The sequence below is a fragment of the Nonomuraea sp. NPDC051298 genome, from assembly GCF_055586305.1.
In genome coordinates, this window is record NZ_JBVJIM010000004.1 from 464,237 (window position 1) to 519,405 (window position 55,169).

Annotated in this window: 54 protein-coding genes (2 of these 54 running past the window's edge); 21 read left to right on the forward strand and 33 right to left on the reverse strand. The window is 72.7% G+C overall.

Annotated features, from left to right (window positions below):
- From ACZ6S0_RS15720 to ACZ6S0_RS15730, 3 genes are all read right to left on the reverse strand, one after another.
- Nucleotides 1-525, reverse strand: partial view of a LysR family transcriptional regulator gene (locus ACZ6S0_RS15720; protein ID WP_465917174.1) — the 5' portion only. The gene continues 384 nt to the left of window position 1, outside the view; 525 of the gene's 909 nt are visible here — the first part of the coding sequence; its start codon is at nt 523-525; its stop codon lies beyond the left edge, outside the window.
- Nucleotides 526-598: 73 nt separating this feature from the next.
- Nucleotides 599-1,642 carry an ABC transporter permease gene (locus ACZ6S0_RS15725; protein ID WP_465917178.1) on the reverse strand — a complete coding sequence of 348 codons (1,044 nt, stop codon included), beginning with the start codon at nt 1,640-1,642 and terminating at the stop codon, nt 599-601.
- A gap of 91 nt (nt 1,643-1,733) precedes the next feature.
- Nucleotides 1,734-2,102: a response regulator transcription factor gene (locus ACZ6S0_RS15730; RefSeq protein WP_465917181.1), complete on the reverse strand. Its 369-nt coding sequence runs from the start codon at nt 2,100-2,102 to the stop codon at nt 1,734-1,736.
- A gap of 121 nt (nt 2,103-2,223) precedes the next feature.
- Between ACZ6S0_RS15730 and ACZ6S0_RS15735 the strand changes: the two genes are divergently transcribed.
- On the forward strand, nt 2,224-4,374 hold the full coding sequence (locus tag ACZ6S0_RS15735) for a PP2C family protein-serine/threonine phosphatase (protein WP_465917185.1): 2,151 nt from the start codon (nt 2,224-2,226) through the stop codon (nt 4,372-4,374).
- Between the two features lie 138 nt (nt 4,375-4,512).
- On the forward strand, nt 4,513-4,674 hold the full coding sequence (locus tag ACZ6S0_RS15740; RefSeq protein WP_465917192.1) for a hypothetical protein: 162 nt from the start codon (nt 4,513-4,515) through the stop codon (nt 4,672-4,674).
- A gap of 28 nt (nt 4,675-4,702) precedes the next feature.
- On the opposite strand, the gene ACZ6S0_RS15745 is transcribed toward ACZ6S0_RS15740, so the two are convergent.
- From ACZ6S0_RS15745 to ACZ6S0_RS15755, 3 genes are all read right to left on the reverse strand, one after another.
- Entirely contained in the window at nt 4,703-5,092 is a 390-nt protein-coding gene (locus tag ACZ6S0_RS15745; protein WP_465917197.1) for a RidA family protein, read from the reverse strand.
- 155 nt (nt 5,093-5,247) lie between these two features.
- On the reverse strand, nt 5,248-6,537 hold the full coding sequence (locus ACZ6S0_RS15750; RefSeq protein WP_465917201.1) for a sensor histidine kinase: 1,290 nt from the start codon (nt 6,535-6,537) through the stop codon (nt 5,248-5,250).
- 134 nt (nt 6,538-6,671) lie between these two features.
- On the reverse strand, nt 6,672-7,313 hold the full coding sequence (locus ACZ6S0_RS15755; protein WP_465917205.1) for an RICIN domain-containing protein: 642 nt from the start codon (nt 7,311-7,313) through the stop codon (nt 6,672-6,674).
- A 201-nt stretch (nt 7,314-7,514) separates the two neighbouring features.
- Here ACZ6S0_RS15755 and ACZ6S0_RS15760 point away from each other — a divergent pair, with 201 nt between their 5' ends.
- The 9 genes from ACZ6S0_RS15760 to ACZ6S0_RS15800 all read left to right on the forward strand — a co-directional run bounded on the left by ACZ6S0_RS15760 (nt 7,515) and on the right by ACZ6S0_RS15800 (nt 17,745).
- Nucleotides 7,515-10,055: a LuxR C-terminal-related transcriptional regulator gene (locus tag ACZ6S0_RS15760; protein WP_465917208.1), complete on the forward strand. Its 2,541-nt coding sequence runs from the start codon at nt 7,515-7,517 to the stop codon at nt 10,053-10,055.
- Between the two features lie 136 nt (nt 10,056-10,191).
- Nucleotides 10,192-11,139: a DUF6772 family protein gene (locus ACZ6S0_RS15765; protein ID WP_465917211.1), complete on the forward strand. Its 948-nt coding sequence runs from the start codon at nt 10,192-10,194 to the stop codon at nt 11,137-11,139.
- An 8-nt stretch (nt 11,140-11,147) separates the two neighbouring features.
- The gene (locus tag ACZ6S0_RS15770; protein ID WP_344876316.1) at nt 11,148-11,483 is read left to right on the forward strand and encodes a hypothetical protein; all 336 of its coding nucleotides are present in this window, start codon (nt 11,148-11,150) and stop codon (nt 11,481-11,483) included.
- A 35-nt stretch (nt 11,484-11,518) separates the two neighbouring features.
- Nucleotides 11,519-13,033, forward strand: coding sequence for an ABC transporter substrate-binding protein (locus ACZ6S0_RS15775; RefSeq protein WP_465917217.1), 1,515 nt, complete (start codon nt 11,519-11,521; stop codon nt 13,031-13,033).
- Nucleotides 13,026-14,069: a LacI family DNA-binding transcriptional regulator gene (locus ACZ6S0_RS15780; RefSeq protein WP_465917220.1), complete on the forward strand. Its 1,044-nt coding sequence runs from the start codon at nt 13,026-13,028 to the stop codon at nt 14,067-14,069. The genes ACZ6S0_RS15775 and ACZ6S0_RS15780 overlap by 8 nt, the downstream gene beginning before the upstream one ends.
- A complete protein-coding gene (locus ACZ6S0_RS15785) occupies nt 14,066-14,992 on the forward strand; it encodes an ABC transporter permease (protein ID WP_465917224.1) in 927 nt (308 codons plus the stop codon). Before ACZ6S0_RS15780 ends, ACZ6S0_RS15785 begins: the two co-directional genes overlap by 4 nt.
- Complete coding sequence (locus tag ACZ6S0_RS15790; RefSeq protein ID WP_465917227.1) at nt 14,989-15,846, forward strand: ABC transporter permease; 858 nt, start codon at nt 14,989-14,991, stop codon at nt 15,844-15,846. The genes ACZ6S0_RS15785 and ACZ6S0_RS15790 overlap by 4 nt, the downstream gene beginning before the upstream one ends.
- Nucleotides 15,843-16,808, forward strand: a complete 966-nt coding sequence (locus tag ACZ6S0_RS15795; protein WP_465917229.1) for an ABC transporter ATP-binding protein — start codon at nt 15,843-15,845, stop codon at nt 16,806-16,808. The genes ACZ6S0_RS15790 and ACZ6S0_RS15795 overlap by 4 nt, the downstream gene beginning before the upstream one ends.
- Entirely contained in the window at nt 16,801-17,745 is a 945-nt protein-coding gene (locus ACZ6S0_RS15800; protein WP_465917233.1) for an ABC transporter ATP-binding protein, read from the forward strand. Before ACZ6S0_RS15795 ends, ACZ6S0_RS15800 begins: the two co-directional genes overlap by 8 nt.
- A gap of 40 nt (nt 17,746-17,785) precedes the next feature.
- Here the strand turns inward: ACZ6S0_RS15800 and ACZ6S0_RS15805 are convergent, their stop codons facing one another.
- The 8 genes from ACZ6S0_RS15805 to ACZ6S0_RS15840 form a co-directional block, all read right to left on the reverse strand.
- On the reverse strand, nt 17,786-18,709 hold the full coding sequence (locus ACZ6S0_RS15805; RefSeq protein WP_465917237.1) for an NAD(P)H-binding protein: 924 nt from the start codon (nt 18,707-18,709) through the stop codon (nt 17,786-17,788).
- Between the two features lie 63 nt (nt 18,710-18,772).
- Nucleotides 18,773-19,987, reverse strand: coding sequence for an NAD(P)/FAD-dependent oxidoreductase (locus ACZ6S0_RS15810; protein WP_465917241.1), 1,215 nt, complete (start codon nt 19,985-19,987; stop codon nt 18,773-18,775).
- Nucleotides 19,988-20,076: 89 nt separating this feature from the next.
- On the reverse strand, nt 20,077-21,021 hold the full coding sequence (gene sigJ / locus ACZ6S0_RS15815) for an RNA polymerase sigma factor SigJ (RefSeq protein ID WP_465917244.1): 945 nt from the start codon (nt 21,019-21,021) through the stop codon (nt 20,077-20,079).
- A 41-nt stretch (nt 21,022-21,062) separates the two neighbouring features.
- Nucleotides 21,063-21,740 carry an SRPBCC domain-containing protein gene (locus ACZ6S0_RS15820; protein ID WP_465917248.1) on the reverse strand — a complete coding sequence of 226 codons (678 nt, stop codon included), beginning with the start codon at nt 21,738-21,740 and terminating at the stop codon, nt 21,063-21,065.
- Between the two features lie 32 nt (nt 21,741-21,772).
- Entirely contained in the window at nt 21,773-22,264 is a 492-nt protein-coding gene (locus tag ACZ6S0_RS15825; protein WP_465917252.1) for a hypothetical protein, read from the reverse strand.
- Nucleotides 22,265-22,620: 356 nt separating this feature from the next.
- Nucleotides 22,621-23,277, reverse strand: coding sequence for a maleylpyruvate isomerase N-terminal domain-containing protein (locus ACZ6S0_RS15830; protein ID WP_465917256.1), 657 nt, complete (start codon nt 23,275-23,277; stop codon nt 22,621-22,623).
- A 101-nt stretch (nt 23,278-23,378) separates the two neighbouring features.
- A complete protein-coding gene (locus ACZ6S0_RS15835; RefSeq protein WP_465917260.1) occupies nt 23,379-24,008 on the reverse strand; it encodes a DUF305 domain-containing protein in 630 nt (209 codons plus the stop codon).
- 261 nt (nt 24,009-24,269) lie between these two features.
- Entirely contained in the window at nt 24,270-25,460 is a 1,191-nt protein-coding gene (locus ACZ6S0_RS15840; RefSeq protein WP_465917264.1) for an MFS transporter, read from the reverse strand.
- A 46-nt stretch (nt 25,461-25,506) separates the two neighbouring features.
- Here ACZ6S0_RS15840 and ACZ6S0_RS15845 point away from each other — a divergent pair, with 46 nt between their 5' ends.
- Complete coding sequence (locus tag ACZ6S0_RS15845; protein WP_465917267.1) at nt 25,507-26,070, forward strand: CGNR zinc finger domain-containing protein; 564 nt, start codon at nt 25,507-25,509, stop codon at nt 26,068-26,070.
- A 59-nt stretch (nt 26,071-26,129) separates the two neighbouring features.
- On the opposite strand, the gene ACZ6S0_RS15850 is transcribed toward ACZ6S0_RS15845, so the two are convergent.
- Together ACZ6S0_RS15850 and ACZ6S0_RS15855 are read right to left on the reverse strand one after the other, a co-directional pair.
- Nucleotides 26,130-26,510 (reverse strand): nuclear transport factor 2 family protein, encoded by a 381-nt coding sequence (locus ACZ6S0_RS15850; protein ID WP_465917271.1) that lies wholly within the window; start codon nt 26,508-26,510, stop codon nt 26,130-26,132.
- A gap of 64 nt (nt 26,511-26,574) precedes the next feature.
- Nucleotides 26,575-27,789 (reverse strand): trans-sulfuration enzyme family protein, encoded by a 1,215-nt coding sequence (locus ACZ6S0_RS15855; protein ID WP_465917275.1) that lies wholly within the window; start codon nt 27,787-27,789, stop codon nt 26,575-26,577.
- A 202-nt stretch (nt 27,790-27,991) separates the two neighbouring features.
- On the opposite strand from ACZ6S0_RS15855, the gene ACZ6S0_RS15860 reads away from it, so the two are divergent.
- From ACZ6S0_RS15860 to ACZ6S0_RS15880, 5 genes are all read left to right on the forward strand, one after another.
- Nucleotides 27,992-29,515, forward strand: a complete 1,524-nt coding sequence (locus ACZ6S0_RS15860) for an alpha/beta hydrolase (RefSeq protein ID WP_465917279.1) — start codon at nt 27,992-27,994, stop codon at nt 29,513-29,515.
- Entirely contained in the window at nt 29,499-30,569 is a 1,071-nt protein-coding gene (locus ACZ6S0_RS15865) for an acyltransferase family protein (protein ID WP_465917283.1), read from the forward strand. The genes ACZ6S0_RS15860 and ACZ6S0_RS15865 overlap by 17 nt, the downstream gene beginning before the upstream one ends.
- 20 nt (nt 30,570-30,589) lie before the next feature.
- Complete coding sequence (locus ACZ6S0_RS15870; protein ID WP_465917287.1) at nt 30,590-31,645, forward strand: sensor histidine kinase; 1,056 nt, start codon at nt 30,590-30,592, stop codon at nt 31,643-31,645.
- Nucleotides 31,642-32,319 carry a response regulator gene (locus tag ACZ6S0_RS15875; RefSeq protein WP_465917291.1) on the forward strand — a complete coding sequence of 226 codons (678 nt, stop codon included), beginning with the start codon at nt 31,642-31,644 and terminating at the stop codon, nt 32,317-32,319. Before ACZ6S0_RS15870 ends, ACZ6S0_RS15875 begins: the two co-directional genes overlap by 4 nt.
- 88 nt (nt 32,320-32,407) lie before the next feature.
- Entirely contained in the window at nt 32,408-33,004 is a 597-nt protein-coding gene (locus ACZ6S0_RS15880) for an NAD(P)-dependent oxidoreductase (protein ID WP_465917295.1), read from the forward strand.
- On the opposite strand, the gene ACZ6S0_RS15885 is transcribed toward ACZ6S0_RS15880, so the two are convergent.
- Complete coding sequence (locus ACZ6S0_RS15885; RefSeq protein ID WP_465917300.1) at nt 32,967-33,941, reverse strand: serine hydrolase domain-containing protein; 975 nt, start codon at nt 33,939-33,941, stop codon at nt 32,967-32,969. The two genes, ACZ6S0_RS15880 and ACZ6S0_RS15885, sit on opposite strands and share 38 nt — an antisense overlap.
- 175 nt (nt 33,942-34,116) lie before the next feature.
- Between ACZ6S0_RS15885 and ACZ6S0_RS15890 the strand changes: the two genes are divergently transcribed.
- Nucleotides 34,117-34,446 carry a MiAMP1 family antimicrobial peptide gene (locus tag ACZ6S0_RS15890; protein ID WP_465917304.1) on the forward strand — a complete coding sequence of 110 codons (330 nt, stop codon included), beginning with the start codon at nt 34,117-34,119 and terminating at the stop codon, nt 34,444-34,446.
- Between the two features lie 81 nt (nt 34,447-34,527).
- On the opposite strand, the gene ACZ6S0_RS15895 is transcribed toward ACZ6S0_RS15890, so the two are convergent.
- Genes ACZ6S0_RS15895 through ACZ6S0_RS15905 form a run of 3 tightly spaced genes read right to left on the reverse strand, consistent with a single transcriptional unit; the run spans nt 34,528 to nt 38,212 of the window.
- Entirely contained in the window at nt 34,528-37,017 is a 2,490-nt protein-coding gene (locus tag ACZ6S0_RS15895) for an ABC transporter permease (RefSeq protein WP_465917306.1), read from the reverse strand.
- The gene (locus tag ACZ6S0_RS15900) at nt 37,014-37,706 is read right to left on the reverse strand and encodes an ABC transporter ATP-binding protein (protein WP_465917310.1); all 693 of its coding nucleotides are present in this window, start codon (nt 37,704-37,706) and stop codon (nt 37,014-37,016) included. Before ACZ6S0_RS15900 ends, ACZ6S0_RS15895 begins: the two co-directional genes overlap by 4 nt.
- Nucleotides 37,703-38,212, reverse strand: a complete 510-nt coding sequence (locus ACZ6S0_RS15905; RefSeq protein WP_465917314.1) for a PadR family transcriptional regulator — start codon at nt 38,210-38,212, stop codon at nt 37,703-37,705. The genes ACZ6S0_RS15900 and ACZ6S0_RS15905 overlap by 4 nt, the downstream gene beginning before the upstream one ends.
- A 178-nt stretch (nt 38,213-38,390) precedes the next feature.
- Between ACZ6S0_RS15905 and ACZ6S0_RS15910 the strand changes: the two genes are divergently transcribed.
- Nucleotides 38,391-38,738 (forward strand): hypothetical protein, encoded by a 348-nt coding sequence (locus tag ACZ6S0_RS15910; protein WP_465917318.1) that lies wholly within the window; start codon nt 38,391-38,393, stop codon nt 38,736-38,738.
- A gap of 31 nt (nt 38,739-38,769) precedes the next feature.
- Here ACZ6S0_RS15910 and ACZ6S0_RS15915 read toward each other — a convergent pair whose 3' ends face one another.
- From ACZ6S0_RS15915 to ACZ6S0_RS15935, 5 genes are all read right to left on the reverse strand, one after another.
- Complete coding sequence (locus ACZ6S0_RS15915) at nt 38,770-39,669, reverse strand: hypothetical protein (RefSeq protein WP_465917322.1); 900 nt, start codon at nt 39,667-39,669, stop codon at nt 38,770-38,772.
- Complete coding sequence (locus ACZ6S0_RS15920; protein ID WP_465917326.1) at nt 39,666-40,166, reverse strand: SigE family RNA polymerase sigma factor; 501 nt, start codon at nt 40,164-40,166, stop codon at nt 39,666-39,668. Before ACZ6S0_RS15920 ends, ACZ6S0_RS15915 begins: the two co-directional genes overlap by 4 nt.
- Before the next feature lie 154 nt (nt 40,167-40,320).
- Nucleotides 40,321-40,644: a hypothetical protein gene (locus ACZ6S0_RS15925; RefSeq protein WP_465917329.1), complete on the reverse strand. Its 324-nt coding sequence runs from the start codon at nt 40,642-40,644 to the stop codon at nt 40,321-40,323.
- A 116-nt stretch (nt 40,645-40,760) separates the two neighbouring features.
- A complete protein-coding gene (locus ACZ6S0_RS15930) occupies nt 40,761-41,438 on the reverse strand; it encodes a response regulator transcription factor (RefSeq protein ID WP_465917332.1) in 678 nt (225 codons plus the stop codon).
- 63 nt (nt 41,439-41,501) lie between these two features.
- Complete coding sequence (locus tag ACZ6S0_RS15935) at nt 41,502-43,415, reverse strand: phosphatidylglycerol lysyltransferase domain-containing protein (protein ID WP_465917336.1); 1,914 nt, start codon at nt 43,413-43,415, stop codon at nt 41,502-41,504.
- A gap of 22 nt (nt 43,416-43,437) precedes the next feature.
- On the opposite strand from ACZ6S0_RS15935, the gene ACZ6S0_RS15940 reads away from it, so the two are divergent.
- A complete protein-coding gene (locus ACZ6S0_RS15940; RefSeq protein ID WP_465917340.1) occupies nt 43,438-44,790 on the forward strand; it encodes an FAD/NAD(P)-binding protein in 1,353 nt (450 codons plus the stop codon).
- Nucleotides 44,791-44,812: 22 nt separating this feature from the next.
- Here the strand turns inward: ACZ6S0_RS15940 and ACZ6S0_RS15945 are convergent, their stop codons facing one another.
- The 8 genes from ACZ6S0_RS15945 to ACZ6S0_RS15980 all read right to left on the reverse strand — a co-directional run bounded on the left by ACZ6S0_RS15945 (nt 44,813) and on the right by ACZ6S0_RS15980 (nt 54,767).
- Nucleotides 44,813-46,351: a helix-turn-helix domain-containing protein gene (locus tag ACZ6S0_RS15945; RefSeq protein ID WP_465917344.1), complete on the reverse strand. Its 1,539-nt coding sequence runs from the start codon at nt 46,349-46,351 to the stop codon at nt 44,813-44,815.
- Nucleotides 46,348-47,436: a DUF917 domain-containing protein gene (locus ACZ6S0_RS15950; RefSeq protein WP_465917348.1), complete on the reverse strand. Its 1,089-nt coding sequence runs from the start codon at nt 47,434-47,436 to the stop codon at nt 46,348-46,350. The genes ACZ6S0_RS15945 and ACZ6S0_RS15950 overlap by 4 nt, the downstream gene beginning before the upstream one ends.
- Before the next feature lie 112 nt (nt 47,437-47,548).
- Entirely contained in the window at nt 47,549-48,265 is a 717-nt protein-coding gene (locus ACZ6S0_RS15955; RefSeq protein ID WP_465917352.1) for an SDR family oxidoreductase, read from the reverse strand.
- Complete coding sequence (locus ACZ6S0_RS15960; RefSeq protein WP_465917355.1) at nt 48,262-49,356, reverse strand: DUF917 domain-containing protein; 1,095 nt, start codon at nt 49,354-49,356, stop codon at nt 48,262-48,264. Before ACZ6S0_RS15960 ends, ACZ6S0_RS15955 begins: the two co-directional genes overlap by 4 nt.
- Nucleotides 49,353-50,423: a DUF917 domain-containing protein gene (locus tag ACZ6S0_RS15965; protein ID WP_465917364.1), complete on the reverse strand. Its 1,071-nt coding sequence runs from the start codon at nt 50,421-50,423 to the stop codon at nt 49,353-49,355. Before ACZ6S0_RS15965 ends, ACZ6S0_RS15960 begins: the two co-directional genes overlap by 4 nt.
- Before the next feature lie 2 nt (nt 50,424-50,425).
- Nucleotides 50,426-51,988, reverse strand: coding sequence for a hydantoinase/oxoprolinase N-terminal domain-containing protein (locus tag ACZ6S0_RS15970; protein WP_465917369.1), 1,563 nt, complete (start codon nt 51,986-51,988; stop codon nt 50,426-50,428).
- Nucleotides 51,989-52,016: 28 nt separating this feature from the next.
- On the reverse strand, nt 52,017-53,333 hold the full coding sequence (locus ACZ6S0_RS15975; RefSeq protein ID WP_465917375.1) for a purine-cytosine permease family protein: 1,317 nt from the start codon (nt 53,331-53,333) through the stop codon (nt 52,017-52,019).
- 147 nt (nt 53,334-53,480) lie between these two features.
- The gene (locus tag ACZ6S0_RS15980) at nt 53,481-54,767 is read right to left on the reverse strand and encodes a serine hydrolase domain-containing protein (protein ID WP_465917380.1); all 1,287 of its coding nucleotides are present in this window, start codon (nt 54,765-54,767) and stop codon (nt 53,481-53,483) included.
- Between the two features lie 194 nt (nt 54,768-54,961).
- Between ACZ6S0_RS15980 and ACZ6S0_RS15985 the strand changes: the two genes are divergently transcribed.
- On the forward strand, nt 54,962-55,169 hold the 5' end (the start) of the coding sequence (locus tag ACZ6S0_RS15985) for an NAD-dependent formate dehydrogenase (RefSeq protein WP_465917385.1). Its footprint extends 965 nt past the window's final position; the window shows 208 of its 1,173 coding nt (coding positions 1-208); its start codon is at nt 54,962-54,964; the stop codon falls past the right edge of the window.

A 55,169-nucleotide genomic window follows, 5' to 3' on the forward strand; every position in this document is an offset into this window, starting at 1 on the left:
ATGATCGGGCGAGACCACGGCGACCAGCTCGCCTCTGGCCAGCCGCCGGCTCTGGACGGCCTTCGGTTCCACGCGCGTCGGCAGGCCGAGGAACGCGACGTCGACGCCGCCCCTGCGAACCTGTTCCGTCAGGTCTTCGCTGCCGGCCGAGGTGAGCGTGATGTGCACCCGGGGGTGCCGGCGGCGGAACTCCTTCAGCACGACCGGCAGGTCGACGGCCGCGACGGTGGGAATGGCCCCGACGGCGAGCCGCCCGCGGACCTCCCCGCTCGCCGCGGCGACCTCGGCGCGGGCCCGGTCGGCGGCCTCCAGGCACTCCCTGGCCGCGGGCAGGAACGCCTCACCGGCCGGCGTCAGCCAGACCCGGCGGCTGGTCCGCTCGAACAGCCGGGCGCCCAGCTCCCGCTCCAGGCTCGCGATCTGGTGGCTGAGCGCCGACTGCACGACCTGGCAGCGTTCGGCGGCCCGGGTGAAGTTGCTGGTCTCCGCGACGGCGACGACGTACCTCAGTTGCTGCAGCTCCATCCGGCCATCGTGTATCACGATCGTTGATGATGGCAAGCATGTCAGATATTCATCGCTGCTCGACCCGGGTACGTCACCGCTCCCGCCCGCGCAGGAGCGCGGCGAGGGGGGCCTTCCGCAGGGCGAACACCGTCACCGCGATCGGGGTGAGCGCCACGGCCGTCCAGATGGCCAGGACGTTCGCGCAGGGCAGCTCGGCTCCCATCCCGGCCAGCAGCACCAGCAGCCCGGTGGCCATGGCCGCCCCCGAGGTGGGGACGAGGGTCCCCGCGAAGGCCCGGTCGAACGTGAGCAGCCGCCGCATGGCCCCGTGCCCGTGCTCGGCCACGGGATCGCTGCCCCACGGCGTCCGCAGCCTGCCGTACAGACCGTAGCCGAGGCCCGTGGCCAGCAGCAGGGCCGCCAGGCCGAGCACGGTCAGCGCGACCGACATGATCTGGGTTTCGACGCTTCTGCGGGCCGCGAGCTCCTGCCAGGTGTAGACCTCGAAGCCGGGGCCGAGGCGATGGCTCATCTGGTCGCGTACGACGCCGGGCGAGGCTGCCGGGTCGAGCGTGACCTGCAATCCCTGCAGTTCCAGCGGGCCGAGCAGGCGCTCGGCGGCGGTCCTGGTCAGGCCGAGCGTGCCGCGCAGGATCATGCTCTCGTCGAGGTCGACGTCGATGATCCCGGAGACCTTGATCGGCGTGGCCGTACCGGCTCGGATCATGCTGCCCACACTCGCGCCGTGGGCGCGGGCGGTCTCGTGATCGAGCACGGCCTGCCCGTCGCCGTCGGGAAGGCTGCCCTCGATCAGCGGCAGCAGCGCCAGGCCCTCCTCCGGGAGCGCGATGACCTGGAGCTCGGCCCGGGGCGCGACGGTTCGCAGGACCCCGCCGCCGACCTCGTGAACGGCGTCGACGCCGGAGATCGATTCGAGGTCGGCCAGCGCCCCGAGCGGCGGCCTGGGCGCGGAGAGGTCGCCGGGCATGATGACGGGCAATACCACCAGGTCCGCGCGTACGGGGCTGAAGCACTGCAGGAGCCGCCGCGGTTCGGCGCCGTCGATCATGAGCCCGGCGATCACGAGACCGGTGCCGATCACCGTGGTGACCAGGCAGAGTACGAGATTTACCATGTGTGAACGGACCGCGCGCGGCACGAGGGTATCCCCCTTCCTTGGGCACATCCGTCAAGCTATGCGCTGATTTTTGCGAAGAATCTCCTGCTCAGGGGCTGGACGTCGGGCGATTGTCCCGCTGGTGTCTCATCGGAACGATGAGGCCGTCCTCGTAAGCGTGGACGATGAGCTGCTCGCGGCGGCGGAGCCCGAACTTCGCCAGGACGCCGGCGACATGAGTCCGCACAGTGATCGCGGAGAGCCCCGGTCGGCAGCCGATGTCCGCATTCGACAGACCTGAGCTGACCAGCCAGAATACCTCCTGCCCACGGGGCGTGAGCACGTCGAGCGTGATCCCCGGCGGATTCTCCCGCAGGTCGTGCCGATAACCGTCGAGCAGCCTCTTGGCGCCGCCGCCGTCGGCGGGCAGGGTGGCGTCATCCTTCGATCGTACGTCTCCGCAGGTCAGAGCCCACACGGCCGGTCAGCTCCGACCGAGAGGTGACCCTCGGTGAGCGCGACACCCCCGTGAACGTATCCTGCACCTATGGGGTGGATGACCCGCTCGCCCGGCGCTCGACGCGGAGGCCGCACGGCCTGTGGCACAGCCACGGGATAGCGAGGAGAGCGAGGGCGCGGCGAATGCGTCGTCGCGTCTGGACGATCTGCTGATCGAGGCCGTGTTCGGCGCACGGGCGCACCTCGGCGTCGTCTACGTCCTGAACGGTGGCGGGCAGCTCCTGAAGATGGAGTCCGCGATAGGCATCCCCCTCTCCCTCGCCAGGACCTGGGCCCGGGTCAGGATGAACGACTCCATCCCGGTCGCCGTGTCGGTGCGCGAGCAGCGGCTGGTCTGGCTCAGCGACCGGGTGGCCATGGCCCGCGAGTTCCCGGTGGCGGCGCTGTCGCTGCCCTACCACTTCGCGCTGGCCACGGCGCCGATCTCCACCGGTGACGTGGCCTGGGGCGGGCTCGTCATGGGCTGGCCCACGGGCGGGGAGTCCGAGCTGAGCCGACACCGGCTCGACGTCATCACCGACATCTGCGCCAGGATGGGCGGCCTGCTCCGGACGGCGAGCGAGGAGGGCCGGCCGATCGTGCCCCACTCGGAGCCCCGGGTGCTGAACCCGGCGCGTACGCACGGCACCGGCGAGCACACCGGCCTGACCGCCCTGGCCTGCCTCAACTCCCTGCCCGAGGGCTACTGCCATCTGGACGCGCACGCGCGGGTGACCCTGGTCACCGCGCCGGCCGCCGAACTGCTCGGCGTGAAGCCGTCCGACCTGGTCGGCAGGCGCCTGTGCAAGATCCTGCCCTGGCTGGACGAACCCCTCTACGAAGAGACCTATCGCGCCGCGGTCATCAGCCACCAGCCCAAGCGGTTCACCGCCTGCCACCCGGACGGGCGGCGGCTGTCGTTCGAGTGCTATCCGAGCCTGCCGGGCGTCGCGATCCGGATCACCCCCGCGGGCCCGTCCCAGGAGGCCGCAGAGGCTGCTGAGGGCACAGGGGGCGCAGGGGGCGGCGAGCGGCGTCCTCAGGTGATCGGGTTGCACGACCTGGTCCACCTGGCGTCCTACCTGGCCCGCGCGGCGACGGCGCAGGACGTGGTGAACCTGATCGCCGACCACGTCATGCCGGTCTGCGGGGCCCAGGCCATGGTCATCCTCACCTGGGACAACGACCGGATGCGGGTGGTCGCCTCGCGTGGCTACACCGAGCAGGGCCTGCGGGGGTTCCATGGGCGGCCGGTGGTCCAGCCGGTCCGCTGGGCGCGCGGTTACGACGAGGGCCGGCCGGCGTTCTACTCCACCTGGGAGGAGTTCCACCAGACCTACCCCGACGCCGTCCGCGTCGACGACATGGGCGCGTGGGTGCTCCTGCCGTTGGTGGCCCAGGGGCAGTCCATCGGCACGTGCGTGCTGGCCTACGACCAGCCGCGCGAGTTCAGCGATGGCGAGCGGTCGATGTTCAGCGCCCTCGGCGGGCTGATCACGCAGGCGTTCGAACGGGCCTGGCTCTACGACAACAAGCACCGGCTCGCCGAGTCGCTGCAGGCGGAGCAGCTCCCCCGGGAGCTTCCAGAGCTGCCGGGCCTGGAGGTGGCCGCCCGCTACGTGCCCGCGACCCCCGGCATGGACATCGGCGGCGACTTCTACGACCTGATCCGCCTCAGCGACAGCACGGCCGGGGCGGTGATCGGCGACGTCCAGGGCCACGACATGACGGCCGCCGCGCTCATGGGCCAGGTACGCACCGCCATCCGCGCCCACGCCACCGCCGGCGCGGACCCGGGCGAGGTGCTGGCGCACACCAACCGGCTGCTCACCGAGCTGGCCACCGACCGCTTCACGAGCTGCCTGTACGTGAGCTTCGACCTGCTCCGGCGCACGGTCAGCCTGTCCAGCGCCGGGCACCTGCCGCCGGTGCTCGGCCTGCCCAACGCCCCCGCGGAGGTCATCGACGTCGCCTCCGGCCTGCTGCTCGGCATCGACTCCGACGCCGAGTACGTCACCACCGACCTCAACGTGCCCCTGGGCGCGGTCATGGCCCTCTACACCGACGGCCTCGTCGAGCGGCCCGGCGTCGACCTGGGCGAGGCGATCAACGCCCTGGCCGCCCGGTTCGCCCCCGTGCCCGGCGAGTCGCTGAGCGACCTGGCCGAGTCGCTCATCCGGCCCACCGCCGACCGGCACCGTTCGGACGACCTCGCCCTCCTCCTGCTGAGGACCGGCCCGACACCCCCGTGATCGGCCAGGATGCCACGCGGGCGGCCTACGCCGCCGCGATCAGCGACGTCCCCAGGGCGGTCGTCTGGTAGAGGACGTTGCGCCCGGACCGCTCGCGGGCGACCAGCCCGCTCTCGCGCAGGACGCGGAGGTGCTGGGATGCTCGGCTGGGGGCTGATCCCGCTGGGCGCGCTGGCCGGGGGGCTGGTGGCGCACGAGTTCGGGTTGCGGGCGGCCTATCCCGTCGCGGGAGTGCTGCGCGGGATCGCGTTGCTGGTCGCGCTGCCCGTACTGGTGCGTGCTCTGCGCGACGACCGGTGAGCGGCGGGCCCGCCACCCCCTGATGACGTCACACCACCGCGACCGCGTCGATCTCGACCAGGCACCCGGGGTTCAGGCCGGCGACGACGTGGACCGTGATGGCCGGTGGCGGGTCGGCCCGGTTCCACACCTGCTGGAAGGCGGCCACGCCCTCGTCGAACGAGTGGCCGTCGACCACGGCGATCCGCCAGTGCACGATGTTCGCCAGGCTCGCCCCCTCGCTCTCCAGGATGGCCGCGAGGTTGCGGAACACCTGCAGGGACTGCTCCCCCACCGTGGGCCCGACGATCTCGCCCTCGGCGTCGACGCCGTTCTGCCCGCCGATGTAGATGGTCTTCGTGGGCTGCTCGACCACGACGGCCTGGCTGAAGGCCGGGCTGCGGTGCAGTCCTTCCGGGTTGACGTGCCGGACACTCATGTCTTCCTCCTCAGACTCCGACACCGGTAATAACGGTGTCGCGCAACACTGGTTATAGTGGTTACATGCGAGCGAGCGCAGCCGGCCGCGTGCCGCACGATCCCAAGGGCCGATACGCGGTGTTCTGGGACACGCCGCACCTCCAGGCGGCGCGCTCAGGTGTCCCGGCCCGGGAGCAGCAGGCTGAACAGCGGTGGCCGGGCCCGGCTGAGCACCAGCCGGCCGCCTTCCGCCTCGGCCAGCGAGCGGGCCAGGGCGAGCCCGATGCCGTGGCCGCGCCCGCTGGCCCTGACGAACGGATCGACGCCTTCCCGCACGCCCGTGCCGTGGTCACTCACCTCGATGGCCGTTCCCCTGCCCACGTCGGCGACGGTGACCGTGACCTCCCCCGCGCCGTGCCGGACCGCGTTGTCGAGCAGGACGCGCAGGATCTGCCGCACGGCCGCGGGGCGGGCCGTCGTCGGCGTCAGGCCGGGCTCCACCGTGATGGTCAGGCGGCGGCCCCGCTCGGCCAGCGGGCCGTGCCACTCCTGGCGCAGTTCGTCCACCAGCCCGGTGACGTCGAGGGGCTCGACGGGTGCGCGGGTGTCGCGGCCGAGCCGTACGAGGTCGTCGATCACCTCCTGCAGCCGTTCGCCCCTGCCCAGCGCGGCCCGTATCGCCTGAGCCAGATCCGCGCCGGGGCGGGACAGGGCCGATTCCAGGCCGAGCAGCAGGCCGGTCAGCCCCGTACGGAGCTGGTGCGAGACGTCGGCGCTGAAGGCCCGCTCGCGCGACAGCACGGCGCCCAGGCGGTGCGCCGTCGACTCCAGCGCCTGCCCCGCCTGGTCGGCCTCGCGTACCCCGGAAGGGAACGCGCGGACGCTGAAGTCACCGCCGCCGAGCGCCTGGGCCGCGGTGGTGAGCCGTTCCAGCGGCGCGGCCAGCCTGGCCGACTGCCGCACCGCCAGGCCCGCGGCCAGCGCGATCACGACCAGCGCCAGCCCGCCCATGAGCAGCCACGCCTCCCGTACGCGCTGCTCGACCTGCGCGTTCGGCGTCGCCACCCGGATCACCAGCGCGACCCCCTCGTCGGAGGGCACCGGCGCGGACACGGCCAGCAAACCGCCCTCGACCGCGTCGTGCACGCGCCCGTCCCCGCTGGAGGCGGCCAGCGGCGAATGGGCGGGGCCGTCGCCGAACAGCCGGGCACCGGCCACGGAGTAGCCGCCGACGGCCAGATCGCCCGGCAGACCGGTCGGCAGCTTCAACGACGTCGGCGGCTCGTCGGGGACCGCGGCGGCGACCCAGGCGGCGTCGCGCTGCAACGCGGCCACGGTCTGGTCGTGGTAGAGCAGGCTGACCGCGACCGCCAGCGGCACCAGGAACAGCGCGACGGCCAGGGTGGTCACGCTCACGATGACCACCAGCACCCGCCGCCGCAGCGGCACGCCCCGCTCCGTCACCACTCCAGAGTGGCAGACGGCAGGTAAACGTCCGGAAAGCCGGCAGGTCAGCGGGCCTCCAGGAGACCCCGGCCCCGGCAGCGCGAAGCGCCCTCCCCCGTGACGGGAGAGGGCGCTCCGGCCTTGGACGGGGCTCAGACTCGGGTCACCGTCCACCGCTGCAGCAGCGTCTCGTCGTTGTGGGTCCAGATCTGCATCTTGTTGGGGTCGTCCCAGCGCGGTTCGAGCGCCCTGCCCTTGCCGAACGTGCTGTTGTACCAGTTCTGGTGGGAGCGCCGGCTCTGGAACTCCACGCCGGAGGACAGCTCGGCGATGTACCAGTGCTGGGAGTTGGTCTCATAGCAGTCCCACAGGTGGACGCGGGTGCCGCTGGCCACGCTCCGGTTCGACAGGTCGAGGCAGTTGTCGCCCACGACGCTCTTGATCCGGAAGTAGGGCACGGAGATGTTCTGCGGGTTGGTGCACACCCCTCTCGGGATGCCGGTGGTCGGATCGATGATGTTGCTCCATCCGCCGCATTCCGCGAAGGTGTCGGTGCCGACGTACTCGATGCGCCACTTCTGGTTGTCGGCGCCGCTGCACGGGTAGTGCCCGGCCCAGGTGCCGTTGTGGGTCGCCCAGCCGATGACGTCCAGGCAGGTGCCCATGGCCTTGTTCTTGATCTCTACGGTGGCGGAGAGCGGGACGGCCGCCTGCGCGGGGGCGGCCGTCCCGAACAACACCAGCATGACGCCGGCGCCGACGGCGGCCACAGCTCGTTTGAACGTTGCCAGCATGAGGATGACGTGTCCTTCCGTTGGTGGGGTACTCACGTCCTTCGCCACCGAGCTTCCGGCCCACCGCGATCACCCGCCTAGAGCAGCCGCTCTACTCCATCCGGGCGGCCTCGGTCACCCCACTACTCACGTGAGGGACATCCACGGACGCCGATCATGCGAATCGACCACCGGGGGACCACGGGTGGAAGGGGGCATCGGATGCGTCAGTGGCCGTTCGCCGGACGGGACGACGTGCTGACCAGGGTGGCGGGCGACTTCGCCGGCCGGGAGCTGCACGCGGTGCTGCTGCTGGGCCCGGCCGGGGCGGGCAGGACCAGGCTGGCGCGGGAGGCGCTGCGGCTCCTCGGCCGCCGGCGCGTGTGGATCGCGGCGACCAGGGCGGCGGCCGCGATCCCGTTCGGGGCGCTGGTGCCGCTCGTGCCCGACGACCTCCCGCCGACGGCCGGGGCCGCCGCGACTGTCAGGGCCGTCCGCGCGCGGGTGGACGGGTGGGGTGGGCGGGACGCGGTGGCGATCGCCGTGGACGACGCCCACCTGCTGGACGCCGCCTCCGCCACGGTGATCGCCCAGCTCGTCGCAGGGGGCAAGGCGTTCGTGCTGATGACCGCGCGTACGCGGGAGCCGCTCGCCGACGGTCTGGCCAGGCTGGCCGCTGACGGCGTGGCCGGGATCCTGGAGGTGCCGCCGCTGCCGGAACCGGCCCTGGACCGGCTCATCGACCACAGCACGGGCGGCTCGATCGACGCGGCCCGGCGCCGGAGCCTGCGGGCCTGTTCCGGCGGCAACCCGATGGCGCTGCGGGAGCTGCTGCACGGGGCCGTGCCCGGCGGGCTCACCGAGCTGGTCGTGTCCCGGCTGGAGAGCCTGGACGCGGCCACGCGCGCCGCGGTCGAGACGGTGGCCTGCGGCGAGGTGGTGCCGCTGGCCGTCCTGGAGAAGCTGGCCGGCAGCCCGGCGGTGGCCGCGGCCGAGGACAGCGGGCTGGTGGTGTGCGAGGAGCACGCCGGACGGGTCCAGGTCCGGCTGGAGCATCCGTTCCACGGCGAGGTGCTGCGCGGGCGGATGGCCAGGGCGAGGGCCAGGCAGATCTACCGGAACCTGGCCGAGCGCCTGATGGCCACCCCGTTGCGACGCAGGGAGGACGCGCTGCGCGCCGCGCTGTGGCAGGTGGAGAGCGGCCACGTCGTACGGCCCGACCTGGTGCGCGAAGGCGCCAGGCAGGCCGTCGGGCACGCGGGCATGGCCCTGGCCGAGCGCCTGGCCAGGGCGGCGGCGCAGGCCGAGCCCGGCGGCCGGGGTGACTGGCTGCTGGCGGAGCTGCTCGAGTACCAGGGGCGCAGCGGTGAGGCGGCCGCGCTGCTGTCGCCCGACCCGCCCGACCGGCCGGACGAGCGGGTCGGGTGGGCGGCGGTGCGGGCGGCGTCCCTCTACTGGGGGCACGGTGACCTGGCGGGGGCGATGCGCGCCCTGGACGCGGCCGGGGCCCATCCGGCGATCATGGCCTCGCGGGCGTCCCTGCTGTTCTTCTCCGGGCAGAGCGCCGCCGCGCTACGGCTGGCGCGGGCCGTTCTCGACTGTCCCGACGCCGATCCGCGGGCGCAGGTGTGGTCGGCGGCGACGGCGACGGCGGCGCTGGGCTTCCTCGGCCGACTGGAGGAGTCGGAGAAGACCCGGACGCACGGCAACGCGATCGCCGGGGCGCACGCGGTGACGCTGCCGCTGGGCGGGTTCGAGATGGAGGCGGGGGCGTGCCTGGCTCACCTGGCCGCGGGCAGCCCGGCCGAGGCCGGAGCCATCGCCGCCGCCGGTCGCGGCGGCCCCATGGCCGGTGACACGCCCGTTCCCGGCAGCGTGTGGGCGCTGTTCGGCGGGCTGGCCGCGCTGGCGGGCGGCGATCCGGCCGCCGCGCAGCGGCTCCTGGCCGAGGCGCTCACCGGGCTGGAACGCGCGGACGCCAAGCGGCTGCGCCGCTGCTGCCTGGCCGCGCTGGCCGGGACACGCGCCCTGCGGGGCGACGATCGCGGGGCGGGCGAGCTGATGGCCGCGGCCGACCGCCTGGAGGACGGCACCAACGCGATCTTCGAGCCGTGGATCGAGACCTGGCGGGCCTGGACGGCGTGGGCCGGCGGTGACAGTGACTCCGCCTGGTCGTACGCGCGGGGCGCGGCCGATCGTGCCGCAGCGGCCGGCCTGCCGTGCGTCGAGGCGCTGGCGCTCTACGACGTCGCCCGCCTGGGCGGAGCCGCCGATCTCGACCGGCTGGACGCGCTGGAGGGTCCGCTGCCCGAGGCGGTCACCGCCGCGGCCCGCGCGCTGGCCACCGGCGACGCGACCGGGCTCGTCCGGGCCGCCCACCTGCTGGAGGCGCTCGGCCATCACCTGCACGCCGCGGAGCTGGCCACGGCGGCGACGCGGACGCTGCGCGTGGCGGGGCGGCGCGGGAGTGCCGGGCTGGCCGCGGCCGAGGCCGTCGCGCTGCGCGCCAGGTGCCAGGACGCGCGTACGCCCCTGCTCGGCGACCTCGATCTCGGCGACGTGCTCAGCGCCAGGGAACGCCAGGTCGCCCTGCTGGCCGTCCGGCACACGAGCAGGCAGATCGCCGCCCGGCTCGGCCTGGCCGTACGCACCGTGGACAACACGCTGGCGCGGGTCTACACCAAGCTCGGGATCTCCGGCCGGGTTCAGCTCAGATCCCTGCTGACGGTCGCCGGCCAACCGGGGCTGGGCCGGGATTCTTGAGGTGTGTCCGGATGAAGCGTTAGATGTCCACTTTGTAACGAAGTATTGACGTCCCAGGATGTGGAGAGTTAACTTCCTTGGACCTTCAGGATTAACGTTCACGTGAACGTTAATCCTCACGTTCTAGGAGGACGACTTGGTAAGCGATGATCTACGTCGCGCGCTGATCGCGGCCGATCCGAAGCTGTCGAAGTTCAACCCGCTGCCCCGCATCCTCGCCTTCGACGAGTTCAACACCGGCACCCACGGCTGGACCGAACTCATCGGCAACCACGACGGCCACGGCAACCTCGACACCGTCGACAAGCACATGCGCGACTTCCGCCCGCCGCAGCTCAGCTCGTGCGACTTCTTCGACACCGGCACGCACGGCGCGATGAGCGGCACGTACGCGCTCAAGGTGGCCACCAGGCCGGTCACCGGGCACACGGCGGTGGCGATCCGCCGGCTGACGATGGCGCGGCGCGGGATCGTGCAGTTCGAGACGTACTTCACCTACAAGAGCGAGGCGGCGACGGCGGAGTCGAGCCTCGGCAACACCTTCGGCGACATCGAGTGGGACGGCAACCTGCACCCGTCGGAGGCGCAGTTCGGCTGCTTCACGATCGCGACCGACCTGTGCGACGGCGACGGCATCCGCTACCACACGGTGATGCGCTACCAGAACACCGACCTGGACAACAAACTGACCAGGCGCTGGGTGTACCCGGTGGTGCCCGAGCCGACGCCGCGGGAGAACCTGCACAACCAGGACAACCTGGTGGCGACCGAGGACTTCACCGCGCCGAACCCCGACGACTGGCACGCGCTCGACGAGGACCCGCAGTTCCTCTGCTACAACGAGGTGCCGACCAAGGTCAACTGGCACTACCTGCGCTGGCAGTTCGACACCCGCTCGCGGACCAACGTCGAACTCCAGGTCAACGACCGGGTGATGGATCTGCGTAACGTTCCTGTGCCGCAATATGCGGACAAGTATGACGGCTTGGAGAACCTGCTGAACTTCTACGTCAGCGTGCGCACCCATTCTCCCGTCCGCAACTTCCTTTTCCTTGATTCCGCCCTGATCTCCGTGGATTGGTGAGCATCGGCATGAAGAACGCTCAGACCGCCGTACTCGAGCGGAACACCACTTTCACCGCAGATTTCACCACCGAACCATACGAATGCGGGTGGGCGGCCGAAGCCCGATGGTTCGTACGTACGCTGGAGCTCGAAGGCGAGCAGCCCAGCCTGCACCTCGTCACCCAGGTCTCCCCCGACGGGCTGCACTGGTGCGACGAGGAGACACCCGAGCTGGTGACCACCGAGCCGGGAATGGTGTCCTGGCGCGTACGCGAGTTCGGTCACTGGCTGCGACTGAGGGCTTCACTTCGCGGGGGCGATCCGAAGGCGAAAGTCCTGATCTACCTGGCACTCAAGAGCTGACAGAGCCTGACAGAGCTGACTAGAAGGTAAGCGACATGGACGATGTAGGCAGGCGCCAATTCCTCACCCTCCTCGGAGGCGCTGTCCTGATCGCAGGATGCGCCCCCGGCGGGCCCGGCTCGGGCTCCGGCCAGGACTCCCCGCTCAGCGCCGCGTTCAACCAGGCCATCAACGACCTGGACCCGCACGGCCCGAGCGCGGTCGACGAGGCGTCGCTGCTGGCCAACCGGCAGATCTACGACACGCTCGTGACCAGGAACGGCGCCGAGCCGGTGCCGAGCCTGGCCACGTCGTGGACCCGGCCCGACGACAAGACGTGGGTGTTCACCCTCCGCGAGGACGTCACCTTCCACGACGGCGGCAAGCTGACCTCGGCCGACGTGAAGGCGTCGCTGGACCGGCTGGTCAAGTCGACGGGCCCGCAGAAGCCGCTGTGGGCCGCGGTCGACTCGGTCGAGGCGCCCGACGCCCGAACCGTCAAGATCACCACCACCGAGCCGCTCGGCGCGATGCTGGTGAACCTGACGCTGGCGTTCATCCTCCCCGCGGCCCAGATGGGCAGGTCGGGCTTCTTCCGCAAGCCGGTGGGCAGCGGGCCGTTCGCCGTGGAGTCGTTCACGCCGTCGTCGCAGCTCGTGCTCACCCCCGTGAAGGACTACTGGGGCGGCGCGCCCACGCTGCGGGGGCTGCGCCTGCCCTACATCCCCGAGGCGTCCACGCGGATGACCGCGCTGCAGAACGGCGAGGTGGACGTCACCTGGATCATCCCGCCCGACGAGCTCCAGCGCCTGCGCCAGGTGTCCGGGATCTCCGTCGAGAGCACGCCGGGCCTCAACTACTTCCTGACCTGGTTCAACTGCGGGCGCAAGCCGTTCAGCGACCCCAAGGTGCGCCGCGCGCTGCACCACGCGCTCGACGTCAAGGGCATCGTCGCCAACCTGTACGGCGAGGCCGCCACGGTCATGGACGCGCCCATCCCGTCGTCGGTGTTCGGCCACGCACCGCAGCAGCCCTACGCCCACGACCCCGACCTGGCCAAGAAGGAGCTGGCCGAGGCGGGATACGCCGACGGCATCCGCACCTCGATGATGTGGTTCAGGGACACCGGGCCGCTGGCCACCGAGCTGGCCCAGTCGTTCATCTCGGCCTGGGCGAAGGTGGGCGTGGTCGTCGAGCCGCAGCAGATCGAGAAGGCCGCCTGGATCAAGCGGCTGACCGCCCTCGACTGGGACATCGAGCTGCAGGTCAACACCGTGACCACGGCGGACGCCGACTACACGCTCGGCCGCCTGTACACCTCCGAGGCCAACCGCATGGGCTACGCCAACAAGGAGCTGGACGCGATCCTCGCCCAGGCCAAGTCCACCGCCGACCAGGACAGGCGCAAGGCCCTGTACGGACAGGCGTGCGAGATCATCTGGTCGGACGCGGTCGGCGTGTTCCCCGCGTCGCTGGCCGCCACCTACGGCGTGCGCTCGACCGTCAAGAACTTCCGCCCGGCGGGCAACAGCCAGCCCGAGTTCAGGACGGTCTCCGCCGATCATGCCTGACGGACGCCGTACGACGCTGAAGGACATCGCCGAGAGCCTCGGGGTGTCGGTCAACACCGTGTCGCGGGCCCTGTCCGACAAGGACAGCGTGGGCGTGGAGACCAGGAACCGGGTCAAGGCGGAGGCGGCCAGGCTCGGCTACGTGCCGAACGTGACCGCCCGCTCCCTGGTCCTGGGCTCCGCGACCACGCTCGGCATGGTGATCACGAACCCGTCCAACCCCTTCTACGCCCAGCTCATCAGCGGCGTGGAGCAGCACTGCCGCAAGCACGGCTACTCGCTGCTGCTGATGGCGACCGAGGAGTCCGTGGACAACGAGCGGCGGGCGGCCGAGGAGCTGCTGCGCCGCGGCGTCGACGGGGTCCTGGTGGTGGCCGTGCAGGAGGGCGCGGAGCACTGGCGGCCGTTCCGCTCTGCTGGGGTGCCGCTGGTGCTGATCAACCGTGACGTCCCCGAGCTGAACGCCGACCTCGTCGGCGTCGACCACGCCCGCGGCGGCTACGAGACCGCCAGGCACGCCGTCGAGCAGGGCGCCAGGAAGATCTACTTCCTGGAGGAGGACCTGGGTGTCTCCTCGGTGGTCGACCGGCTCGAGGGCTACCGCCGCGCCATGGCCGACAGCGGGCTGCCGATGGGGCCCGACGCGGTGATCAAGGTGCCGACCAGGCGGCTGGAGCAGAGCGCGATGCCGTGGGACCCGAGCGAGGCGTACCGGCTGGCCCGCGAGGTGATCGCCACCGGCGATCGGCCGCTGGCGTTCGTCGCGGGCAACGACTATTTCGCGCTGGCGACGTACCGGGTCGCGCACGAGGCGGGGCTGCGCGTCCCCGAGGACGTGCTGGTCGTCGGCTACGGCGGCTACCCCTTCGCGCCGTACGTCATACCGTCGCTCACCTCGGTCGACCTGCCTGCCGCGGACATCGCGGTGTCGGCCGTCGACCGCATGCTGCGGCGGCTGACGAAGTCGGCCACGGGGGCGCCGGAGAAGGTGCTCTTCCCGCCGGCGCTCACCGTACGAGGATCGAGCCGCCCATGACCCTCTTCCTCGCCCGCCGCCTGGCCCAGGCGCTGTTGCAGATCTGGGGCGCGGTCACCATCGTCTTCGTCGCGCTGCGCGTGCTGCCCGGCGACCCCGCCGAGCTGATCCTCGGCAGCCAGGCCACCCCCGAGCAACTGGCCGCGCTCCGCACCGAGATGGGCCTGGACCGGCCCCTCCTCGCGCAGTACTTCGCCCACCTGGGCGACGTGCTGCGCCTGGAGTTCGGCGAGTCCTGGCGGCAGGGCGGCAGCGCGCTGGACGCCACGCTCGAACGGCTCGGCCCCACGCTGAGCCTGTCGGTCTGGGCCATGGTCTTCACCGTGGTGCTCGGCTTCCTGGCCGGCACGTTCGCTGCCAGGCACGCGGGCACCGTGGCCGACCACCTGGTCTCCGTCTCGTCGCTGGTCGGGCAGGCCCTGCCGCCGTTCTGGATCGGCATCATGCTCTCCCTGATCTTCGCCCGGCTGCTGCAGATCCTGCCGAGCACCGCCGACGGCACCATGGCCAGCCTGCTGCTCCCCGCGCTCACGCTGGCGCTGCCGTTCGTCGGCTGGCTCGGCCGGCTGGTGCGCACGGGGATCCTCGAGGAGATGAACCAGGACTACGTGCGCACGGCGCGGGCCAAGGGCCTGAGCCGGCGGGTGGTCTTCTACGTCCACGTGCTGCGCAACACGCTGGTGCCCGTCGTGACCATGCTCGGCCTGCTGATGGGCTTCTTCATCGCCAACGGGGTGATCGTCGAGGTGGTCTTCGCCTGGCCGGGGATCGGCTCGCTGCTCATCGACTCGATCACCTTCCGCGACTACTCGGTGGTCGAGGCCGTCCTCATCGTGGTCACCGTCTGCTACATCACGCTCAACCTGCTGGTCGACGTGCTCTACAGCTACCTCGACCCCAGGATCCAGTTGGAGAACGCATGACGCTCGACACCGCCGTCCTGCGGCGGCTGCCCCTGCGCGGGCGGCTGGCCATCGGGACCGTGCTGCTGTTCGCGGTCGCCGGCGTGGTGGGGCCGATCCTGGTCCCCTTCGACGCCGCGGTGACCAGCCCGCAGGACCGGTTGCTGCCTCCGGGCAGCCGCCTGTCCGACGGGGCCGTCGCCTGGTTCGGCACCGACCAGGTGGGCCAGGACCTGGTGGCCGAGGTGCTGTCCGGCATGCGTACGTCGCTGACCGTGGCGCTGGTGACCGTGCTGGTGGGCGGGTCGATCGGGCTGGTGCTCGGCCTCTTGTCCGGATATTTCGGTAGCTGGGTGGATGGCATCATCTCCCGCGTCGGCGACATCCAGCTCGCCTTCCCCAGCCTGCTCCTGGCGATCCTGCTCGCGGGCGTGCTCGGGCCCAGCATGGTCAACGTGATCATCGCGCTCGCGGTGACCCGATGGGTGATCTTCGCGAGGGTGGTGCGCGGGTCGGCGCTGTCCGTACGGCACCGCGAGTTCGTCGACTCGGCCCGCGTGCTCGGCGCCTCCAACGGGCGCATCCTCATCCACTACATCCTGCCCTCCTGCCTGCCGCCGCTGCTCGTCGCGGCGACCGTACAGGTCGGCCTGACCATGGTCGCCGAGGCGTCGCTGAGCTTCCTCGGCCTCGGCGTGCCCGCCACGCAGGCGTCCTGGGGCGCCACCATCGCGCAGGGCCGCGACTACCTGGCCTCCGCCTGGTGGATCGCCGCCGCGCCCGGCCTCGCGCTGGCGCTCGTGGTGGTCAGCATCGGCGTGCTCGGCGACCTGCTGCGAGACCTGTCCGACCCGATGACGGAGCTGAGCGCATGAACCCCCTGCTGGAGGTCGAGGACCTGGCCGTGGAGTTCGGCGGCACCCGCGTGGTGCGCGGCGTCTCGTTCCAGGTCGAGGAGGGCGAGACGGTGGCCGTCGTCGGCGAGTCGGGCAGCGGCAAGAGCGTGACCGCGCAGTCGCTGCTCGGCCTGGTGCCGCACGGAGCCCGGCTGGCGGGCGGCCACATCCGGATCGAGGGGCAGGACGTCACCGGGCTCACCGACGAGCAGTGGCGCAAGCTCCGCGGCGAACGCATCTCGATGATCTTCCAGGATCCGCTCAGTGCGCTGAACCCGTCACTGACCGTCGGCTACCAGATCGGCGAGATGTTCCGCAGGCACCGCGGCCTGGGCAGGAAGGAGGCCCGCGGCCGGTCGGCCGAGCTGATGGCCCTGGTCGGCATCCCCGACGCGGCCCGCCGGCTGGACGAGTACCCCCACCGCTTCTCCGGCGGCATGCGCCAGCGCGTGATGATCGCCATGGCGCTGGCCCTCGACCCCCGCCTGCTCATCGCCGACGAGCCGACCACCGCGCTGGACGTCACCGTGCAGGCCCAGATCCTGCGACTCCTGCGCGAACGCCAGCGGGCGGAACGCCTCGGCATGATCCTCATCAGCCACGACCTCGGCGTGGTCGCCCGAGCCGCCGACCGGATCGCCGTCATGTACGCGGGCCGGATCGTGGAGACGGGCACCGTGCCCGAGGTGTACGAGCGGCCCGCCCACCCCTACACCCGCGGCCTGATGCGCGCCGTGCCCTCGCTGCGCGACGACCGTCCGCTGGAGATGATCGGCGGCGGGCCGCCCGACCTGAGCAAGCCGCTGACCGGCTGCTCCTTCGCCGCCCGCTGCCCGCTCGCCCGCGACGTCTGCCGCGAGAACGACCCCGAGCCCCGTCCGCTCGGACCCGGGCGCACCAGCGCCTGCCACTTCGCCGAGGAGGTGATCGCACATGCTTGAACTCGTCGATCTCGTCACCACCTACCGCACCCGCAGGGTCGAGGTGCAGGCGGTGGCCGGGGTGAACCTCACCGTGGGCGAGGGCGAGACCGTGGGCCTGGTCGGCGAGTCCGGCTGCGGCAAGTCGACCGTGGCCAGGACCATCGTCGGTCTGGTCCGGCCCACCTCGGGGAAGGTGCTCTTCGAGGGCAAGGACCTGGCCGCGCTGCCCGCCAAGGAGCTGCGGCGGCTCAGGCAGGAGATCCAGCTCATCTTCCAGGACCCGTACGCCTCGCTCAACCCGCGCATGACCGTGGCCGCGCTGATCAAGGAGGCTTGGCGCATCCACCCCGGGCTCGTGCCCCGCGAACGCTGGGACGACGAGGTACGCACCCTGCTCGACCGCGTCGGCCTGCGGCCCGAGCACGCCGACCGCTACCCCCACCAGTTCTCGGGCGGGCAGCGCCAGCGCATCAGCATCGCCAGGGCGCTGGCCGTGCGACCACGCCTGATCATCTGCGACGAGGCCGTCTCCGCCCTCGACGTCTCGGTACGCGCCCAGATCCTCAACCTGCTGCGGGAGCTCCAGCGTGACCTGGGCGTCGCCTACCTGTTCATCTCCCACGACCTCGGCGTCGTCCACCACCTGTGCGACCGGGTGGCGGTGATGTACCTCGGCAAGATCGCCGAGATCGGCCCGAAGGACGGCCTCTACGCCCGGCCCGCCCACCCCTACACCCAGGCGCTGCTGTCGGCCGCGCCCGGCGTCGACGACTGGCGGGACACCGACCGGCAGGAGATCGTCCTGACGGGGGACGTTCCCTCGCCGTTGTCGCCGCCGTCCGGCTGCCGGTTCCGCACCCGGTGCTGGCTGGCCCAGGACCGGTGCCACGAGGAGGAGCCCACGCTGGTCGACAGGGGCACCGGCCACCCGGTCGCCTGCCACTTCGCCGCCTAGCCCCGCGCCGCCCTTTCCGGTCCGGCGCGGCGCCCCTCGGTCACCGGTGTCCGTCGAACAGCTCGGCCCGCCGCGCGACGAACTCCTCGACCGTCTGGGCGGGCCGCCCGGTGATCTGCTCGACCGTGCGGGTGGAGCGGTCGTACCTGTTCTGGCGGTGCAGCCGGGCCATGGTCGCGATGTGCTCCTCGGTGTGCGGCCCCAGCCCGGAACGGGACAGGACGTCGTCCTCCCACCGCCGCGCGGGCACGTCCTCGTAGGTCACCGGCCGGTGCAGCGCCCTGGCGTACTCCTGCGCGACGGCGGTCATCGGCTCCGACCTGGGCCCGGTCAGCTCCAGAACCTTCCCGAGGTACGGCCCCGGGTCCCGCAGGATGGCGGCGACCACGCGGGCGACGTCGTCGGCCGCGACGGGCGACGTACGGCCGGCGCCGAAGGGCAGCCTGAGGGTGCCGCTGTCGGCGATGGACCGCGCGGCCAGCGTGGTGAACAGCGGGTTGTCCAGGAAGACGGTGGGCCTGACATGCACGACCGGCAGCCCGCACCAGTCGAGCACCTGGTCCGACAGCCAGTGCAGGCGCTGCTGGTGCGACTCCTCAGTGCTGAGCGCGTCCATCTGCGACACGGTCATCTGGGACATCGCGACCAGGGCCTCGATCCGGCCGACCGCCCGCGCCACGCTCGCGACCGTGACGGCGGCCTCCAGGTACGACGGCGACACGCTCATGCTGAACAACATCCGGCCGACGCCCTCGACGGCCCGCGCCACGTCGGCCGGGTTCGTGAGATCGCCGACGACCACGTCCGCGCCGAGCGCCCGCAGGGCCTCCGCCCGGTCGTCGTCGTGGTGCACCATCGCCCGCACCGCCAAGCCGCTCTCGCGCAGCAGCTCGGTGACGGTGCGCCCCACTCCCCCGACGCCGCCTCCGGCACCCGTCACCAGCACCAGGTCGTTGTCCGCCATGGCCTCATCACCTCACTCCGACCAGGCTAGAGTCCGCCTCCTGAGGCTTGTCCAACGTGCGGTTCAAGATTGCGCGCGGGCCCGGACACCGGCCGCGGCCCGATCCCGGGTGACGCGGCGGCGCCGGGCCGGCAGGCCGAACAACGGGTTGGCGACGCTCCAGGCCGCTCCCGTGCAGATCAGCTCCTTGTACACGGCGGCCGTCCGGCCGGTCAGCACCGCCCGCAGGGAACGGTCGTCGGCGGTGACGTACTGGATCAGCCCCTCCTTGCGGCCCAGCGAGATGCACTGGTTGAGGTAGCGGATCGGCGCGTTCGGGAGCCTGCCGCCGGTCAGGCGGGCCGCGATCGCGTCGGCGGCCTGCCAGGCGGCCGGAATGCCCGAGGCGCACGACATCCGCAGCGGCTTGTTCCCCGGGCCGATCGCCATGGCGGCGTCGCCGACGGCGTACACGTCCGGGTGCGAGACCGAGCGCATGGTCCCGTCGACCACGATCTGTCCGGTGCCGGTGACCTCCAGGGCGCTCGCCCGCGCGATGGGGTGGACCGCGAAGCCGGCGGTCCACACGGTGACCGCGGCCGGGATGACCTCGCCGTCGGCGGTGACGACCCGGTCGGCTTCGACGCCGGTGACGGCGGCGTGCTCGTGCACGGTGATGCCGAGCCCGGCGAAGACCTTCCGCAGGTGCCCGCGGCCCTTGGGCGAGAGCCAGTCGCCGAGGTCGCCTCGGGTGGCGAGGGCGACGTCGAGGTCGGGGCGGGCCTCGGCGATCTCGGTCGCGGTCTCCACGCCGGTGAGGCCGCCGCCCACGACGACCACGCTCCGCCCGGCGTCGAGACCGGCCAGTCGCCCGCGCAACCGGAGCGCTCCGGGGCGGCCCGCCAGCTCATAGGCGTGCTCGGCGGTCCCGGGGACACCGTGGGCGTCCCAGAGACTGCCGAGGGCGTAGACGAGGGTGTCGTAGTCGAGTTGTCTCACTACCGAGGACTCGATCGAGCTGGTCGTGTCGGTGACGGTGACGGTCCTGCGGTCGACGTCGACGCCGGTGACCTTCGCGAGCCGCAGTTCGACGCCGGTGCCCGCGAACATCTCGCCGAACGGCCGGGGCCTGAGGTCCTGGCCGGTCGCCACCTGGTGCAGGCGGACGCGTTCCACGAAGTCGGGCTCGGCGTTGACGAGGGTGATGGCGACGTCCTCGCGGTGGAGCCGCCTGGCGAGCCGACCGGCGGCGAAGGCTCCGGTGTATCCGGCCCCGAGGACGACGATGCGGTGCTGCATTTGCTGCCTCCTGTCGTGCGTTCGCCCCTTGAACCGGGCGGCCCGCCGTTTCCTGACAGGAACACGATGTGAAGCACCTCACACCGCCCTCACAAGGCGTTGTACAGAGGCTCTCCATGATCGTCGGCCGCCCAGCGCGCGGTCGCGCGTCCGAGCTTGCCGGGGTTGACCTGGATGCGGGAGGCGACGATGCCGTCGGCGGCGACCTCCAGGCAGATGACGGCGACGACCCGGCCGTCGACGACGGCCACGACGGCGGGGTCGCCGTTGGCGGTCGAGGCGTAGAGGCCGGGCGCGCCGCCGACCAGGGCGCGCTTGGCCGCGCCGGGTTTGAACAGTCCGCGCAGGAACTTCGCGACCGCGACGGCGCCCACGAACGGCTTGGCGCGGGACGGGATCTTCCCGCCGCCGTCGCCGACGGCGATGGCGTCGCTGGTGAGCAGGCGTACGAGCGGCTCGGTCCGGCCGCTGGCGGCGGCGGCGAGGAACTCCTCGACGATCCGCCGGGCGGCGGCCGCGTCGATCTCGGTGCGGGCCCTGCCGTCGGCGACGTGCTTCTTGGCCCGGTGGAAGAGCTGCTGGCTGGCGGCCTCGGTGAGGTCGAGGATCTCAGCGATCTCCCTGTGCGGGTAGCCGAACGCCTCCCGCAGCACGTAAACCGCCCGCTCGTTGGGCGAGAGCCGCTCCATGAGCGTGAGCACCGCGTACGAGAGCGACTCGCGCTGCTCGGCGGTGTCGGCCGGGCCGAGCATCGGGTCACCGGCGAGCAGCGGCTCGGGCAGCCACCAGCCCACGTAGGTCTCGCGGCGGGCCCGCGCGGAGGTGAGCTGGTTGCGGCACAGGTTGGTGAGGGCCCTGGTCAGCCACGCCTCGGGGACCTCGATGCGCGCCACGTCGGCGGCCTGCCAGCGCAGGAACGTCTCCTGCACGGCGTCCTCCGCCTCACCAGCGGAGCCGAGGAGGCGGTAGGCGATGGCCTCCAGGCGCGGCCTGGCGGCCTCGAACCGGTCGACGTCGTTCGCGCTCAAGGGCACGGGCCGATCCTAGCCCGCGACGAGCTGACCAGGGCGAGCGCCTACGGCTGCCCAGCGGGGTCGAGATTGGCGTAGAACGCGGTGATACGCGCCTCCGCCGCCCGCGCGTCGGCCTCCGGCGTGCCGGTGGCGATGGACCTGTCCGCCCACCGGCGGCCGCTCTCCGCGATGAACCGCCTGCCGCCGGCGCTCTCGGTCCACGCGTCGACGGCGGCGGCGACGGCGTCTCCCGTGGCCAGGTGGTGAGCCAGGCACAGCAACCAGATGTCCCAGCCGATGCCGGACTCGCCTGCGCCGTACTGTGCCCACCGTCGCGACGCGATGTCGGCAGAGTGGATCACGGTCAGCCGTGTCCCGCTCTTCTCCCCGTCGTCCTCGGCCTCCTCGGCGCGCAGCCGGACCTCTACCAGCGACGTGTCATCCCCGTAGTCCCAGCTCACGACGTAGGACTTGGGAGCGCGACAGCGCCGGACGACTCCGGCGGCGGTGTCCTCGAGCTGGTAACGCCCCTCCACCCGGAGATCGCCGCTGACCGGCCCCAGCCACTGGGCCAGCCGCTCCCGGGTGGTGCACGCCGCCCAGAGGCTCTTCTGGTCCACGGGGTACGACTGGCTCAGGGTCACCGCGGAGACGACCACGTCCTCGTCGGGGGTGGCGGTCAGCGACCGCTCCACCGCGTCGAGTTGGGCTTCGACGATCGATGACTCGAAGTCGGCCACACCTGCTCCTTTCCGGCGACCGTGCGGTCCCCTCACGTTCTGGCGCCCCACAGCGGCTTCCCCGCGGCACTGTAGATCACCACGTTGCCATCGTCCTGAACCTGGAGGAACGCGCCGGGGTTGGGCGCCGTCCTGGTGCTCCACAGCGGCTTCTTGCCGGAGGTGTAGACGGCGAAGTTGCCGTCGCTCTGCATCACCGCGAACGCGCCCGGGTGCCCGGCGGTCTTGCTGCTCCACAGCGCGGTGCCGGCGTGCTGGAGGACGAGGTTGCCGTCGTTCTGCATGACCAGCCGGTACTGCCGCTTGGCCGAGCGCACGTAGTCGCCCGCCTCCAGCACCCGGTCGGCGGTCAGCCTGGCGAAGGTCGTCCGGCGCTCCCACAGCGCCTCGTCGTCCTCGCTGTAGATGACCAGGTTGGCGTCGTCCTGGACGCCGAGCCACGCGCCCGGGGAGTCCGCCGTGCCGGAGGACCACAGCGGCTTGTTCGAAGCGCTGTTGACGACGAGGTTGCCGTCGTACTGCATGACGGCGTAGGCGCCCTTGTTCCCTGCGGTCCCGCTGCCCCAGAGGGGGCGCGGACGCGGACGCGGCGCCGGCCACGACGGGCAGAGGCGACAGGGCGGCTACGGCCCCGAGTATGAGTACGGCAGCGGTCTTCATGGGACTCCGATTCGAGGTCTGGTTCAACGGCTCGGGCCTCCCCGTCGTCACCACGGGTCTCGGGCGCACGTCAGCGCCCGCCGGGGAGGTCCGCCCGAGCGATCAGAAGCCTGGCAAACCGGTCTGTCGCCTTCCTGTCGTGCCGATGTCACGAGCGGCTGCGCCGCCGAGACCGCCGTCGTTCAGCGGGCTCGTTCGGCGGGCTCGTTCCGCAGGACGCTCACCCGACGACGAACGGCAGCCTCGCCGCCGCCTCCCCGAGTTCGGCCCGCTCCGCGTCGGTCGGCGCCCGCCGTCCGGTGCCCACGAGCAGCGCGTCCTTGTCGGAGAAGGACGCGGGGAACGCGAACCCGGCGATCCGCTCCAGCATCGCGCGGGTGCGGGCGAGCCCCTCGGCGGGCGGCCCAGGCACGTCAGGAAGGTAGGCGACCAGGTCGAGGTGGTGCAGCGTCCACTCCAGGACGTACGCGGACAGGTAGTCGCCCGCGGTGAGAACCACGTCGCGGGTGCCGACCCGCAGGGCCGGGTCTGCCAGCTCGGCGGCGCGCCCGGCGGCGGAGCCGAGGTCGTCGAGGTGGAACTTGAGCAGCCAGGGCTCCTCGTACGCCGCGGCCAGCCGGACGATCAGCGCGTCGAGCGGGTCGTCGCCGGTCGGCGGCGTGTCGGAGACCTCCCAGTAGGTGACGGAGTCGCGCGTCGGTTCGGTGTCGGCGGGGGTCACCAGGGTGATCAGGACGTCCTGCGCGTCAATGATCAAATGGCACACCAGGTCTCGCACCCGCCAGCCCGCACAGCCCGACGGCTGCTCGAAGACCTCGTCGGGAAGCTCGGCGACCGCCGTGCGCAACGCCGTCCAAGAGGGTGAGAAGAGATTCATCCCGGCACGGTAGTGCGGCGCCGAGACGGCCGACAAGCGCCGACCACGGGGCACGCCGATTCGGGCCCGAGTCGCTCGGGCCCGAATCGGCTCGGCCAGGGTCAGAGCCGGTCGCGAATCTGCTCCAGCTCCTTCAGCTCCCCCTCCTGAGTGGTGATGATCTGCTTGGCGAGTTCTTTGGCCTGCGGGTTGGCCCCGTCGGCCTCCTCCGTGCGCGCCATCTCGATCGCTCCCCGGTGATGGGCGATCATCTGCTGGACGAAGAGCTTGTCGAAGTCCTTGCCCTGGGCCGCCGCGAGCTTGCGCATGTCCTCCTCCGACATGCTGCCGGGCATGTCGTGCGCCATGCCCGGCGTCGGGGTGGGCTGATGCCAGGAGGAGAGCAGGTCCTTCATCGTCTGGCTCTGCTGCTCCTGCTCCTTCTCGATCCTGGCGGCGAGCTGCTTGACCTCGGGGTCGGAGGCCCGGTGGGAGGCGAGCTTCGCCATCTCGATCGCCTGTTGATGGTGCAGGAGCATTCTTTGGGTGAACTTGACGTCCGCCGCGTCGAACGTGGGCGACGGATGCCCGGCGGTCGCGGTGCCCGTCGGCATCTCGGTGGCGGTGCCCGTCGGCGTGCTTTCGTTCATCGCCTCGTACCCGGCTGTGGAGCCGCTGCCGCCGCTGCACGCCGTCGACAGGGCGAGGGCGCTCGCGGCGATCGTGAAGGAAACCTTGCGACTATTGCTCATGATTGCGTCGCTCTCTCGATTCCGTGCGGACTGTCGGCTTTTTGCGGACAGCCTCGGAGCCCATCCGCGATGTTTCGCCGAGAGCAGGAAAGGGGTTCTGGAGCGGACAATCGCCTCGTGACTAGCGCGTCAGCGCGCTTTCCGACGGTACGCCATTCATCGGCCCTCCTCGGGCTGGACGAACACCCACCTCCCCCATTACTGACCGGGATCGCGCGATCTATTCGCCCGTTCGTGGCAAATCCCGTCCTGGGTCGGGGTTCAGCTCACCGCGCGGGCGGACCGGCCGGCGGCAACGGCCAGGCCCGCCCCCGCCACGGCCGCGACCGCGGCCGCTCCGAAGGCGGCGGCGCCGGTGTCCAGGGGCCCGATGAGGCGGCCGGCGACGGCGGTGCCGAGCCCGTACCCGGCCCACATGAAGGTCTGGAGCCAGGCGAAGACCTCGGTGCGGTAGTGGGCGGGGGTGTGGTCGGCGAGCAGGGTCGGCACGGCCGCGTCCCGTGGCCCGGTCACCAACCCGACCAAAGTGATCAGTACGGCGAGCGTCACGAAGCCCGGCGCCCAGCCCCCGGCCAGCAGCACGGCCGCCTCCGCGAGTGAGAGCAGCACGAGCAGGCGCACGCCGGTGACGGGCCAGGCGCGGGCGCCGTACCCGAGGGTGCCGAGGAGGGCGCCGACCGACAGCAGGCCCATCAGCACACCGGCGGAGGCGGCGGAGCCGAACACGGTGGCCGAGGCGACCGTGGCGACGCGCAGGCAGCCGAAGGCGAACGTGCCGAGGGCGGTGATGCTCAGCAGCAGGACCGTACGCCGGTGGCCGAGCGGCCCGGCCAGCCGGAGCCTGCCCGGCGGAGCGGGTGCGGCCCGCCGGATCACGGGGGAGGCCAGGAGCAGCACCGTGCCGAGCAGGACGGCGGCGCCCGCGGCGGCCACCACGTCGTGCGTTGTCATGGCCAGGGTCATGACCGGCACGAGCAGCGGGCCGACGATGAACATCAGTTCGTTGACCGCGCTGTCGACCGCGTACGCGGCAGGCAGGGCGGGCTCGGGGACCAGTCGTGGCCAGGCGCTTCTGACGATCGAGGAGGCGGGCGGCGTGGTGGCGCCGAGCAGCACCGCCGCGCCGATCATCAGGGCGGGGGGCGCGAGCAGGAGCAGGGCGTAGGCCAGCGCGTGGGCGGCCAGGTAGCAGATGAGGGTGGGGCGCGGGCCGTACCGGTCGGCGATGCGTCCGCCGGGCGGCGCGCACAGGGCCAGGGCCAGCGCGTGACCGGTGAGCACGAGCCCGGCGGTGGCGTAGGAGCCGAGGCGGTCGACGGCGGACAGCAGCAGGGCGAGGCTGAGCACGGGCGGGCCCAGTTTGAGGATGAGCCCCGCGACGAGCAGGTGAGGGACCCCGGAATGGGCGAGCAGGCGGCGGTAGGGGGCGAGCATGGCAGACTCCGTTACCATCTAACAGGACTACGCCTATGACACACGAGAGATTGTTACTAGTCAAATGGAAATAGCCTGTAACGTAACCCGGCAGGCCCCGCTGATCGCCGAGCTGGTCAACCTCGCCACGGCCCACTGGCGGGGCGGCGCCTCCGTTCGTCCGCTGACGGGCGAGGAGCTGGCGACGACGTTCGCGGCCCAGCTCGGCGAGCGTATGAGCGCGGCCGTGCGCGCCGTCCCCGACGCCGGGGCCCGCCTGGCCGAGCTGGCGGCCGAGCTGCGCCAGGCGCTGCTGGCCGAACGTCCCGCCGACCAGGCCGCCCTGATCAACGCCATGATCCGCAGGTACGGCGCGCAGCCGTACCTGGCCGAGGACCTCGGCCAACCCTTCCACCTGCACTTTCACGGGTCGGGTGGCAGCCAGGTGGAGGCGCTGGGCGGCGAGTTCGCCACGGCGCTGGCGCTCGTCGTGGACGGCTACGGCCCCGACCGCTTCGGGGAGTGCGAGGCACACCAGTGCGAGGCGGTCTACGTCGACCTGACCCGCAACGGCTCACGCCGCTACTGCGGCACGGCGTGCACGGCGCGGGCCAAGACCGCCGCCTACCGCAGCCGCCGCCAGTCCTGACGTCGGCCGCGACAGGCGGCAGGGCCGGGGCGGGCCGGGTCCCAGGACTGGGGAGACCTTCACGGCTGGCCGATGTCGCCGTGGACCCTGCGGTAGGCGTCCTTGACCCTGATCAGGTCGCCGTCGAACTCGTACAGGTCGCAGCCGTCCACTCGGTGCGCACGTCCGTACGCGTCCGCGTGCGTGTAGGACCACTGCGCGGCGCCGCGGTCACCGGCGACGAACGCGACGCCGTCGTGGGACTCGGACCCGGCGTCGTAGGCGAGCATCAGCTCGAAGCCGCGGCGCACCTCGGCACGCCCACGGAACGTCGCGCCCGGCTCCGGCCCCACCGACGACCGGAAGACGCAGTCGTCGGCCATGAACTCCATGAGCCGGTCGAGGTCCCGGTCGTGCCACGCCGCGCCGAACTCCGCCAGGCGCTCCACGGTCATCGCCATCTCCACGATCCTTCTTTCGCTTTCGGCCGTCGCCACGGGTGGGCGGCGGGCAGGTCAGGTTTGGCTAGATCGCCGACAGTGCCCGTTCGAGGTCGGCGCACAGGTCGTCGGGGTCCTCCAGGCCGATCGACAGGCGGTAGAACCCGTCGCCGGCCCATTCGCGGTAGCGGCGCAGGTGCTCCTCGTCGAGTTTGAACGTCGTACGCTGCAGGTCCTCCGTACGCGCCTCCAGGATGAGGCTGCGCGACAGGCCCAGCGAGGCGGCGTAGTGGAAGATCCGCAGATGGTCCTTCAGCCCGTCGCCGAATCGTTCGTGGTCGGCGACGGTGAAGGAGATCATGCCGGACGGGCCGCTCATCTGCCGCAGGGCCAGCGCGTACTGCGGGTGGGACGGCAACCCCGGATACCGCACGGAGCGAACCTCGGGGTGATCCTCCAGGAACCGCGCGACCTGCGTTGCCCCGCGCGCGTACGCGGCCATGCGGATCGGCAGGGTCTCCAGGCCGCGCAGGATCAGCCAGCAGTTGAAGGCGCTGAGCGTGCCGCCGAGGTGCACCCCGACCTCGCGTCGCAGACGGTCCATCGATTCGGCCCTGCCGAGCACCGCTCCCCCCAGCGCGTCGCCGTGACCGCCCATGTATTTGGTCAGGGAGTGCACCACGTAGTCGGCCCCGAGCAGCAGCGGGCGGGTGACCGCGGGGGTGGCGAAGGTCCCGTCGACGCACAGCTCCGCCCCGTGGTCGTGCGCCACCCGCGCGAGCGCCCGGATGTCCACCAGCTTGAGCACCGGGTTGCACGGCGTCTCGGCGTGGATCAGGCGGGTGTTCGGCCGCAACGCCGCGCGGACGTCGTCGAGATCGGACATGTCGGCGACGCTCACCTCGATCCCCATGCCGGCCAGCAGGCCGCGGGTGAACTCGGCGGTGCCCGCGTAGCTGACGTCGCTGACCAGCAGGTGGTCTCCGGGTGAGAGCACCTGGATCATCAGCCCGGAGATCGCCGCGATGCCCGTGGCGAACACCACCGCGGCCTCCGCCCCCTCCAGCAGGGCCAGCTTCTGTTCGAGCTGGGCGGCGTTCGGATGGCCCTCACGGGCGTAGGCGAACGGGACCTCGTCCGCCACGGTCGCCTCGGCGCTGAAGCCGATGCTTCCGTACGCGGCCGCGAAGTTCGTCGAGGTCGCGATGTGCGGCCCGATGGCGCCCGTGGACGGGTCGACGCTCACCCCGCCGTGCACGGCGATCGTGCTGAAGCCCATGTCGGCCAGGTCTCGTCCCATCGGCGCGCCTCCTGAGGTTCTCCGGATAGTGCATTAGATTGCACTATATGGTGCATCAGCACAAGGGGTGGTCTCGGCCGGAGGTAGCACCGCCGTCAGGTCTCGGGTACCGGGGACGCCACGGGGCCGGGAGCCCGGTCCCGGAGGGAGATCGTTCCTCCCGTCGATGAACCGGGGCGCGGTCGCCAGCAGGCTGAAAGACATGTCCGGCATCAGCGATCGCCTGCATCGCCTGTTCTTCGGAGCCGTCTCACTTCTTCCCGCGTCCGTTCACGGGCGCCTGCTCCGCCGCTTCTTCGAGTGGGTTCACCAGGTGCCCGACCCGTGGCGGTACGACACCGAGCCGTACGAACGGGACAAGTACGAGACGACGTTGCGGCACCTCCCCCGCCGGGCCTACCGCAGGGTCCTGGACCTGGGGTGCAGCGAAGGGGCGTTCACCCGCCGGCTGGCGGGCGCCTACCCAGAGGCGGAGTGCTGGGGGGTGGACGTCTCGGATCGGGCGATCAGACGGGCGACCGCGAAGTCGGGCGGGACGGCGAGGTTCGTGGCGCTCGACTTCCTCAACGAGAGCCCCGGCGGCACCTTTGACCTGGTCATCTGCGCCGAGACGCTCTACTACGCGGGCCGCGGCGAACGGCTGCGCCGGGTGTTCGAACGGCTCCGCTCGCTGACGGCGCCGGGCGGCGTCGTGGTCCTGGTGCACGAATGGCCCGAGGCGCGCCACCTCTACCGGGACCTCGACGAGAACCCGTCCTTCCGCCGGGTGAGCGAGCACCCGTACGAGCATCCGGCGCGCTCCTACGCCGTCACCGTCTACGAACGCGTGGACCCCGGCAGGCGCCGGAGCCGTGGTCCCGTGGTGGGCGACCCGGGCGCGGTCCCCTCCCGTACGCGCATGCGCCGCTTCCGTACGCTGCTGCCGGCCGTCGTGCTCGCCGCGGGAACGGCCGCCGCCGGCCGGCCGGCGATGGACGAGCTGCCCCTCCCCTCCGCCTTCACCGCCGACGCGCTCCAGGCCCGCTACGCGCCTCACGCGTGGTCGGGCCGCCAGTTCCTGGCCCGGGACAGCACGGGCGACGGCCAGGCGATCGAGGTCGTGGGAGATCTCGCCACGGCGCGCAGGGTCATCGTCTACGTGCCCGGCTCGGGGCAGAGCCTGGCCGCCTTCGACGACTCTCCGGAAAGCCCGGGACGAGCGGCCCACGCGCTGCACGGCGAGGCCGCCACGCTCGGGCCGGGCACCGCCGTGATCGGCTGGCTGGGGTACGACACGCCGGACCTCGTCAACCCGGAGATCGCCACCGTCTGGCCGGCCGACAGGGGCGCCCGGCGGCTGCGGTCCTTGCTCACCGCACTGCCGCGAACCCTGCCGGTCAGCCTGGTCTGCCACAGCTACGGCTCGGTCGTGTGCGCTCGCGCCGTAGCGGGGCTGCCGGTCCGCGACCTCGTCGTCACCGGCAGCCCAGGGCTGGGTGTCACCAGGGCCTCGGACCTGCGTACCTCGGCGCGCATCTGGGCGGCGCTGGGCGACGACGACGACGTCTTCCGGCCCGGCCTGCTGATCGGGCCGTTCGGGTTCGGCACCGATCCCGTGCGCCCCGAGTTCGGCGCGCGGATCATCGACGGCGGCGACGCCCGCCACCACACCTACCTGCGGCCCGGCACCCGGACCCTGGCGCAGATCACCCACATCGCGGTGACGGGGCGTGAGCGTGCGGCGTGAGCGACGCATCGACGTGCTGCTGGCCGCGTCCGTCGCGGCCGGGATCCTCGGGCAGTGGCTCGTCACCTCGTACGTCGTCGCGGACGGCCTCCGCGTGACCGGCCTGCTCGTGGCCCTGCCGGAGTGGGCGCCCGCCACCTGGCTGCTGCAGACCGTGCCCGTGTTCTTCCTCGCCGGCGGATATGCCCGTGGCGGCGAGCGAGCCCCCGATCCGCCGCGACTGCGCCCGGCGCTGGTCTTCCTGCTCGCCTGGGGCGTGGCTGTGGCCGTCCTGTCGGTCAACGGATTCTCCCTCGCCGCCATCGGGGAGATCGTCGGCCCGGCGCTCGCGCCGCTGGAGTTCCTGGCGCCTTACCTGCTGCTGACCGCCATCGCTCCATGGCTGCGCCGGGCGGTGGAGCGACACGGCTGGGTGGCGGCCCTCGTTCCGGCGGTCTGCGTGGCGCTGGTCGATGTCGTCCGCTTCACCTGGCCCGCGCTCGGGTGGCTGGGGCAGGTCAACACGATCGCCGGGTGGGCGGTGCCGTTCCTGCTGGGCCTGGCGTGGCGGCAGGGCCGGGTCAGCGGGGCGTGGCTGCTCGGCGGGGGCGGGCTGCTCGCGGCGGCGCTGATCGTCCTCGGCGGCTACCCCGTCGCCATGGTGGAGGTGCCCGGCGCGCCGCTGTCGAACGTCGCGCCGCCGAGCGCGGCGCTGCTCGCCTTCGCGTGCGCGCAGTGCGGGCTCGCCGTGCTGGCGGGCGATCGGCTCGGCCGCCGCGCCGCCGGGCCGCGGATCGCGACCGTGATCAGCGACGCGGCCTGCCCGCTCTACCTCTGGCACCAGACAGCGCCCGCACTGATCTCGCTGGCCACCGTTCGGCTCGGACCTGTCGCCGGGCTCACGAGCCCGCCGACCGACGCGTCCTGGCTGCTGACCAGGCTCGCCTGGCTGCCGCTCTGCGCGGCGACGCTGGTCGGACTGCTGGCGCTGGCACGGCCGCGCCGGGGGCGCCCGCGAGATCGCGGAAAGGGCGATTGCCGTGCGGTCGCCACCTGTGATGCGGTGGAGGAATGATCGCCAGGAGCCGTCCCTGGGTGGGGGACGTCGTGACGGCCGTGGTGGTGCTGGTCTCCGAGGTGGTCGGCGTCCACCACCCCGGACCGCAGCTCAGGGAGGTGTCGATCGCGGTGGTGGCCGCGGCGTTGATGCTCGCACGGCGGCGGCACCCGATCGTCGTGGCCGCGCTCCTCGGCGTGCTCTACCTGGTGGGCACGCAGCCGCCCCGGTACGACGCGCCGGTCAGCGCCATGGTCATCGCTCTCTACGCCGTGGGCCGGCACACCCCGGCGCCGGTCTCGATCGCCACGGCGGCGACGGTCGCGGTCGGCGGCTGGTTCGTCCACGACCTGTCGTGGGCGTTCGCTCAGCCCGCGGGGTCCCTGGCCCTCGCGCTGGCCCCGGCGCTGCCCGTCGCGGCCGGGCACATCGTGCGCCTGAGCACGGAGCTGTCCCAGCGGCGCAGCCAGCAGATCGCCGAGAACGCGGTACGCGAGGAACGCCGCCGCATCGCCCGCGAGCTGCACGACGTGATCGCCCACCACGTCAGCGTGGTCGGCCTCTACATGGGCGTGGCCAGGCGGACGATCCCCGACGACCCGGAACGCGCCCAGCTCGCCCTGCTCACCGGCGAGGACACCGCCCGCCGGGCGATGGCGGAGATGCGCCGCCTGCTGGACGTGCTGCGCACCGACGGCGAGCCGATCGAGAACCAGGCGGACGTGGGGGTGGCCCGGCTGGGGGCGCTGGTCGAGGAGTCGGGCAACGCGACGCTGGAGGTCACCGGGCCGGTCGTGGAGCTGCCGACGACCGTGGACCACGCGGTCTACCGCATCGTCCAGGAGGCGCTCACCAACACGCGCAAGCACGCGGGCGGGGCCAGGACACGGGTGCGGCTGGCGTACCTGCCCGATCTGGTCGAGGTGGAGGTCGACGATGAAGGGCGGTCGCGTACCGGGGTCGTCCGGCCGGGGTTCGGGCTGGCGGGGATGGCCGAGCGGGTGTCACTGTGCGGCGGCGAACTCCGCGCCGGGCCCTCCTCTGAGGGAGGCTTCACCGTACACGCCCGCATCCCGTTGCCGGAGAAGACATGATCAAGGTACTGCTCGTGGACGACCACGCCGTGGTCCGCGTGGGCCTGCGCCTGCTGCTCGACACCGCGCCCGACCTGGCCACGGTGGGCGAGGCCGCCGACGGGCACGACGCCGTCCGCCTCAGCCACGAGCTGCGGCCCGACGTCGTGCTGATGGACCTGCACCTGCCCGGCCTGGACGGCGTGGCCGCCACCGAACGGATCGTCTCCGAGCTGCCGGCGGTCAGGGTGCTGGCGCTGAGCACGTTCGACCTGGAGGAGCACGTGGTGGCGGCGCTGCGGGCGGGGGCGTCCGGGTTCCTGCCCAAGGACGTGTCGCCGGAGGAGCTGATCGAGGGCATCAGGATCGTGCACCGGGGCGAGGCGACGGTGGCGCCCCGTCTGCTGCTCGGCCTGATCGGCACGTTCGTCCGCCCGGCCCGCCCGCGCGCGGTCGTGCCGCACACCGAGCTGTCCGTGCTGAGCGAGCGCGAACTGCAGGTGCTGGAGCTCATCGCGCGCGGCCTGTCCAACGCGCAGATCGCGGAGGAGGTGGGGCTCTCGGTGTCGACCGTGAAGAACCGGGTGAGCGACCTGCTGGCCAAGCTCCGGATCCGCGACCGCGCCCAGGCGGTGATCGTCGCCTACGAGTCCGGGCTGGTCAGGCCGGGCGACGGACGCGTTCGCCAGGACTGACCGCCGTCGCGGTCCACGCGCTTTCGCCCAGCCAGGTCGCGTCGCGTCTCGCTATAGTGCAGAATGCAATATAGAGAGGAGCAATAAGATGAAGATCTTAGTGATCGGCGCGGCGGGCCGTACCGGCAGGCACGTCGTGGCGCAGGGCATCGAGCGCGGGCACGAGATCACGGCCTCCGCCCGCCGCCCCGACCAGTTGCGGGACCTTCCGGGGGCGGTGGGCGTCCACCACGGCGACGCGCACGACCTCGACGCGGTGCGCAAGGCCGTGCAGGGTCAGGACGCGGTGATCGCCGCCGTCGGCGGGAGCCTGATCGCGAGCACCCTCATCACGGCGATGCGCGAGTCCGGCGTGACGCGGCTGGTGATGACCAGCAGCCGCTCCGTACCGGCCACGCGCCCCCGGCTCGCGGTCACCCTGGCCTGGCTGTTCCTGCGCGCGGTCTACGTGGACCTCGCGCGGGCCGAGGGCATGCTGCAGGCCAGCGGCCTCGACTGGACCATCGCCCGCGGCACCATGCTCAACGACAAGCCGCCGGCCGGGCGCGTGCACATCGACTTCGAGGCCGACGCGACGGGAGGCGCGATGCAACTGTCGCGCGCCGACTACGCGATGGCGCTGCTCGACACCGTCCAAGACCCCGATCTCATCGGCAGGGCGATGGGCATCTGCGGCCCCCGATAGAGACCACCTCGTCGAGCAGGCCGTTGAGGAGGCCCACCCGGCGTTCTGTGTGGTCGGCGGTCGCGACGAGCACCATGCTCACGTCCAGCTCGGGGATCCGGGCGTGCAGGGCACGCAGTCCCGGCCACCCTCCTCCGTGGCGATAGACGCGATGGCCCGCGTGCGACCGGACGCCGACGCCCCACGCGTAGTCGAGGGGAGTCCCGTCATCGAGCCGTCCGGGGGTCTGGACGAGTGCTGCGAGGCCGAGTTCGTCGGCGTTGAGCGCCTGACCCCAGCGCAGCAGGTCGGTGGCGGTGCTCCACACGCCTCCGTCGCCCAGGGACAGCGGAGCGGGACGCGGATGGACGAGCGGAGCGCCGCCCGGCGGCGTCGGGCCGGGTCCCGACCAGTAGCGGGTGTCGGTCATGGCCAGCGGGGTGAAGAGCCGACTCCGGGCGTGACCGGGCAGTGGTCGGCCCGCCGCTCGTTCCACCACGGCGGCCAGGCAGACATATCCGGCGTTGGAGTAGACGTGCGCGGTGCCGGGCGGGCGCTCCGGAGTCGCGAACCGGGCGAGGGCCTCGATGATGCCCTCGGTGGTCCGGTCGGCGGCGCGGGTCAGGAGGGCCTCGACCTCGGAGTCGGCGGGGAGTCCTGCCGTGTGGTGGACGAGGTGCCGGAGCCGTACGTCGTCCGCCCACGCGGGTAACTGGGGCAGCCAGCGTGACAGGGCCGACTCCGGGTCCAGCTCACCTCGGAGGACGAGCTGCGCCGCGCACGCGGCGGTCATCTGCTTCGACAACGACGCCGCGTAGACGAGCGTCGTCGGGCCCAGCGGGTCACCGCTGAGCGTGAGCCCTTGGGCCAGCAGGACGGGAGGCCGTCGGCCGTGCTGCATCCCGACCACGATCGGCTCGTCACGGCGGTATCCGGCCCGGTCGGCGAGGGCGGCCATTCGGTGTCGCCATTGTTCCCTGTCGCGGCGACCGGACGTCCTGTGTCCGGTCAATGTCCTGCTGCCGTCCTGTCAGGGCCGAGGTCAGCGGGGTGAAAATCGATTCGCGCCAGAGAAAGTCCCGTACTACGCCATTCCCGGCGAATCACTTCGCACCTCCAGAAAGGATCTGGTCATGAGGAACGTTCTTGCGGCATTGGCGATCGGCACCGCGGCGGTCACGCTGACCACCGCGACCCCGGCCGCCGCCACGTCCTCGGCGGCGACCTCGACCTTCGTCGCCTACGCGGAATCGAGCTTCGGCGGAAACTCGAGGTCCATCAGCGGCTGCGGGCTGCACACCATTCCCTACCGCGGATCGTACAAGTGGTACTCGAACGGGCAGAGCGGGCACATGTTCAACAATTCGACCGGCAGCGGCGTGCCTCACACCCGCCTCAGCTCGGACGATGACGCTGAGTCCAGAAGCGGCTTCGGGTGGAGAAGCATTCTGATCGTCTGCTGACCGTACCGGACGGCTCGCCGGGTGCCGGAGCGGATGGAGGGGAACCGCTCCGGCACCCGCTTCATGAGGACCACGGCGGTGTCAGGGGAACCGGCTCGTGGGGGACGGACTCGTCCGGGTGAGCAGCGCCGCCGCGGTCGCCAGGACGGGCAGCCCCACCACCACGGCGGCGAGGAACGGCCACGGAACGGCGATCGTGGCGACGTCCCCGGCGCCGTGCGACGTCATCGGGCGGCTCAGCGCCACGCCCGTCGCCGCTCCCGCGACCAGCCCCATCAGCGCGCCGAGCCCGGAGATGTAGAGTGCCTGCCCGGCCACGACCACCCGCAAGGTGCCGGGCGAGGCGCCGATGGCCGCCATCGTCGCCCGTTCCGGCCGCAGGTCGGCGGCGGCCAGGCGGGTGGCGGCCAGCGTGCCGCCGACGACGAGGACGAGAGCGCCGCCGAGCCAGCCCCACAGGCCGGGGTCGGGCAGGTTGCGATAGCCCTCCTCGGAGGCGACCGAGACGCGGGAGTTCACCTCGGCCAGGTCACGCCACAGCGTGGAGTTCGCCGGCAGCCGGTGCATGGCGTAGAGCTGGCGCTCCACCGTCGTGAACCCGGCCGACTCCACCAGGGCGCGCGGCAGCAGGGCACCGCCCTGGTGCTCGTCGGCGGGGCTGGCGAGCACCGCGGGCACCTCGAACGTGCGCGCGGGGCCGGACGTCGAGGAGGCCCGCAGCGCGAGTTTGCCGTCACGCAGCGCCGCCGCGTCGAACACCACGGCCTTGCCGCTCGCCAGCGCCGCGGCGGCCCGGGGATCGTGGCGTCCCTGCAGGAGCCTGAGCAGGGCCTCGTCACCGACGGCCACCGTACGGCGCGTGCGGGTGCCGTTCCAGCGCACCGTGTACCGCAACGCGTACCGGTGGCCCTGGGCGTCCCTCGCGAGATAGCCGACGGCCAGCGGCACGCCCGGCAGTTGGCGCACGGCCTCGGCGCGCAGCCTGGTCCAGGCCGCGTCGCCGACGTTGCCGCCCCAGATCGCCAGCATGCCGGTCGGGCGTGCCGAGGTGTAGGCGTTGCGCCGGTCCATGTACTCGCTGTAGGCGCCGATGCCCACCGCCACGACGGTGGCCGTCACCGCCATGACGGCCGCCACCGCGCTCGCCGTACGGGATCGGTGGCGGACCGCGTCGCGTACGGAGATCCGCAGCGGCAGCCACAACCGCGCGGCCGGCCATCCGGTGCGGCGGACCAGCCACGGCGTCAGCACCACCAGCCCGAACAGGACCAGCAACGCGGCGGCGAACACCCACACCGTGTCCTGCTGACGCCGCGCCACCACGATCGCCCCCAGCCCGGCCAGCACCAGCACGGCGCCCGCCACCGGCCGGCCCGGCCGGTCGGCGGCCTCGGGCGCGCGGCCGGCCAGCACGGTCGCGGTGTCCTGCCGGGCCGCCTGCACGGCGGGCACCAACGCCGCCACGATCCCGGAGAGCAGGCCCAGCGCGGCGACGGCCAGAACCGGCGGCCACGGAATCTCCAGCGGCCCGACCTGGCCGCCCCACCGCGCCAGGGTGTGGGCGGTGAGCGCTCCCGCCCCGATGCCCAGCGGCGTCGCCACGAGGGTGGCGGCGCCGCCGAGCACGAGTCCGTCGGCGAGCACGATCGTCCGCAGATGTCCGGGCGAGCCGCCCTGGGCCGCGATCAGGGCCAGCTCCCTGCGCCGCCGCTTGAGCCCGACCGCGAAGGCGGGCCCGGCCAGCAGCACGGTCTCCAGCGCCACCATGATCACCATGGCGCCGATCCCGACCACGTGCTGGACGTTGAGGTACGTGTAGATGGCCCGGTCCGTCAGCATGGCGGGCATGGTGGCGTAGAGACCGGCGCTGTTCAGTTCGGGCACGTCGGCCCAGGACACGGGCCGGGTGGTGGCGGCGAGCCAGCCGGTGCCGTACTCGCCCATGGGCCCGAAGTCCTCCGCCGGAGCCAGCGGGAGATCGAGACCCGCGACCTTCAGCAGAGACGGCCGGTACGGGTGCTCGACCACGCCCACCACCGTCAGCGGCGCCGTGCCGGACGGCCGCAGGACCTCACCCGGCCGCAGGCCGAACGCGGAGGTCACCACGACCTCGTGGGCGGCCGCGGGCAGGCGGCCCGCGCTCAGCGTCAGCATCCCCGTGGTCAGGGGATCGCGCAGATCGGTCTGCAGTGCCTCGACCCGCTCGGCGCCCAGCAGGAGCACACCGGTGCTGAAGGGGAGCAACCGGGTGCCGGGGCCGAGCAGCGCCGCCACCTCATCGGCCGTGCGTCCCCGCGCGGTCGCTTCTCCGCCGTCCGGCTGAGACATGGACCCGTCCGGCATCTGGCGGACCGACCTGCCCTCGGGGACCCGCACGAGGCGGGCGTCGGCCGTGCCCAGCGCGACCCCCATCCCTTCCCGAGGGCTGACCTCGACGGTCATGGCGAAGGTGAGCAACCCCGTGATCACCAGGACGGGCAGGGCGATCATCGTCATGATGAGCGCGCTTCGCCCCCGGGAGCGCCACGCGTTGCGGCGGGAGATGCGCAGCGCGGCGCGTACGGCGCTCATCGGGCGCTCACCAGCGGCTCCTCGGTGGCGTCGACGACCGTCCCGTCACGGAGGAACACCACCCGGTCGGCCCACGCGGCGTAGCGCGGCTCGTGGGTGACGAGCAGGACCGCCGCGCCCGCGTCACAGCGGGCGCGTAAGATCTGCAGGATCTCGTCCCCCGCGTGGGTGTCGAGCGCGCCGGTCGGCTCGTCGGCCAGCAGCAGGCGGCGTTCGCCGACGAGAGCGCGGGCGATCGCGACCCGCTGGCGCTGGCCGCCCGACAGCTCGTCGGGGAAGCGGTCGGCCAGTTCCTCCCCGCCGATCTCGGCCAGCACCGCCAGGGCCTCCTCGCGGGCGAGGCGAGAACGCACGCCGTCGAGCTCGCGGGGCAGCATCACGTTCTCCGCCGCCGTCAGCGACGGGATCAGGTTGAGGTCCTGGAAGACGTAGCCGACGCCGCGCCGCCGGAACGCCGCCGGATCGCGCACGGCGGCCAGGTCCTGCTCGCCGATCCATACCGACCCCGACGTGGGCCGTTCCAGCCCGCCCGCGACGTTGAGCAGGGTCGACTTGCCCGACCCGGACGGCCCCATGACCGCGACCAGCTCCCCCGCGCCGACCTCCAGGCTCACGCCCTTGAGAGCGTGCACGGCTGTCGCCCCCTCGCCGTGGACCCTGGACACCTCGGTCAGCCGTACGACCGTCATCTCTCCTCCTTGAGAACGGCCTCGCAGTGGTCCAGCCACCGCTGCTCGGCCTCGGCCCGGAAAATCATCGAATCGAGCACCAGCCGCCGGGCCACGCCCTCCGTCGCGCCGCGCTTGGCCTTGGTCAACTGCTGGAGGGTGCGCATGGTGGCGGTACGTTGCCGGCGGATGACGTCGGCGACGTCCACCTCCTTGGCCGCCACAGCCATGGCCAGCTTGATGACCAGCTCGTCCCGCGGCCGGTCGGAGGGGACGATGGGGGTGCTGAACCATCGCGCCAGCTCCTCCCGACCGGCCGTGGTGATCGTGTGGACGACCCGGCCCTGCTCGTCGGACTCGCCCGGCTCGACCAGGCCGTCGCGCTCCATGCGGGACAGAGTCGTGTACACCTGGCCGATGTTGAGCGGCCAGGTCGCCCCCGTGGACGCCTCGAACTCCACCCGCAGTTGGTAGCCGTGCCGAGGCCCTCTGCTGAGCAAGGCGAGCAGCCCGTGCCTGATCGACATGGATACTAAGTATGCATATTCAGTATGCACTCATCAAGCGGAGCGCGATTTTCCCCAGGCGCGGCGGCCGGTCCCGGCCTGGTCTGCCGAGCGGTGGCGGCGTACGGTGAGGGGGTGCCCGACCCCGCTCAGGCCCCATGCGATGGCACGGGGTCCCGACAGTAGAGAGGTGTCCCGGGTGAGCGATCGCATCACCTGTCCCGAATGCCGGGGTCTGCGCGGCGAGCAGGTAGGGCCGAGGTTCCTGGCGTGCGGGTTCTGTCACGGCCGGGGCTGGGTCGGGAGTTCCGTCGAGCCGGCCGAACGCGATGACCGGCCGCCGCGGAAGAGGCCGCCGGCGCGGGAGCACGGCGGGTGGCGCTCCCCCGACCTCGTCCAGGCGGCCAGGGTCGAGTGCCTGCACTGCATGGACGCTCGCGAGGTCGTCTCGCTGCCGGGCGGGGGCGAGCGGGCCGGGGGCTCGCGGGTCATGGCGGTGGGCCCCTGCCCCGTGTGCCAGACCGGCGACGAGACCCCGGCCGACTGAGACCTGCCGGGCCCCAGGGCGTGCCCTGCGGTCAGGGGGTGGTCTGACCTGGGCCGGATGTCCCGGAGGGCTCCGCCGCCGTGGAGTTGGTGGGAGACGGGCGTCCGGAGGATTCTGCCGCCGTGGAGTTGGCGGGGGACGGGCGTCCAGAGGGCTCCGCGGTCGTGGCGGGGCCGGGGGACGGGCTGTCGTAGATGCCGACCGCCCACGCGCCGGGCCGCTCGCCGACCTCCGCCGAGAGGCGGTCGAGCACGTCCTGGTCGCGCAGCGCCCGACCGGCGGACTGCTCGTCGCACGTCGTCGACTCCCCGAGCGGCACGCACCGGCCGAGTTCCTCGGCGACCTCGACGACCGGGGCGTTCGCGGGGAAGACCCACACCTTGATCGACTGCGGGCCCTTGAGCCATCCGGAGGGCGCGGACAGCTTGTCGTGGTGGCCGCCTCCCCCGCCTCCGCAGCGTCCGGAGGTGCCTCCGTCCGCGCCGCCCTTGAGCGGGGACGAGATGACGATCCAGGCCCGGGGATCGCCGCAGACCACCTCGTAGCCGGTGAAGTGGCTCGTCGGCGTGAACGTCACCGTACGGCCGGCGCCCGTCGTGCTGAAGCGCTCGGAGTGGATGAGGGAGAGGGTGGCGCGCTCGGCCCCCAGCACCACGGGAAACTCCTCGCGCAGTTTCGGCGGCACCTCGATCCGGGCCGAGGCGGGCTGCCGGGCCGCCTCGCCCTGCCCCGTCAGGAGGGGCTCCGTCAGCAGGACGGCGGCGGTGGCGGCGACGGCCAGCGCGGTCCCGGCGCCCAGCGCGCGTCTGACCCCGCGTGTCCTGCGGCCCCGCCGGACGATCGCCTCCAGGCGGGGAACCGGCTGCCTGCCGGTCGGGGCGTGGGCGTACTCCTCCATGAGCGTGCGCAGGTCGCTCTCCGTGTGCTTCATCGCTGGAGCTCCTCCAGGTTGATGGTGCGGATGTCCGGATCGACCCGGAGACGGGTCAGGGCCCTGCCGAGCTGGCTCTTGACCGCGCCCAGCGAGCAGCCGACGATGTCGGCGACCTGGGTGAGCGTCCGCCCCTCGAAGTAGTGCAGGACGATCACCGCCCGCTGGCGCGGTGACAGGGCGCCGATGGCGTTCCACAGCACCGCCCGGTCGTCCGCCGCCGTGGCCTGGTCGTGCGGGTCGACGGTCTCGGGCAGGGCCTCGACCGGCACCTCGCCGCGCCACAGCCGGCGCCACCACGAGGCGTGGGTGTTCACGATGATGCGATAGACGTACGGATCGGGGTTGCCCTCGATCCGCCGCCAGGAGACCCAGGCCTTGGCCAGCGCGGTCTGCACGAGGTCCTCGGCCGTGCCCCAGTCCCGGGTGAGGAGGTACGCCATCCGGCACAGCCGTAGATGGCGGTGTGCCACGTACTCGGCGAACCCGTCATCCATCTGTCATCTCCGCCGTCTCCGTCTCTGTCGTCTCTGGCGATGACTACTACGTGGGAGGGGCGTTCGGATGACAGGCGTTCTCGTCGGGCTTCCACCATGCTCAGGCGCTCATGGGGGCAGGCCGGGCACCCGGGCGAGGTGCCCGGCCGTCGCCTCAGCCGTCCTCGGGCTCGGCGGCGTCGCCCTTGCCCTCCTGCTCGTGCTGGTCGTCCGCCTTGCCCTGCTTGTCCTCGTGCTCGCTCCGGTCGTCCGCCGCTTCCCGCTCGCCCTCCTGGCCGTCCTGGCCGTCCTCGACCTCCGTCTTCTCCTCGTTGGGCTCCGCGTTCTCCGTGGGCGTGGCGGCCTTGCTCTCGGGAGCCTGTCCGGTGGAGGTGGGGGCGGGGCTCTGGTGGGTGGAGGAGGCGAACGCGGCGGCTCCACCGCCCGCCAGCAGGACGGCGACGATGGCGAGGCCGGGGACGATCACAGACTTGCGCATTGAGAACCTCCGATGCGTGGACGTCGTTCTGACGCCCGCCAGTCTGCGGAAACGCGGGACAGCGGCAGGTTCGGCCGACCACAACGCGAGGTTAACCCTGCCCTGGGCACCGGTGGTCACGGCTCGTAGCGGTAGCCGCGCCCGCGTACCGTGACGATGCGCTCCATCCCTTCCCCGTGCGCGGCCAGCTTGCGGCGCAGCGCGAACACGTGCACGTCCAGCGTCTTGGTGGGGCCGTACCAGTTCACGTCCCACACCTCGTCCATGAGCTGCTCGCGGGTCACCACCTCGCCCGCGCGGCCCACCAGCACCGCCAGCAGGTCGAACTCCTTGGGCCGCAGCGCCAGCTCCTCCTCCCCCACGAAGGCCCGCCGGGCGGGCAGGTCGAGCCGCAACCGCCCGGCGGTCACCACGCGCTCCCCCTGCCCGGGGCCGCGCCGCCGCAGATGGGCCCGGATCCTGGCCATCAGCTCGGTCAGCCGGAACGGCTTGGTCAGGTAGTCGTCGGCGCCCGCGTCGAGGGCGACCACCACCTCGAACTCCTGCGTACGAGCCGTGAGCACGACGATCACCGTGTCCTGCGCCCCGGCGCGCAGCCGCCGGCACAGGGCCACGCCGTCCACATCGGGCAGCCCCAGATCCAGCAGGATGAGCTGCGGCTGGTGCCGTTCCGCCGCCAGCAGCGCCCCGGCCCCGTCGGCGGCCGACTCGGCCGCGTAACCCTGGGCCGCCAGTGCCTCGACCAGCTCGGTCCGGATGACCAGGTCATCCTCCACCACCAGCACACACGTCATGCGCCCGATGCTACGGTCCGCACCGTCAAGGGAGGTCGAGCGCGTTCGCGGGCCCCGCGCCGATCAGGACGTGCCCGAACGGCGGAGTACGCGTCGCCGGTGCCGTCGCGGGTGCGAGAGCAGGGACCGAAGCCCGGCGGGGAACAGGGTCCGGGGGATGAACGCCTCGGCCTGCAGCGCGGCGAAGCCGATCCGGGGAAGATCGCGGGTGCCCGGGAAGACCAGGAAGCGCGGCTCCCAGTGGGGCCGGAACTTGGCGTTGAACCGGTAGAGCGACTCGATCTGGAACCAGCGCGACAGGAACAGCAAGAAGGCCCGCCAGACGCGCAGGACCGGGCCCGCGCCCAGCCGTTCGCCACCGGCCAGCGCGGCGCGGAACATGGCGAAGTTGAGCGAGACCCGGCGCACGCCCAGGCCCGGCGCGGCCCGCAGCATTTCGACGATGAGCAGCTCGTTGAGCCCCGGGTCGCTGCCGGGGTCCCGGCACATCACGTCGAGGGAGAGGCCGTCCGTGCCCCACGGGACGAACTGCAGTATCGCCCGCACGTCCCCCCATGGGGGTCCCCCGGACGGCGCCGCCGCGGGGTCGTCGGTGCGGTGCGCGGTCACCACCACGCAGCCGGGATCGGCCGGGTCGCCGATGCGCCCCAGGGCCATCGAGTACCCCCGCTCGCGCTCCCGGCCGCGCCAGGCCCGCGCGGCCTGCCGCAGGCGGTCGCGTTCCTGCGGGTCGAGGTCCGTCACCCGCCGCACCCTGCAGACGGTGCCCGTACGCTCGATCCGGTGGATCATCTGCCGGACGTTGCGCATCTGCCTGCCCTGCAGCCCGAAGTCCGCCACCTCGACGATCGCCTCGTCACCGATCTCCAGGGCCGACAGCCCGGCCTCCCTGCACCACACCGTGCCGCCGGTCTGACTGCACCCGATCACCGCCGGCACCCAGGCGTGCCTGCGCGCCTTGTCCATGAACTCCTTGATCGCCCCCGGCCACGCCTCGACGTCGCCGATCGGGTCGCCGCTGGCCAGCATGACCCCGGCCGTCACCCGGTAGGAGACCACGGCCTTCCCGGACGCGGAGAAGATCGCGCTCTTGTCGCTGCGCAGCGCGAAGTAGCCCAGGGAGTCGCGTTCGCCCTGCTCGCGCAGGAGGTCGCGGACGGCTCGTTCCTCGTCGAGGGTCAACCCGGCGACCGGCCGCTCGGGGCGCAGCGCCAGGTAGAGGGTGGTCACGGCGGTGAGCGTGCCGAGCCCGAGCAGGGAGAAGTACACCAGGTCCGCCGTCTGCGCGGTGGTGAAGGCGATCGGCCCGTCGATCCCCACCAGCCCGAGCAGCACCTCCTGCCAGCGGTCGGACAGGCTCACCGTTCCGACCATGGCGTGCGAACGGGTGTTCACCACCGCCCATCCCACCAGGACGTCCACGACGCCGAGCAGCAGGAAGGCCCACAGGGACCGCCACCGCGTACGCGGGTCGGAGAGCGCGTAGAACTCCCTGCGCGAGTCCAGGAGCACCACGAAGAGCGCGAACGTCACGGCGGCCGTGAGAAGGTGTCCCCAGCGCAGCGCCCCGATCAACGCGTTCGCCGGCAGCAGCACGATCACCAGCCGCCAGGCCCGCCGCTTGCGGCGGCGCAGCGCGTGGGCCAGCATGATGAGCAACATCCCCATCACCAGAGACGTGGCAGCGGCCAGCGAGACCGCCGACCCCGGCAGCAGGGCGGCGATCTCGGCCAGGCGGCTGTGCTCGAACCCCGGATGGACCACGCGCAGGATGTTGAAGGCGCCGATCGCCACCGCCAGATAGCCTGCCACGGTGGGTACCGCCGAACGCGACATACCCCTTGTGCTACCCCCTCCACCTGGCGTCGGGCCACGAAAACCCGCGTACGGACAGGCGGAGTTGTCGAATGCGTGAAGCATCCTTTCCCCATCACCCGCCGACGCGGCGCGCGCTCGTCGGCACAGGCCATCCCACATATCCTGCAGGTATAGTGGGTTTATGGCTCAACCATCGGTCGTCGTCGTCGGGGGCGGCGCGAGCGGCGCCCTCACCGCGATCCACGTGTTGCGACTCGCCCGCGCCACCGGGACACCGGTGGCCGTCACGCTGCTCGACCAGTCCGGCCGGCACGCGCTCGGCCAGGCGTACGCCACCACCGACCCGCACCACCTGCTCAACACCCGCGCCGACCGGATGAGCGCCCTCGACGGCGAGCCGGACCACCTGGTGAGGTGGGCGCGGGCGGCGGGCCTGGCGGCGACCGGCTCCGGCTACCTGCCGCGCGCCGTCTACGGCCGCTACCTGCAAGAGACGCTGGCCGCCGCGGAGGACCCGCCCGCCCGCACGCTCCACCGCGTCACCGCCAAGGCCGTGGCGCTGCACGGCGACCACGCGGTCCGGCTGGCGGACGGCCGGCGCGTCGACGCGGACGCGATCGTCCTGGCCCTCGGCAACCGCGGCCCCGCGCCCGTGCCCGGCCTGGGCGCGCACCACCGGTACGTCGCCGACCCGTGGGCGGGCGGCGCGCTGTCCTGGATCAACGACGGCGCGTCCGTGCTGGTGCTCGGCACCGGGCTGACCATGGTCGACGTGGCGCTCACGGTGACCAGGGCGCACCCGGGCACGATCGTGTACGCGCTGTCACGGCACGCTCTGCTCCCCCGCCCGCACCTGTCCCGCCCGTGCTCGCCCGTCCCCGTGGCCCTGCCCGACGGGCCGTTGCGGGTCGCGGATCTGCTGGCCGCCACGCGGCGGGCCGTACGCGACAACGACGGCGACTGGCACGGCGTCGTGGACGGGCTACGGCCGCACGCCCAGGCGCTGTGGCGGCGGCTCGGCCAGGAGGAGCGGCGGCTGTTCCTGCGGCGGGTGGCGCGCTACTGGGAGATTCACCGGCACCGCATCCCGCCCGCCTCCGCCCAGGCCATCGCCGACCTGCGCGCCGACGGGCGGTTGCGGGTGCTGCGCGGCAGCCTGGTCACGGCCGAGCCCGCCGCCGGCGGCCTGCGCGTCCGGGCGAACCTGGACGGCGCCATGACCGACCTCGACGTCGGCTGGCTGGTCAACGCCACGGGGCCGGGCTCCGACGTCACCACCGACCCCTTCGTCGCGAACCTCATCGGCGCCGGCACGGCCCGGCCCGACCCTCTCGAGCTCGGCCTCGACGCGGGTCCCGACGGCGCGCTGCTGGACGCGTCGGGACGGCCCAGCGCACGCCTGTTCGCCCTGGGCCCCCTCCTGCGCGGGACCCTGTACGAGACCACCGCCGTGCCGGAACTGCGCGCCCAGGCGGCGGCCCTCGCCCCGCGCCTCGTCGAGGCGGCGGCCTCCTGTGCCCAGCCGGTGGCCTGAGCGGCAGCCGTAGGGTGAGGCGTCACGGGGAGCGCGCGGGCGGCTGGGAGAGGGTGACCGTACGGCAGGCCAGGTGCAGGGCCAGGCGTTCGTCACGATGGCGCAGGTCGACGTCGAGCAGCCGTTCGATCCGGTGGATCCGGGCGGCCACGGTGTTGCGGTGGACGCCCAGCACCGCCGCGGTCTCGGCGATCGACGACTCGGCGTCCAGGTAGGCCGAGAGCGTACGGATCAGGTCGCCCGGCTGGTCGCGCAGCGGCGCCAGCAGGGCGCGCGCGGCGGGTTCGAAGGTGTCGGTCCTGGTCCACTCCAGCAGCAGTTGCGCCATCCCGAGCTGGTCGACGTGCAGGAAGAAGCCGGCCTCCGGCCGGGTGGCGGCCAGCCGGGCCGCGTCGATGGCCTCGGCGACCGTGTCGATCAGCCCGCCGACCTGCGGGTGCGGGCGGCCCACCCCCATGTGGGCGCCGATCGAGCGGTGCAGCGGCCGGTGGGCGGCGCGCAGTGCCGCCGCCAGGTCCCGGACGCGGGCCGAGGTGGGTTCCTGGGAGAACGTCGTCCACCCGGTCCACCCGTCACCGTGCTCGACGACGACGGCGTCGACGCCTTCCGCGCGCAGCAGGCGGGTGATCCGGGCCGTCCACGCCACGGTGTCGAACGCGGGCGGCGCGCCGATGCGGAGGCCGACGTGCCAGCCGCCGAGCTGCCAGCCCGCGTCGGCCACCCGCCTGCGTACCTGGGCCGACGGTTCGGCGTCCAGCCGGAGCAGGTCGCCGAGCAGCACCGACCGCGAGCGCGCGTCACGCTCCAGCTCGAGCCGCTGGGCGAGGAGCCAGCGCTGCACCGCGGTGGCCGCCACCGACAGCGCGACGGGAACGACGTCCGCGCGGGCGGCAGCCGTCCCCCGCAGCTCGGCCACCAGCCAGAACGTGGCGCGCGGCGTGTGCGGCAGCAGCGCGGGATGGGCCAGCAGCACCCCGTCGGACAGCGGCACGCGCTGGGCCACGACCTCGTCGGTACGCAGCGCGTCCAGAGCGCCCAGCTCGCCGGCCAGCGGCTGCCCACGGTCGTCGAGCAGGGCCGCGGGGACGCCCAGCAGGTCACGCAGCCTGCGTACGACGTCCTCGGGGGCGAGGGTGCGCTCGTCGAAGGCGCGATGGGCGGCGAGCACCAGCCGGGCCCGGTCCAGCTCGGGCTCGGCCAGCGCCAGCCGGGCCGCGACCAGCAGGTCCAGCGGGTCGCCTGCCGCGCCCAGCAGGGGCAGCCCGAGCCGGTCGGCGAGCCGCAGCGTCCCGTGGGCGGCGCCGTCGGCGGGCGCGGGGACGAGCACGCCCTTTCCGCCCGCGTCCACGACGCGGCGCAGCAGGGCGTCGAGGCGCCAGTCGCCGGGCTCGACCGGCGTGGTGAGGATGACCAGCTCGCCCGCGGCGGCCGGGCGGTCGGCCCCGGGGTCGGCGAGCGGCCGGACCGCGCGTACCTCCGCGTCGAGCCCGGCCGCCCCGGCGAGCACGCGTACGCCGCCGCTCAGCTCGGGCAGCGCCAGCAGCCTGCGCAGGGTGGTCATCGACGTCCCCCCAGGAGCACGGGGTCGGTGTCGATGCCGTACGCGCGCGGCGCGAGGACGGCGATCCTGCCCGGTTCGCCGGGCTCCGTCCAGAACGCCGAGATCGCCACCTGCAACACCATCACCTCCATGCCCACCCGCACCGCGTCGCCCGCGATCGGTACGCCTGTGCGGCGGTCCAGCACGGCCAGCACGTCGGGGGTGGAGGCCACGATGCGCCCGTCACGCTGCGCGAGGAGGTACTCGTTCTCCATCTCCAGCCGCACCAGCGCGCCCGAGGCGTGGTCGGCGACCGTGACGCCGCCTCGGGAGAACCCGGCGCGGCCGTGCCGCCGCGGCCCCGGCCGCCGGACGACCTCGACGACCCGCCCGAGCGCCAGGACGCGTCCACCGGTCGCCTCCGCCAGCCGGGCCGGATCGGGCGACTCGCCCAGCGCGAGGATCTGCCGCCCCAGCCGCAGCGCGGCCGACACGGACGCCACCACGCTGCACCTGGCCAGCTCACCCACCGGGATCGGAGCCAGCGCCAGCGCCGCCCAGCCGCCCCCGCTGGGCAGGAACGCCCGCACCGTACGCTCCAGGTCGGCCGGGCCGCCGGTGCCCTGGACGAGCACCTGCCCGCTGGGCTCGGCCAGCGCCGCAGGGGTGACCGGACGGCCGCAGGCGGACAGGGAGAGCTGGTCGAGCCGGGGCACGCCGCGCCCGGACAGGTCGGCGTCCACGGCGGGCAGCCCGAGGTCGCAGGCGGCGACCAGCGGCATCACGCCGTTGAGCCCGCCGATCTCGATGGAGACGACCGCCTCGGCGCGGGTGCCCGTCCAGCGCTCGATGGCGGCCACCGCCGCGACGAACTCGTGGCCTCCCGGCAGCTTCTCGGCGAACACGGCCGTCGCGCCGACGACGCCCACCGGGACCACGGGCGTCTCGGGCGGCAGCTCGCCGAGGGAGTGCACGACGACCTCCGCGCCGGCGGCCAGGTGCCGCCGCAGCAACGTCGTGGCCGTGCGGGTGTCGCCGCCGCCCCCGGAGCCGAGCACGGCCACGCCCCGCTCCAGCGCCGGGACGTCCGGCGGGTCGATGCGCATTCTCCCAGCTTGCCGCACCCGGTCGACTGGCCGCACCGGGGCACCTTGCCGCACCGGGTGGGCTTGTCGCACCGGGTCGGCTTGTCGCATCTGGTCGGCTTGTCGCATCTGGTCAGCGCAGTGCGTAACCGCCGTCCGGGTAGAGCGTCGAGCCCGTCGTGTAGGTGGCGGCGAACAGGAACATGACGGCCTCGGCGACCTCGCCCTCCTCGCCGGGCCGTCCGAGCAGGCTCTGCGCCGAGTACTGGGCGAAACTGGCCTGCCGCACCTCCTCGGGCCGCTGCCGCCACAGGTTGCCGTCGATCGTGCCCGGCGAGACGACGTTCACCCGAATGGGCGCCAGTTCCACGGCCAGCCCTCTGCCGAGCCCCTCGATCGCGGCGTTGCACGCGACGTACGCGGGCGCGGCGGCGGGCGGCCGAACACTCGCCGCGCCCGACATGAGCACGATCGAGGCGTCGGGGGCGAGCTTCGGCAGGGCCAGCCGTACGGCGTGGTACTGGCCCCAGAACTTCGACACGAACGGGCTCCGCGCCTCCTCGTCGCTCAGCTCCCGCATCGGCCCCACCGTGTACGAGGCCGCCGGGGTGAACAGGTGGTCCACCCGGTCCACGGCGGCGAAGAACGCGGCCAGCGACTCCTGGTCGGTGTTGTCCACGACGTGCCAGCTCGCGGCCTCGCCCAGCTCCGCGGCGGCCCCCCTGAGCCGGGACTCGGTGCGTCCGCCCAGCACCACGCGGGCTCCCGCGGCCACGGCGCGGCGGGCGACCTCGAGCCCGATGCCCGAGCCGCCGCCGACGATGACGATGACGACCGTGCGTCCGTTCACCCCTCCTCCTCGACGGGCCGGAAGGGGTGTGGGAGGCCGAAGGCCGCGGGCCCGAACACCGCCAGCGCCTCAGGCGTACGCATGCGCTCGGGCGTGGAGATGCCCACGACCGTGATCCGCTGTCCGTACCGCAGGTTCTCGGTGGTGATCGGCTCGGCCTGCTCCGCCTCCAGCACGCACACCAGGTCGGGCACCACACACCGCACCCGGCCGTCCACGAGCGCCACGAGGTGCTCGTTCTGGAAGGTCAGCTCCAGCTCGTGCCGCCCGTCGAACGACACCGCCGCCGCCCGCCCCCGGGCGAAACCCGCCTCGGTACGCCGCTCCACGTCGGAGACCTTGCCCCGGAACAGCACCCGCAGGTGGCCGTACAGGGTGCCGCGCAGCGCCTCGGCGAGCGCGGCGACCGGGTCGGCGTTGCGCTCGCGGGCGAGCCTGATCGTGCGGCCGATGGTCAGGGCGAGCGACAGCGTACGCGGCACCGCCGTGCGCTTGACCTCGGCGCCGCTCATCGCGTACTCGGCGATGTGCGCCACGCCGCCCAGCCGCACGGTGATCCCGCGGGCCAGCCACTCCATGCGCTTGTTGTCGGCGCCGGTGTCGATGATCGCGGTCTCGCCGCCCTCCCCGGCCACGGCCATCGGCGAGCCGGGCACCCCGTACACGCCGAAGGTCTCCATCTGCAGCTCGGGGAAGGCCCGGCCCATGCCGTCGGCGTCCACCGCGGGCAGGCCGGTCGTGGCGGCCACCACGAGCGGGATCATCGAGTTGATGCCGCCGCACTCGATCGGCATGGTCGCGCCCGCCGTACGGCCGAGACGCGCCTCCAGCGCGCGCAGCGCGGTGACCGGCTCGGTGCCGCGCGGCAGCTTCTCGTGCACCACCGTCGGGGCGCCCATCTGGGCGGTCGGGATGACCAGGAGGTCGTCGTCGAGTTCGTCGGGGTCCAGCACGGTGATGGGCCCGTGCTCGCGGATCGCCTGGCGGACGAGCAGCCGCCCCACGTACGGGTCGCCGCCGCCGCCCGTGCCCAGGACGGCCGCGCCGCGGGCCAGGTCGGGCAGGTCGTCCTCGGTCAGCAGCCAGCTCACCGGGCCGCTCCCACCGGGTCGAGGTCGTAGCCGAAGTACCGCGGCCCGGCCAGCGCCAGGCCCTCCTCGGTGTGCCAGCGCGGATCGGCCGGGGCGTAGATCACGGACACCCGCTGGCCGAACCGCAGCGCCTCCGTGGTGACGGCCTCGCCCGACTCGCGGTCGAGGGTGCAGATCAGGTCAGGTACGGTCGCCCGCGCCTCGCCGTCGATCTCGGCGACCAGGTACTCGTTCTGGAAGCGCAGCACCAGCTCGCCGCCCGCGTCCTCGTCCATGCCGGACAGGGTCGCGGTGCCGCGGGCGAAGCCGGTCGTGGTGCGGCGTTCGACGTCGGTGACCTTGCCGGTGAACAGGCGGCGCCCGCCCAGCCGGGTCACCACGGCGTCCACCGGGTCGGTGTGCGCGGCGCGGGCCCGGTGCACCAGCTCACCCAGCTCCGCGCACAGGCTGAGCGAGCCGGGCACGAGCGACTCGCGGGCCTGGTCGCCGGTCATCGCGTACGACGCGATCATCGCCGAGCAGCCCATGTCGATGGTCGCCGAGCGGGCCAGTCGTTCGGCCCAGTGGTTGTCCACGGCGTCCAGCACGACGCGGTTGCCCTTCTCGTCGGCGATCGACATGGGCGTGGCCCGCACTCCGTACAGGGTGGGCAGCACCATCTGGATCTCCGGGAAGGCGCGGCCCATGCCGTCGGCGTCCACCAGCGGCAGGCCGAGCTGCGCCGCCGCGACCACGGGGATCAGCGAGTTGACCCCGCCCGCCTCCGCGCAGGCGATGTGGGTGAGCCCGCTGCTCAGGTAGCCGGACAGCGCCTGGGCGGCCTTGGACACCTGGTCGATCGAGGGCAGCTTCTCCACCATCACGGTCGGCGCGCCCATCATCGCCACCTGCAGCACGGCCGCGTCCCGCGGCAGCTCGTCGAGCGGGCAGAGGGTGACCGGGCCGTACTCGCGCACGGCGGAGGCGGCCAGCAGGCGGCCGATGTGCGGGTCGCCGCCGCCGCCCGTGCCCAGGATGGCCGCGCCGATGGCGAGGTCGTCCAGGTCGGTCAGGCTGATCTCGCGCATGGTCAGCGTCCCTTCCCGTCGGTGAGCTGGAGCTCCCCGACGGCCTTGGCCCTGATGCGGGTGGCGTTGCCGGGCAGGTACGGGATCGGCACCTCGTCGAAGTCCACGATCCGCACGCTCGACGGGGACGCGCCCGCCGCCACGGCCCGGTCCACGGCCTCCTGCTTGGCGGCGTCCACCACGGTGTCGCGGCGGCCGGGCTCGACGGCGTACACGCGGTCGACCTCGCCGCCGATCTGCGCGATGGCCGCGCCGATCGCGTTGGCGACCGCGTAGTGGGCGGGCCGGTGCACGGCGCCCGCGCCGGCCAGTTCGTCGGGCAGCAGCATCGAGCCGCCGCCGACCGCGACGACCGGCAGCGGCTCGGCGGAGGTGCGCATGCGCTCCACCGCGTCGGCCACGTCCCCGGCGATCCGCCGCAGCGCCGCCTCGACCAGCCCCTTGTCCAGGTGCGCCACCAGGCCGGGATCGCCGATCTCCGCCCGGCCCGCGGCCACCGCGATGTCGGTCGCGGTCAGCGTGTCGCCGCCGAACACCAGGGCCTTGGCGGTCAGCTCGTAGCCGACGGAGTCGGGGCCGACGGTGACGGACCCGGCCTCGCCGCGTACCCGGCTGCCGCCGCCGATGCCGATCGACAACACGTCCGGCATGCGGAAGTTCGTCCGGATGCCGGACACCGTCACGTCCGTGGTGGCCTCGCGGGGGAAGCCGTGCCGCAGCACGCCCACGTCGCTCGTGGTGCCGCCGACGTCCACCACCGCGCACGTGTCCAGCCCGGACAGAACGGCCGCGCCGCGCATCGAGTTCGTCGGCCCCGAGGCGAACGTCGCCACCGGGTAGCGGCGGGCGAAGTCGACGTCCATCAGCGTGCCGTCGTTCTGGCTCAGGTAGAGCGGCGCGGTGATGCCCGCCCCGCTGACCGAGGCCGCCAGGCCGTCCACGATGTGCGCGGCCAGCTCGCGCAGCGCGGCGTTGATGATGGTGGCGTTCTCCCGCTCCAGCAGGCCGATCCGGCCGATCTCGTGCGACAGCGAGATCTCCACCCCCGGCAGCTCCGCCTCGACGATCTCGGCGGCGCGCGCCTCGAACTCGGCGTTGACCGGGGAGAACACCGACGTGATGGCGACGCTGCGGACCCCCGCCTGGCCCATGTCCTCGGCGGCCTTGCGCACCTCGGCCTCGTCCAGCTCCGCGATGTGCCGGCCGTCGAACTCGTGCCCGCCGTGCACCAGGTAGCTGCGTCCGGACACCGCGTCGACCAGCCGCTGCGGCCAGTCGACCATCGGCGGCAGCGACGCCCCCGCGGGCAGGCTGAGCCGCAGCGCGGCGGTCGGAGCCAGCCGGCGGGCCTCCACGAGCGCGTTGATGAAGTGCGTGGTGCCGATCATCACGGCCCGCACGTCCGCCGGGTCGAACGCCCGCTGCCGCTGCAACTGCTCCAGCGCGCTGACGATGCCGGAGGTGACGTCGGCGGTGGTGCTGGTCTTGACGGCGGCGAGCACCTCCCTGCCGTCCAGGAGGACGGCGTCGGTGTTGGTGCCACCTACGTCGATACCGATGCGCACGAGATCTCCCATTCCCCTTTGTCGTTGTTCAGACGGCTACCGCGTCGGCCGTGCGGCGGGCCCCCACACCGCGGACGAGCCCCAGCTTCCCGGCCACCACGTAGAGCACGAACGCGACGACCAGGGCGTTGATGCTGCCCAGCCCCACCTCGACGAACCTCCCGACCAGGGCCGCGACCAGCCAGACCACCAGCGTGGCGGGCACCCAGTCAGGCGCCGTCTCGGGCAGGCCGCCGCTCGCCCTGGCGGCTTCCAGGTCGCCGCGCCAGCGCCGCACCACGAAGTACTCGGCCACCATGATCCCCGCGATCGGCGGGAACACCACGCCGAGCAGCGTCAGGAAGTCGATGAAGTGGCTCAGCACGCCCGCCGCGGCCAGCACGCTGCCCAGCACGCCGATGACGGCCGTGGCCACGCCGCGGTGCACCTTCCTGCCGAAGACCGTGCCGACGAAGTTCACCAGGCCCAGGCCGGACGAGTACAGGTTCCAGTCGTTGATCTTCACGGTGCCGGCGACGATCACCAGGATGCCGACCCAGCCCACCGACGACGTGACGATCGTGGTGATCTCGCTGGTGCCGACGGCGTGCGCCAGCAGCACCCCGGCCAGGCCGATCACGTACTCGCCCAGCGTGATGCCCACCAGCGTCTGCTTGACCACGTCGCCGACGCTGCGGTTGAACCTGGTCATGTCGGGCGTGATGATCGCGCCCACGATGAACCCGCCCGCGACCAGCGTCGTCCCCTGCAGCAGGGTGAGCTGCGGGCCCGGCGGCGCCGAGGCGACGAGCGCGCCGACGTCGTGCCGGGACAGCTCGCTGATGATCGACCAGCCGACCAGGACGAGGAACGCGGGCACGGTCACATACGCCGTCCACGCCATCGAGCCGAAGCCCCACAACACGATCGAGGTGACCACCAGCCCGAACACCAGCGACCAGCCCCACTCGGGCAGGACCCCGACCAGACTGGCCAGCCCCTGCGCGGAGACCGCCGACTGGATGCCGAACCAGCCGATCAGGCTGATCCCGATCGCCAGCCCGATCACCGCGGAACCGGCCCTGCCGAACCCCGTCCAGCGGGCCAGCATGGAGGTGGACAGCCCCTCCCGCACCCCGATCACGCCGACGAAGACGGCGACCACCTCGAGGATGACGGCGCCGAGCGTCAGCGCCAGGAACGCCTGCCAGAACCCCATCCCGAAACCGAGGGTGGCCCCGAGCAGGAACTGGCTCAGCGCCGAGACCTGGCCGAAGCGTTGCACGGCGACCGAGAACCATGAGTAGCGGGCGCTCTCGGGCACCCTGGAGAGCGCGTAATCGTCGACACCGACGCCTGAGGCCATGTCGACCTCCCTTACCAAGCGGAACCTGTGGTTGGACGCTTACGGTAGGCAGTCGAGGGCGAGGTGTCAGTGTGGACATTCCACAGTCGGCGGCCGGTGGCTGTGCACCTTGCACTGCCAACAACGGCGGCGGCCCGAAGGTGAAGCCTAGCCTCCTTCCGTGGCGGGCGGCGCCGAGCGGGTGATCAGCTCGCGTGCCTTGAGCACGATCGGGGTGATCGGGGTGTCGTAGTTGCTCAGGACGACCACGGCCCAGTCGAGGCCGGGGAAGACGTCGAGGTTGGCCGCCACGCCCACGGCGCTGCCGGAGTGTCCCCAGGTGCGGTGGCCCCCGGTGACGGTGTCGCGGAAGCCGTAGCCGTAGAAGCGGGCGTCGGCGGGGACGACGGGCCTGTCCGTGGGCGACAGCAGGACCTTGCCGCTCGTGCAGGCCGCCGCGTAGGCCGGGCTCAGGAGCCTGCCCCTGGTCAGCGCGTCGACGAAGGCGAGCAGGTCGGGCGCGGAGGCGTAGACGCCGTCGGCGGGTCCCCCGACGTGGCCGAAGAACTCGCTGGTGGTGAAGTCGGCCCGCTCTCCTGACTGCTGCGTCCAGTACGGGTGGGCGATCTCCCGGCTCTCGAGGACCTGCGGCCGGGTGTACAGGCCCGAACGCCGCATGCCCGCCGCGGCGATCACGTTCGTGCGCACGTAGTCGTGGTACGGCACGCCCGAGGCCGCCGCGACGACCGCGCCGAGCACGAAGTAGCCGCTGTTGCTGTAGACGTGCCGGGTGCCCGGGGTGAAGGCGGGAGTCGTCTCCTGCTTCCTGATGAGGGCGAGGACGCCGTCCATCAGCTCCCGCTCGCTCGCCCACTCCTTGAGCCCCTGGCGGTACTCGGGGGACTGCGCGTACTCGCCCAGGCCCGCGGTGTGGGTCAGCAGGTGGTGGACGGTCACCTTCGCGGTCTCCGCCGAGAAGCCGTCCAGATAGTCGCCCAGGGGCGCGTGCAGGTCGACCTTGCCACGCTGCACCAGTTGGCCCAGCGCCACGGCGGTGAGGCACTTGCTCACGGACGCCAGCTTGAAGATCGTGTCAGGCCCGTTCTGGATCGAGCGGGCCTGGTCCGCCATGCCGTACGAGCGGGCCAGCACCGGGCGCGAACGGTGCCGCAGCAGCACGGTTCCGGAGAACTGGTCGGCCTGCGCCAGGCGGGCCACGTACGCGTCGAACTCCCCGCCCGGCCGCAGGCTCGGCGGCACGGGCTCGGCGCGGTCGGCATGGGCGGGTTCGGCGTGAGCGGGTGTCCTTCCGGTCGCCAGGTCGCTCACCGCCAGCGACGCGGTGGCCGCGGCGCCGGTCAGCAGGGTGCGCCGGGTGGGGCTGGTCCGGCCGCTCGGGCTCATCTGGCCGCTCGGGCCGTCTTCGGCGGGCCGGTGGTGGTGAGGCGCGGTCATGGCTGCCTTTCCTGGGTTCGCCCTGCTGACGATCACGGCTGTCGCCGGCCGCCGAGACTAGGCGGACCGGTGTTTCCTCCCCGTTACCGAACGGCATAGAAGGCCCCTATCACTCGATAGATACAAACGCTTTGACCTGCGAAGACACCCCGGACGACAGTAGAGATCACCCCGACCGACAAGGAGCCGGAACCATGGCCAAAGTGTTGTGCGTGCTCTACGACGACCCCATCGACGGATACCCCACCACCTACGCCCGCGACGACCTGCCCGCCCTGTCCGAGTACCCCGGCGGGCAGACCCTGCCCACCCCCTCGGCGGTCGACTTCACCCCAGGGCACCTGCTCGGCAGCGTCTCCGGCGAGCTGGGGCTCCGCCGCTTCCTGGAAGCGCGCGGCCACA

Bases quoted from the DNA above. Each gene is read 5' to 3' on its own strand.
- ACZ6S0_RS15725 (WP_465917178.1), bottom strand. From the start codon at position 1,642: ATGGTAAATCTCGTACTCTGCCTGGTCACCACGGTGATCGGCACCGGT.
- ACZ6S0_RS15740 (WP_465917192.1), top strand. From the start codon at position 4,513: ATGCTCGGCTGGGGGCTGATCCCGCTGGGCGCGCTGGCCGGGGGGCTG.
- ACZ6S0_RS15745 (WP_465917197.1), bottom strand. From the start codon at position 5,092: ATGAGTGTCCGGCACGTCAACCCGGAAGGACTGCACCGCAGCCCGGCC.
- ACZ6S0_RS15755 (WP_465917205.1), bottom strand. From the start codon at position 7,313: ATGCTGGCAACGTTCAAACGAGCTGTGGCCGCCGTCGGCGCCGGCGTC.
- ACZ6S0_RS15760 (WP_465917208.1), top strand. From the start codon at position 7,515: ATGCGTCAGTGGCCGTTCGCCGGACGGGACGACGTGCTGACCAGGGTG.
- ACZ6S0_RS15770 (WP_344876316.1), top strand. From the start codon at position 11,148: ATGAAGAACGCTCAGACCGCCGTACTCGAGCGGAACACCACTTTCACC.
- ACZ6S0_RS15775 (WP_465917217.1), top strand. From the start codon at position 11,519: ATGGACGATGTAGGCAGGCGCCAATTCCTCACCCTCCTCGGAGGCGCT.
- ACZ6S0_RS15780 (WP_465917220.1), top strand. From the start codon at position 13,026: ATGCCTGACGGACGCCGTACGACGCTGAAGGACATCGCCGAGAGCCTC.
- ACZ6S0_RS15785 (WP_465917224.1), top strand. From the start codon at position 14,066: ATGACCCTCTTCCTCGCCCGCCGCCTGGCCCAGGCGCTGTTGCAGATC.
- ACZ6S0_RS15790 (WP_465917227.1), top strand. From the start codon at position 14,989: ATGACGCTCGACACCGCCGTCCTGCGGCGGCTGCCCCTGCGCGGGCGG.
- ACZ6S0_RS15795 (WP_465917229.1), top strand. From the start codon at position 15,843: ATGAACCCCCTGCTGGAGGTCGAGGACCTGGCCGTGGAGTTCGGCGGC.
- ACZ6S0_RS15800 (WP_465917233.1), top strand. From the start codon at position 16,801: ATGCTTGAACTCGTCGATCTCGTCACCACCTACCGCACCCGCAGGGTC.
- ACZ6S0_RS15805 (WP_465917237.1), bottom strand. From the start codon at position 18,709: ATGGCGGACAACGACCTGGTGCTGGTGACGGGTGCCGGAGGCGGCGTC.
- ACZ6S0_RS15810 (WP_465917241.1), bottom strand. From the start codon at position 19,987: ATGCAGCACCGCATCGTCGTCCTCGGGGCCGGATACACCGGAGCCTTC.
- ACZ6S0_RS15825 (WP_465917252.1), bottom strand. From the start codon at position 22,264: ATGCAGTACGACGGCAACCTCGTCGTCAACAGCGCTTCGAACAAGCCG.
- ACZ6S0_RS15830 (WP_465917256.1), bottom strand. From the start codon at position 23,277: ATGAATCTCTTCTCACCCTCTTGGACGGCGTTGCGCACGGCGGTCGCC.
- ACZ6S0_RS15835 (WP_465917260.1), bottom strand. From the start codon at position 24,008: ATGAGCAATAGTCGCAAGGTTTCCTTCACGATCGCCGCGAGCGCCCTC.
- ACZ6S0_RS15840 (WP_465917264.1), bottom strand. From the start codon at position 25,460: ATGGTAACGGAGTCTGCCATGCTCGCCCCCTACCGCCGCCTGCTCGCC.
- ACZ6S0_RS15845 (WP_465917267.1), top strand. From the start codon at position 25,507: ATGGAAATAGCCTGTAACGTAACCCGGCAGGCCCCGCTGATCGCCGAG.
- ACZ6S0_RS15850 (WP_465917271.1), bottom strand. From the start codon at position 26,510: ATGGCGATGACCGTGGAGCGCCTGGCGGAGTTCGGCGCGGCGTGGCAC.
- ACZ6S0_RS15855 (WP_465917275.1), bottom strand. From the start codon at position 27,789: ATGGGACGAGACCTGGCCGACATGGGCTTCAGCACGATCGCCGTGCAC.
- ACZ6S0_RS15860 (WP_465917279.1), top strand. From the start codon at position 27,992: ATGTCCGGCATCAGCGATCGCCTGCATCGCCTGTTCTTCGGAGCCGTC.
- ACZ6S0_RS15875 (WP_465917291.1), top strand. From the start codon at position 31,642: ATGATCAAGGTACTGCTCGTGGACGACCACGCCGTGGTCCGCGTGGGC.
- ACZ6S0_RS15880 (WP_465917295.1), top strand. From the start codon at position 32,408: ATGAAGATCTTAGTGATCGGCGCGGCGGGCCGTACCGGCAGGCACGTC.
- ACZ6S0_RS15885 (WP_465917300.1), bottom strand. From the start codon at position 33,941: ATGGCCGCCCTCGCCGACCGGGCCGGATACCGCCGTGACGAGCCGATC.
- ACZ6S0_RS15890 (WP_465917304.1), top strand. From the start codon at position 34,117: ATGAGGAACGTTCTTGCGGCATTGGCGATCGGCACCGCGGCGGTCACG.
- ACZ6S0_RS15895 (WP_465917306.1), bottom strand. From the start codon at position 37,017: ATGAGCGCCGTACGCGCCGCGCTGCGCATCTCCCGCCGCAACGCGTGG.
- ACZ6S0_RS15900 (WP_465917310.1), bottom strand. From the start codon at position 37,706: ATGACGGTCGTACGGCTGACCGAGGTGTCCAGGGTCCACGGCGAGGGG.
- ACZ6S0_RS15905 (WP_465917314.1), bottom strand. From the start codon at position 38,212: ATGTCGATCAGGCACGGGCTGCTCGCCTTGCTCAGCAGAGGGCCTCGG.
- ACZ6S0_RS15915 (WP_465917322.1), bottom strand. From the start codon at position 39,669: ATGAAGCACACGGAGAGCGACCTGCGCACGCTCATGGAGGAGTACGCC.
- ACZ6S0_RS15920 (WP_465917326.1), bottom strand. From the start codon at position 40,166: ATGGATGACGGGTTCGCCGAGTACGTGGCACACCGCCATCTACGGCTG.
- ACZ6S0_RS15925 (WP_465917329.1), bottom strand. From the start codon at position 40,644: ATGCGCAAGTCTGTGATCGTCCCCGGCCTCGCCATCGTCGCCGTCCTG.
- ACZ6S0_RS15930 (WP_465917332.1), bottom strand. From the start codon at position 41,438: ATGACGTGTGTGCTGGTGGTGGAGGATGACCTGGTCATCCGGACCGAG.
- ACZ6S0_RS15935 (WP_465917336.1), bottom strand. From the start codon at position 43,415: ATGTGGGATGGCCTGTGCCGACGAGCGCGCGCCGCGTCGGCGGGTGAT.
- ACZ6S0_RS15940 (WP_465917340.1), top strand. From the start codon at position 43,438: ATGGCTCAACCATCGGTCGTCGTCGTCGGGGGCGGCGCGAGCGGCGCC.
- ACZ6S0_RS15945 (WP_465917344.1), bottom strand. From the start codon at position 46,351: ATGACCACCCTGCGCAGGCTGCTGGCGCTGCCCGAGCTGAGCGGCGGC.
- ACZ6S0_RS15950 (WP_465917348.1), bottom strand. From the start codon at position 47,436: ATGCGCATCGACCCGCCGGACGTCCCGGCGCTGGAGCGGGGCGTGGCC.
- ACZ6S0_RS15965 (WP_465917364.1), bottom strand. From the start codon at position 50,423: ATGCGCGAGATCAGCCTGACCGACCTGGACGACCTCGCCATCGGCGCG.
- ACZ6S0_RS15975 (WP_465917375.1), bottom strand. From the start codon at position 53,333: ATGGCCTCAGGCGTCGGTGTCGACGATTACGCGCTCTCCAGGGTGCCC.
- ACZ6S0_RS15980 (WP_465917380.1), bottom strand. From the start codon at position 54,767: ATGACCGCGCCTCACCACCACCGGCCCGCCGAAGACGGCCCGAGCGGC.